The organism is Actinokineospora spheciospongiae (genome assembly GCF_003182415.1).
GTDB classification, from domain to species: Bacteria; Actinomycetota; Actinomycetes; order Mycobacteriales; family Pseudonocardiaceae; genus Actinokineospora; species Actinokineospora spheciospongiae.
Genome location: NZ_QHCP01000012.1, coordinates 170537 through 228207, shown reverse-complemented (window position 1 = coordinate 228207; position 57671 = coordinate 170537). Strand labels below are relative to the sequence as shown.

Annotated in this window: 53 protein-coding genes and 1 tRNA gene (2 of these 54 running past the window's edge); 41 read left to right on the top strand and 13 right to left on the bottom strand. The window is 71.1% G+C overall.

Going from position 1 to position 57671, the window contains the following annotated elements; all coding sequences use genetic code 11:
* The 16 genes from bdeA to DFQ13_RS27160 all read left to right on the top strand — a co-directional run.
* A protein-coding gene (gene bdeA, locus DFQ13_RS27235; protein ID WP_110081830.1) for a bis(hydroxyethyl) terephthalate hydrolase crosses the window boundary here: on the top strand, window positions 1-11 show its final stretch. 919 nt of this gene lie to the left of the window's left edge; 11 of the gene's 930 nt are visible here — the last part of the coding sequence; its start codon lies off the left edge, out of view; its stop codon occupies window positions 9-11.
* A gap of 616 nt (window positions 12-627) precedes the next feature.
* Complete coding sequence (locus tag DFQ13_RS27230) at window positions 628-3525, top strand: helix-turn-helix transcriptional regulator (protein ID WP_110081829.1); 2898 nt, start codon at window positions 628-630, stop codon at window positions 3523-3525.
* Between the two features lie 346 nt (window positions 3526-3871).
* Window positions 3872-4660, top strand: coding sequence for a 2-amino-3,7-dideoxy-D-threo-hept-6-ulosonate synthase (locus tag DFQ13_RS27225; protein ID WP_110081828.1), 789 nt, complete (start codon window positions 3872-3874; stop codon window positions 4658-4660).
* Window positions 4661-4710: 50 nt separating this feature from the next.
* On the top strand, window positions 4711-5817 hold the full coding sequence (locus DFQ13_RS27220) for a 3-dehydroquinate synthase II (RefSeq protein ID WP_110081827.1): 1107 nt from the start codon (window positions 4711-4713) through the stop codon (window positions 5815-5817).
* A gap of 93 nt (window positions 5818-5910) precedes the next feature.
* Window positions 5911-6669: an amidohydrolase family protein gene (locus DFQ13_RS27215; protein WP_110081826.1), complete on the top strand. Its 759-nt coding sequence runs from the start codon at window positions 5911-5913 to the stop codon at window positions 6667-6669.
* Entirely contained in the window at window positions 6666-7994 is a 1329-nt protein-coding gene (locus tag DFQ13_RS27210; RefSeq protein WP_110081825.1) for a phenylacetate--CoA ligase family protein, read from the top strand. Before DFQ13_RS27215 ends, DFQ13_RS27210 begins: the two co-directional genes overlap by 4 nt.
* Window positions 7995-8166: 172 nt before the next feature.
* Window positions 8167-9360, top strand: a complete 1194-nt coding sequence (locus DFQ13_RS27205; protein ID WP_110081824.1) for an FAD-dependent oxidoreductase — start codon at window positions 8167-8169, stop codon at window positions 9358-9360.
* The gene (locus DFQ13_RS27200; RefSeq protein ID WP_219994668.1) at window positions 9357-10163 is read left to right on the top strand and encodes an arylamine N-acetyltransferase family protein; all 807 of its coding nucleotides are present in this window, start codon (window positions 9357-9359) and stop codon (window positions 10161-10163) included. The genes DFQ13_RS27205 and DFQ13_RS27200 overlap by 4 nt, the downstream gene beginning before the upstream one ends.
* Window positions 10160-11371, top strand: a complete 1212-nt coding sequence (locus tag DFQ13_RS27195) for an aspartate kinase (RefSeq protein WP_110081823.1) — start codon at window positions 10160-10162, stop codon at window positions 11369-11371. The genes DFQ13_RS27200 and DFQ13_RS27195 overlap by 4 nt, the downstream gene beginning before the upstream one ends.
* Window positions 11322-12569, top strand: coding sequence for an FAD-dependent oxidoreductase (locus DFQ13_RS27190; protein ID WP_110081822.1), 1248 nt, complete (start codon window positions 11322-11324; stop codon window positions 12567-12569). The genes DFQ13_RS27195 and DFQ13_RS27190 overlap by 50 nt, the downstream gene beginning before the upstream one ends.
* A gap of 169 nt (window positions 12570-12738) precedes the next feature.
* Complete coding sequence (locus tag DFQ13_RS27185; RefSeq protein WP_219994666.1) at window positions 12739-13914, top strand: MFS transporter; 1176 nt, start codon at window positions 12739-12741, stop codon at window positions 13912-13914.
* Between the two features lie 66 nt (window positions 13915-13980).
* Entirely contained in the window at window positions 13981-15462 is a 1482-nt protein-coding gene (locus DFQ13_RS27180) for an AMP-binding protein (protein ID WP_233438592.1), read from the top strand.
* 20 nt (window positions 15463-15482) lie between these two features.
* Window positions 15483-15884, top strand: a complete 402-nt coding sequence (locus DFQ13_RS27175; RefSeq protein ID WP_110081819.1) for a PPOX class F420-dependent oxidoreductase — start codon at window positions 15483-15485, stop codon at window positions 15882-15884.
* A 59-nt stretch (window positions 15885-15943) separates the two neighbouring features.
* Window positions 15944-16753 carry a class I SAM-dependent methyltransferase gene (locus DFQ13_RS27170; protein ID WP_110081851.1) on the top strand — a complete coding sequence of 270 codons (810 nt, stop codon included), beginning with the start codon at window positions 15944-15946 and terminating at the stop codon, window positions 16751-16753.
* A gap of 69 nt (window positions 16754-16822) precedes the next feature.
* Window positions 16823-17239: a MerR family transcriptional regulator gene (locus tag DFQ13_RS27165; RefSeq protein WP_110081818.1), complete on the top strand. Its 417-nt coding sequence runs from the start codon at window positions 16823-16825 to the stop codon at window positions 17237-17239.
* Window positions 17240-17403: 164 nt separating this feature from the next.
* Complete coding sequence (locus DFQ13_RS27160) at window positions 17404-18231, top strand: LLM class F420-dependent oxidoreductase (RefSeq protein ID WP_110081817.1); 828 nt, start codon at window positions 17404-17406, stop codon at window positions 18229-18231.
* Between the two features lie 338 nt (window positions 18232-18569).
* On the opposite strand, the gene DFQ13_RS27155 is transcribed toward DFQ13_RS27160, so the two are convergent.
* Window positions 18570-18644, bottom strand: a tRNA-Arg gene (locus tag DFQ13_RS27155).
* Window positions 18645-18910: 266 nt separating this feature from the next.
* Here DFQ13_RS27155 and DFQ13_RS27150 point away from each other — a divergent pair.
* Both DFQ13_RS27150 and DFQ13_RS27145 read left to right on the top strand, forming a co-directional pair.
* A complete protein-coding gene (locus DFQ13_RS27150; RefSeq protein ID WP_110081816.1) occupies window positions 18911-20011 on the top strand; it encodes an ABC transporter ATP-binding protein in 1101 nt (366 codons plus the stop codon).
* Window positions 20012-20767: 756 nt separating this feature from the next.
* Window positions 20768-21685, top strand: coding sequence for a cation diffusion facilitator family transporter (locus DFQ13_RS27145; RefSeq protein ID WP_110081815.1), 918 nt, complete (start codon window positions 20768-20770; stop codon window positions 21683-21685).
* A 1-nt stretch (window position 21686) separates the two neighbouring features.
* Here the strand turns inward: DFQ13_RS27145 and DFQ13_RS27140 are convergent, their stop codons facing one another.
* From DFQ13_RS27140 to DFQ13_RS27130, 3 genes are all read right to left on the bottom strand, one after another.
* Window positions 21687-22397 carry a DUF305 domain-containing protein gene (locus DFQ13_RS27140; RefSeq protein WP_035285187.1) on the bottom strand — a complete coding sequence of 237 codons (711 nt, stop codon included), beginning with the start codon at window positions 22395-22397 and terminating at the stop codon, window positions 21687-21689.
* Window positions 22394-23188, bottom strand: coding sequence for a DUF3105 domain-containing protein (locus DFQ13_RS27135; RefSeq protein ID WP_035285190.1), 795 nt, complete (start codon window positions 23186-23188; stop codon window positions 22394-22396). The genes DFQ13_RS27140 and DFQ13_RS27135 overlap by 4 nt, the downstream gene beginning before the upstream one ends.
* A 109-nt stretch (window positions 23189-23297) precedes the next feature.
* Window positions 23298-23972: a DUF3105 domain-containing protein gene (locus tag DFQ13_RS27130; RefSeq protein ID WP_110081814.1), complete on the bottom strand. Its 675-nt coding sequence runs from the start codon at window positions 23970-23972 to the stop codon at window positions 23298-23300.
* Window positions 23973-24033: 61 nt separating this feature from the next.
* On the opposite strand from DFQ13_RS27130, the gene DFQ13_RS27125 reads away from it, so the two are divergent.
* The 6 genes from DFQ13_RS27125 to rho all read left to right on the top strand — a co-directional run bounded on the left by DFQ13_RS27125 (window position 24034) and on the right by rho (window position 32298).
* Window positions 24034-24984, top strand: a complete 951-nt coding sequence (locus DFQ13_RS27125) for an arginine--tRNA ligase (protein WP_110081813.1) — start codon at window positions 24034-24036, stop codon at window positions 24982-24984.
* An 11-nt stretch (window positions 24985-24995) separates the two neighbouring features.
* Complete coding sequence (gene lysA, locus DFQ13_RS27120) at window positions 24996-26432, top strand: diaminopimelate decarboxylase (RefSeq protein WP_035285202.1); 1437 nt, start codon at window positions 24996-24998, stop codon at window positions 26430-26432.
* Between the two features lie 44 nt (window positions 26433-26476).
* A complete protein-coding gene (locus tag DFQ13_RS27115) occupies window positions 26477-27778 on the top strand; it encodes a homoserine dehydrogenase (RefSeq protein WP_035285204.1) in 1302 nt (433 codons plus the stop codon).
* A complete protein-coding gene (gene thrC, locus DFQ13_RS27110) occupies window positions 27775-28896 on the top strand; it encodes a threonine synthase (protein WP_052021424.1) in 1122 nt (373 codons plus the stop codon). Before DFQ13_RS27115 ends, thrC begins: the two co-directional genes overlap by 4 nt.
* Window positions 28893-29786: a homoserine kinase gene (thrB, locus tag DFQ13_RS27105; RefSeq protein ID WP_110081812.1), complete on the top strand. Its 894-nt coding sequence runs from the start codon at window positions 28893-28895 to the stop codon at window positions 29784-29786. The genes thrC and thrB overlap by 4 nt, the downstream gene beginning before the upstream one ends.
* Window positions 29787-30228: 442 nt before the next feature.
* Window positions 30229-32298 carry a transcription termination factor Rho gene (rho, locus tag DFQ13_RS27100; protein ID WP_035285196.1) on the top strand — a complete coding sequence of 690 codons (2070 nt, stop codon included), beginning with the start codon at window positions 30229-30231 and terminating at the stop codon, window positions 32296-32298.
* A 61-nt stretch (window positions 32299-32359) separates the two neighbouring features.
* Here rho and DFQ13_RS27095 read toward each other — a convergent pair whose 3' ends face one another.
* The gene (locus tag DFQ13_RS27095) at window positions 32360-32710 is read right to left on the bottom strand and encodes a hypothetical protein (protein ID WP_146241368.1); all 351 of its coding nucleotides are present in this window, start codon (window positions 32708-32710) and stop codon (window positions 32360-32362) included.
* Window positions 32711-32977: 267 nt separating this feature from the next.
* Between DFQ13_RS27095 and rpmE the strand changes: the two genes are divergently transcribed.
* The 3 genes from rpmE (at window position 32978) to prmC (ending at window position 35239) form a co-directional block, all read left to right on the top strand.
* A complete protein-coding gene (rpmE, locus tag DFQ13_RS27090; protein WP_035285210.1) occupies window positions 32978-33196 on the top strand; it encodes a 50S ribosomal protein L31 in 219 nt (72 codons plus the stop codon).
* An 87-nt stretch (window positions 33197-33283) separates the two neighbouring features.
* Window positions 33284-34363 carry a peptide chain release factor 1 gene (gene prfA / locus DFQ13_RS27085; RefSeq protein ID WP_035285213.1) on the top strand — a complete coding sequence of 360 codons (1080 nt, stop codon included), beginning with the start codon at window positions 33284-33286 and terminating at the stop codon, window positions 34361-34363.
* A 12-nt stretch (window positions 34364-34375) separates the two neighbouring features.
* On the top strand, window positions 34376-35239 hold the full coding sequence (gene prmC, locus DFQ13_RS27080; protein ID WP_110081810.1) for a peptide chain release factor N(5)-glutamine methyltransferase: 864 nt from the start codon (window positions 34376-34378) through the stop codon (window positions 35237-35239).
* Window positions 35240-35826: 587 nt separating this feature from the next.
* Here the strand turns inward: prmC and DFQ13_RS27075 are convergent.
* Entirely contained in the window at window positions 35827-36456 is a 630-nt protein-coding gene (locus DFQ13_RS27075; protein WP_052020798.1) for a hypothetical protein, read from the bottom strand.
* 130 nt (window positions 36457-36586) lie between these two features.
* Between DFQ13_RS27075 and DFQ13_RS27070 the strand changes: the two genes are divergently transcribed.
* From DFQ13_RS27070 to atpD, 11 genes are all read left to right on the top strand, one after another.
* The gene (locus tag DFQ13_RS27070; protein WP_110081809.1) at window positions 36587-37480 is read left to right on the top strand and encodes a tetratricopeptide repeat protein; all 894 of its coding nucleotides are present in this window, start codon (window positions 36587-36589) and stop codon (window positions 37478-37480) included.
* 10 nt (window positions 37481-37490) lie between these two features.
* On the top strand, window positions 37491-38141 hold the full coding sequence (locus DFQ13_RS27065; RefSeq protein ID WP_110081808.1) for an L-threonylcarbamoyladenylate synthase: 651 nt from the start codon (window positions 37491-37493) through the stop codon (window positions 38139-38141).
* 123 nt (window positions 38142-38264) lie between these two features.
* Entirely contained in the window at window positions 38265-39422 is a 1158-nt protein-coding gene (locus tag DFQ13_RS27060) for a glycosyltransferase family 4 protein (protein ID WP_035279661.1), read from the top strand.
* Between the two features lie 161 nt (window positions 39423-39583).
* Window positions 39584-40069, top strand: a complete 486-nt coding sequence (locus DFQ13_RS27055; RefSeq protein ID WP_233438591.1) for a hypothetical protein — start codon at window positions 39584-39586, stop codon at window positions 40067-40069.
* A gap of 222 nt (window positions 40070-40291) precedes the next feature.
* The gene (gene atpB / locus DFQ13_RS27050; protein ID WP_035279666.1) at window positions 40292-41071 is read left to right on the top strand and encodes a F0F1 ATP synthase subunit A; all 780 of its coding nucleotides are present in this window, start codon (window positions 40292-40294) and stop codon (window positions 41069-41071) included.
* Between the two features lie 63 nt (window positions 41072-41134).
* Entirely contained in the window at window positions 41135-41383 is a 249-nt protein-coding gene (locus DFQ13_RS27045) for an ATP synthase subunit c family protein (RefSeq protein WP_035279667.1), read from the top strand.
* Window positions 41384-41411: 28 nt separating this feature from the next.
* Entirely contained in the window at window positions 41412-41966 is a 555-nt protein-coding gene (locus tag DFQ13_RS27040) for a F0F1 ATP synthase subunit B (RefSeq protein WP_035279669.1), read from the top strand.
* Between the two features lie 14 nt (window positions 41967-41980).
* Entirely contained in the window at window positions 41981-42790 is an 810-nt protein-coding gene (locus tag DFQ13_RS27035) for a F0F1 ATP synthase subunit delta (RefSeq protein WP_035279671.1), read from the top strand.
* 43 nt (window positions 42791-42833) lie between these two features.
* Window positions 42834-44474, top strand: coding sequence for a F0F1 ATP synthase subunit alpha (gene atpA, locus DFQ13_RS27030; RefSeq protein ID WP_035279673.1), 1641 nt, complete (start codon window positions 42834-42836; stop codon window positions 44472-44474).
* Between the two features lie 4 nt (window positions 44475-44478).
* Window positions 44479-45402 (top strand): F0F1 ATP synthase subunit gamma, encoded by a 924-nt coding sequence (locus tag DFQ13_RS27025; RefSeq protein ID WP_035279675.1) that lies wholly within the window; start codon window positions 44479-44481, stop codon window positions 45400-45402.
* 2 nt (window positions 45403-45404) lie between these two features.
* Window positions 45405-46847 carry a F0F1 ATP synthase subunit beta gene (atpD, locus tag DFQ13_RS27020; RefSeq protein WP_035279677.1) on the top strand — a complete coding sequence of 481 codons (1443 nt, stop codon included), beginning with the start codon at window positions 45405-45407 and terminating at the stop codon, window positions 46845-46847.
* Window positions 46848-46908: 61 nt separating this feature from the next.
* Here the strand turns inward: atpD and DFQ13_RS27015 are convergent, their stop codons facing one another.
* Together DFQ13_RS27015 and DFQ13_RS27010 are read right to left on the bottom strand one after the other, a co-directional pair.
* A complete protein-coding gene (locus DFQ13_RS27015; RefSeq protein ID WP_110081807.1) occupies window positions 46909-48216 on the bottom strand; it encodes a hypothetical protein in 1308 nt (435 codons plus the stop codon).
* A 2-nt stretch (window positions 48217-48218) separates the two neighbouring features.
* Window positions 48219-48761: a SigE family RNA polymerase sigma factor gene (locus DFQ13_RS27010; RefSeq protein WP_233427457.1), complete on the bottom strand. Its 543-nt coding sequence runs from the start codon at window positions 48759-48761 to the stop codon at window positions 48219-48221.
* A gap of 70 nt (window positions 48762-48831) precedes the next feature.
* Between DFQ13_RS27010 and DFQ13_RS27005 the strand changes: the two genes are divergently transcribed.
* Together DFQ13_RS27005 and DFQ13_RS27000 are read left to right on the top strand one after the other, a co-directional pair.
* Window positions 48832-49197, top strand: coding sequence for a F0F1 ATP synthase subunit epsilon (locus tag DFQ13_RS27005; RefSeq protein ID WP_035279679.1), 366 nt, complete (start codon window positions 48832-48834; stop codon window positions 49195-49197).
* Window positions 49198-49223: 26 nt separating this feature from the next.
* A complete protein-coding gene (locus DFQ13_RS27000; protein WP_035279681.1) occupies window positions 49224-49667 on the top strand; it encodes a DUF2550 domain-containing protein in 444 nt (147 codons plus the stop codon).
* Window positions 49668-49721: 54 nt separating this feature from the next.
* Here the strand turns inward: DFQ13_RS27000 and DFQ13_RS26995 are convergent, their stop codons facing one another.
* Window positions 49722-50294, bottom strand: a complete 573-nt coding sequence (locus tag DFQ13_RS26995) for a cob(I)yrinic acid a,c-diamide adenosyltransferase (protein ID WP_110081805.1) — start codon at window positions 50292-50294, stop codon at window positions 49722-49724.
* A 100-nt stretch (window positions 50295-50394) separates the two neighbouring features.
* Here DFQ13_RS26995 and murA point away from each other — a divergent pair, with 100 nt between their 5' ends.
* Window positions 50395-51669: a UDP-N-acetylglucosamine 1-carboxyvinyltransferase gene (gene murA / locus DFQ13_RS26990; protein ID WP_035279684.1), complete on the top strand. Its 1275-nt coding sequence runs from the start codon at window positions 50395-50397 to the stop codon at window positions 51667-51669.
* 525 nt (window positions 51670-52194) lie between these two features.
* On the opposite strand, the gene DFQ13_RS34145 is transcribed toward murA, so the two are convergent.
* The 4 genes in view from DFQ13_RS34145 to DFQ13_RS26970 are tightly spaced (each overlapping or abutting the next) and all read right to left on the bottom strand, a layout consistent with a single transcriptional unit that may run on beyond the window.
* Complete coding sequence (locus DFQ13_RS34145) at window positions 52195-54141, bottom strand: hypothetical protein (RefSeq protein WP_110081804.1); 1947 nt, start codon at window positions 54139-54141, stop codon at window positions 52195-52197.
* The gene (locus DFQ13_RS26980) at window positions 54138-55259 is read right to left on the bottom strand and encodes a VWA domain-containing protein (protein ID WP_110081803.1); all 1122 of its coding nucleotides are present in this window, start codon (window positions 55257-55259) and stop codon (window positions 54138-54140) included. Before DFQ13_RS26980 ends, DFQ13_RS34145 begins: the two co-directional genes overlap by 4 nt.
* Complete coding sequence (locus DFQ13_RS26975; protein WP_110081802.1) at window positions 55252-57540, bottom strand: DUF5682 family protein; 2289 nt, start codon at window positions 57538-57540, stop codon at window positions 55252-55254. The genes DFQ13_RS26980 and DFQ13_RS26975 overlap by 8 nt, the downstream gene beginning before the upstream one ends.
* Window positions 57540-57671: the end of an ATP-binding protein gene (locus DFQ13_RS26970; RefSeq protein ID WP_110081801.1), read on the bottom strand. The gene runs 990 nt beyond the window's last position; the window shows 132 of its 1122 coding nt (coding positions 991-1122); its start codon lies off the right edge, out of view; its stop codon occupies window positions 57540-57542. The genes DFQ13_RS26975 and DFQ13_RS26970 overlap by 1 nt, the downstream gene beginning before the upstream one ends.

The following is a 57671-nucleotide window of genomic DNA, read 5'->3' as shown; positions in this document are numbered from 1 at the left end:
ACTCCTCCTGACAGCCGAACCCGAGTCCCCGCGGGACACCGCCACGGTGTCCCGCGGGGAAATCGATTGTGCAGGCGCGGGTCTGCTGCGCCCACTTCCTCGCATCCTGGCACGATGCTTTGCGAGGTGTCGTTTCGCCTGTACGGATCTCCCTCGACCCAAGCTGCTGAATCACGATCAAGACCATTGCTTCGATGCCCTTCTGTTCCCCGTCAGGGGTGCGTCCACGGTGATGACTATGTGGGTGACATGGGTCTGACGCGGCGCTGGTCGGTCGACGACTCCAGTGATGGCGCCGCGGCCCCACCGCGGGGCTGCGTTTGTGAGCAGGCTTGCCGCTCCAACTTGGTCACGCGGAGTGCGGAGGCATCCATCTTGCTTTCGTCCGGTGTCCGGCATCTACGCTGTTTGGCGGGGGTGCCGGAGGGTTTGGGCACTGCCTGCGAGCGCTAATTCCTGTTCGGTCGGAGAAAGCGACTGGTACTGTCGCTGTGGGTGGTGCGCCCTGCCCCGGGGTCACTGATGGTCGGTGCACATCGGATGGCGGCACTCCACTGCAACTTATCCAGTCGGTTGTGTTCGCTTGAGTGAACCGAACGGTATTGCTGCTCGCAATCTGGGGGATTCGTGAGTACGGATTTGAGCTATGCGCACGGCCGGTGCCCTGTTCAGGGTGATTCAGTTGCCATTCATCGGAGCAGCCGTAAAATTCTACGTCATGCCTTCGCCAAACTTTCCGGGGGAACTGGCGGTATGGTGTTGGTGGAAGGTTCAGTCGGAACCGGCAAGAGCACTGTGCTCGACCACGCCGTCGCCGTCGCGCACGAACTCGGTTTCACCGTCGCTTCGGGCGGTGCGAGCCGTACCGACCAGCTTCGACCTTTCACGACTCTGACCACGATCTTGAAGTCGTGTGATGACTTCCGTCCGGTGCTCGCGAGCCTCGACGAGATGGTCAATGATCACCTGGAACTGCTCGACAGGCTGCGGATCGCAATAAAAAGCATACTGACCACTCGACGGCTCGTCATCGCGATCGATGATTTTCAGATGTCCGACGAATTGACCGCGCTGATCGTGCACATGCTCTCGGTGTCTTTTCGGGGCGAGCCGATCCTGTGGTTGATCGGTGGGCGACCTCGAACGGCACAGACGCCCGCGATGAGCGCCATCGAGTCGCTGATCGGCGGTGGCGCCGTGCGGACGCGGTTGGGCAGGCTCACCGATGACGAGGTGGCGGATCTGTGTGCGGCGGTGCTCGGCGTGCCCGCGGGCCCGGATGTCCTCGAACTGATCGCTCGTGCGGGCGGGAACCCGCTGTTGTGCGACGCGTTGCTCCGCAGCCTCCTGGGCGAGGACCTCATCACTGTGCGCGGGGGCGTCGCCAGGCTCACCGACGGCGTCAGCCGCCAATGGGTGCCTGCGCGGTACGAGTACGCGATGGTGCGTTTGCTGGAGGTCCTCTCGCCCGCCGCGACATCACTGTTGGCGGCGGGGGCTGTGTTCGGCACGCGGTTCACACTGCTCGAAGCGGCGAGCTTGACCGGGTGGCCGATGGCCGAGGTGTTGCGCGCCGCGACGGATGCCATCGCCGCGGACATGCTCACCGATTGCGGACCTGAACTGGCGTTCCGGCACGAGTTGGTGCCACACCTCGTCCACGACCGCCTCGGCGAGCTGGTGCGGATGGGTGCACGTCGGCAAGTGGCCACGGTCGTGCGCGCCGAAGCACGAGGTGCCGAGGAGATCGACAGGCACCTCAGGTCGGGCATCGCCCGCGCCGTCGCCACCACCTCCGACGTTCTGATGGATCTGGTACGCGCGCGAGAGCCCGGTGCGGGTGTCGACTTTGCGCTCCGCGCGCTCGACCTGCTCGGCGACCGGCACCCGCTGGCGGGAAACCTCGTCGTGGAGGCTGTCCGGCTGCTCGGCTTGTCCGGTCAGTGGACGCGTGCCGCAGCGCTGGGCGAACGCGCGCTGCGTGGGTCGTTGGAAGCAGACACCGAGACGGCGCTGCTGCTCCGGTTGATCGAGTTGACCCAGGACGGTGGCGAATGCGCGGTTGCCACCGAGTACACGCGTCGGGTGCTGGCCAGGCCCGCACTTCCGGTTCGCTTTCGTGCCCAGCTCTTCGCGACTCTGGCCCACAACTCCGCGGTGAAGGGCGATCCGTCCGGGGCGGAGCGGATGGCCCAGGAGGCGACCACCCTGAGTCCCGTTGATCAACGCGACACTCTGGTGGGCAGCCTGTTGGCCAGGGGTGTCGCGGCGTGGGCGCAGTGCGAGTTCACCAGGGGAACCGATCTCGTGCGGCAAGCGGTGAACCTCACCGATGAGTCGGGCTTCGCCACACCCCTGCGGGACCCCCGAGCCTGGCTCGGTGTGGTCCTCATCGACGCCGACCGGTTCGAGGAGGCGGACGCGGTGTGCGCGGTACTCGTCGGTCAGACGGACGCGCCCGCGCGCGGGTTCGTGCCTGCCATCGCCCGCTACCAGCAGGCAAGGCTCCGGTTCGCGCAGGGGCGTTTCGCTGAGGCGCAGATCGCGGCGTCGACAGGTGTGGCGGTGGCTGAGACCGAACGCGTTCCCGCGCTTCTGGTGCGTCTTCTCGGCCTCACCGTCGAGTTGCACCTCGCGCAAGACGACGTGATCGCGGCCGACCGGAGTTTGCAGCGCGCGGAGGAGCTCGCCGATCGGGTCAGCGGCGCGGACCGGGCCGAAGTGCTGTGGCGCCGAATTCTCGTGCACGAGGCCACCGGACGTTTCCAGGATGCGGCCCGTGGGGCGCTTGCCCTCCACTCGGCGGCAGGAACATCGCTTTTCCCGGCCTCCGGGTGTTCGGTCGTCGCACCCTCGCTGGTCCGGCTGATGTTGGGCGTGGGCGATGTCGCGAGTGCCCGGGCCGTCGCATCCGCCGTCCACGAACTCGTCGTCAAGAACCCCGAGGTGCCCTCCATCGGGGCCACCGCGACGCATGTTGACGGCTTGATCCAGAACGACTCGGTGTCGCTTGAGGCGGCGGCGGAGCTGTACCGGCGCGGCGGCAGGCAGCCGGCCGCCGCCGCCGCATGGGAGGACGCGGGTCGGGCGGCGGCGAACCGCGGCGACTCAGTCCGGGCAGGGGAACTCAGGCAGCGATCGCGAGTGGCGTGGGCGTCCTGCGGCGCCACTCGGTATGCCAAGCGGGTGACCGCCGAGCTGCGGGAACCAGGTGACACCACCCGAGCGTGGACCGCGACCCCGAGTCCTCGCGAAAGCGCCTTCCCGTCACCCCCGGCGGATGTGCCCGCTGCGGTGCAAACGGCATCCCGGTTGGCGAATCTGACGGACACCGAACTGCGCGTGTCCCGCTTGGTGGCCACCGGTATGACCAACAAGGAGATCGCGACCCGCCTCGTGCTGTCTCCGCACACTGTCGGCACACACATCCGCAACAGCTTCTCGAAGCTGGACGTGACGAACCGGGTGGAGCTCGCCGTCAAGGTGCTGATCCACGACTGCACGAACCAACTCCCCGCCGGTTGATCTCGGCGTTGCCCATCGGACCGGATCGACGATGTCGCCCCCGGTGGTCGCGGCGTGGCGGTGGATCGGTGCACACCGCGATCGATATCGCGTATTCGTGTGATCCGCTGATCTCAAGAACTGAATAGCGTTGTGGACATGCAACCGACGGTGGCCGAGCAACGGGCGGAGGTCACATCCGAGAAGTAGGGCGGTTGCCTGCCCACCCGCGCGGACTTGCCTGCTCGCGCTGCTCGCAATCGACGACTCGAGATCAGCTTTGTCGGTGGCATCGGTGTGGCTGTCGCCCACGTCACGTATTCCCACCGTTCGTCCACCGAGTTTCGTGAGAGAGGAGCGGCGTCGCATGAGTCGACACCACTCGTTCGGCACCCAGGTGCGCTTGGATCGGCTCAACCTCAGGGGTGACGGCAAGCTGATGATCGTTCCGCTCGACCACTCGGTGGCCGACGGGCCGATCACGCCTGGCCGTCCACTCGACAGCCTCGTCGGCGAACTGACCGAAGCGGGCGTCGATGCCATCGTGCTGCACAAGGGAACCGCGCGGCATGTGCGCCCGTCGCGGTTCACCACGACCTCCTTGATCGTCCACCTCAGCGCCAGCACGGCCCACGCACCCGATCCGGACGCCAAGTACATGGTGGCCGACGTGGAAGCCGCCTTGCGCCTCTCGGCTGATGCGGTGAGCGTGCACGTCAACATGGGGTCCAGGGAAGAAGCACGGCAGATCGCCGACTTGGCCTGGGTCGCCGAGGCCTGCGATCGGTGGAACGTGCCGCTCCTGGCCATGATGTACGCCCGTGGTCCCGCGATCGAGAACGGCGCTGATCCGGCCCTGGTCACGCATTCGGCCACACTCGCCGCCGACTTGGGCGCGGACATCGTCAAGATCACCTATCCGGGTTCGCCGCAGAACCTCGCCGAAGTCGTCCGCGCGTGCCCCATCCCGGTGGTCGTGGCGGGCGGGGCGTCGACGGGTGGCCGGGAACAGGTGCTCGACCTCGCCTCCGTGGCCATGCGGTCGGGTACCGCCGGACTGGCCGTCGGTCGCAACATCTTCCATGCCGCCCACCCGGGCGAGATCGCCCGCGAGATCACCGATCGGATACACGGTCGCGCGACTGCCGCGGCCTGAGCGTGAATTCACCCGAAGTTCCAGACAGCGACCAGCAGGAGACGATTGCGATGACCAAGATCAGTTGGCTGGACATCCGCACGGCGGGCGACGCCAAGGCCGCCATCACGCAGGAGGCGGTGCACCAGCGGGTGAATGGGATTCTCGCCGCCGAGGTCGCCGACCTCGCCGAGCTGCCGCCGACCGTCACCAAGGTGTGGTTCCCGGCAGGCACGCCGGACCCGGAGCAGTTCGGGAGCGTGGATGTCGTGATCATCGACTCGCGCCGCGACGGCGATGTGACCGCCTACGAGCGCGCCCACCCGGACACCCGGTTCGGTGAGTTCGTCGAGATCATCGACGCGCCGACGCTCGACCTGGCCTGCACGGCCGCCCGTGAGCGGCAATTCAGCCTGTTGAAGTTCCGCGACACCACGAAGATCCCGCTGGAGATCGTCATCGCCGCGGCCGCGTCCGCCACGGGCAGCATCATCACCCAGGCGGTCGACGTCGAGGAAGCGAAGATCATCTTCGGGGTGCTCGAGCACGGTGCCGACGGGGTGCTGCTGGCACCCGGGAAGGTGGGTGACGCCACCGAGTTGCGGGCCGCGGCGACAGAGCGGTCGCCACAGCTCGACCTGGTCGAACTCGAGGTCGTCAGCACCGAGCACGTGGGGATGGGAGAGCGGGCGTGTGTCGACACCTGCACCTACTTCAACGAAGATGAGGGAATCCTGGTCGGGTCGCACTCCAAGGGCATGATCCTCTGCGTCAGCGAGACCCATCCGCTGCCGTACATGCCGACCCGGCCGTTCAGGGTCAACGCGGGTGCCATCCACTCGTACACCCTCTCCAAGGACGAGCGCACCCACTACCTGAGCGAGCTCAAGGCGGGTAGCAAGGTGATGGCGGTCGATGTGAAGGGTCAGACCAGGATGGTCACCGTGGGTCGGGTCAAGATCGAGTCCCGACCGCTCATCTCGATCACGGCGGTCAGTTCCTCCGGTGTCCAGGTCAACCTGATCCTGCAGGACGACTGGCACGTGCGCGTGCTCGGGCCACGCGGGGTCGTGCTCAACAGCACCGAACTGCGAGCGGGCGACAAAGTTCTCGGGTACCTGCCGAGCGAAGACCGGCACGTCGGCTACCCGATCAAGGAGTTCTGCGTCGAGCGGTGAACGTCTGAACAGCGCACCGAGCCGACTCTGCGCTCGGCTCGCCGACGATGTGCCGCTGCCACCGCGTGAATCCGGAGTCGACGGGAGCAGGTCATGAGAAGCAAACAAGTTTTCGACGCGCACGCCCACCTCGCCCCCGGTGCGCGAGCGTTGAGCTCGCTGCTGGCGGCGATGGATGAACACGGCATCGATCGAGCCATCGTCGTGGCCGGCGCTGTCGCCTCACCGGATCGCCTGTCCCGTCAGATCGTGGAGGGCGGGCACGTGGAGGACGATGCGGACAACGGGGCCGTCCTGGTGGGCGGCGGGCGGTCGGCAGGCCGTCTGGTGCCGTTCTTCTTCGCCAACCCACACCGTCCCGCCACGGTGTACCGCGATGGTGGACCGCTCTTCCGAGGGCTGAAGCTCGCGCCCGCGGTGCACGGCGTGCCGTTCGACGACAGCCGCACAGTCGAGCTGATCGAAGTGGCCGCCGAACTCGGGCACAACGTCTACGCGCACTGCCTGCACCGACGGGGTTTCGGGGTCCGGGACTTCGTGCGGTTGGCAGCGCGGTTTCCCGCGACGACCTTCGCCCTCGGACACTCGGGCGTCGGCGACCTGGACTTCCACGGCATAGACCTGATCGAGCCGATGGGCAACATCCTCTTCGAGACCTCCTGCGGGCTCACCGCGACTGTTCGGCGAGCCCTGAGCAGGTTGGGACCCGAGCGCCTCATGTTCGGCAGCGAATACCCGATGCAGTCACCACGCGTCGAGTTGACGAAGCTTGAGGTGTTGGAACTCTCCGAGCGGGAGTGGGACGACATCGCATGGCGTACCGCGACTCGATTCGCAGGAGAACAGGGATGACGCACCTCGAGACCACCCGCGCCGATGCCCTGCCGAGGCTCGGGCAGTGGACTGGGGGCGGCGGGCTCCGGCGGGTGCAGGAGGACCGACTGCCCGAGGCGCTCCGGTTGGCCTCCCGCAACCGGGCGAACCTGGACCGGATCGGCCAGGCCGGCGTGGTTCGGACAGTCGAGGACTTGGGGCGGGTACCCGTGATCGACAAGCGGGACCTGCGGCTGAACTACCCACTCGGTCTGCTGGCGGTGGACCGCGGGGAACTGTCGACGTACCACGAGTCGAGCGGTACTTCCGGCACGCCGACCTCGTCCTTCTTCACCGAGGGCGACTGGCTGGACGTGGTGGACAGATTCGTGCGCAACACGATCGACCTCACACCGCTCGACACACTGCTCGTACGCACCCCTTACGCCATGCTGACCACAGGGCACCAGGCACATCTCGCGGGTCGGTACCGCGGTGCGACCGTGGTCCCGGCCGACAACCGCAGCGCGGTCGTGACCCACGCCCGCGTGGTGCAGTTGCTGCGGGACTTGGAGGTCACCGTCGCTTGGTGCCTGCCGACCGAAGCGCTGCTGTGGGCGGTCAGCGCCAAGGCGGCGGGCCTGCGGCCCGAGCGGGACTTCCCCCGGTTGCGTGGATTCCTTGTCGCGGGCGAGCCACTCAGCGACGCCCGCCGCCAGCGCATCTCGCGCACCTGGGGTGGTGTGCCAGTGCTGCAGGACTACGGTTCCACCGAGACCGGGAGCCTCGCGGGCGAGTGTTCCGCCGGACGGTTGCACCTGTGGGCGGACCGGTTCGTACCGCAGGTCTACGACTCGGCGACCGGGCACAGCGCGATGACCGGAACCGGTGAGCTGGTCATCACCACGCTGTACCGCGAGGCGATGCCGTTGCTGCGGTACAACCTCCAAGACCTCGTGCGGATTTCCGATCCGGACTGCTCATGCGGTTGGTCCCTGCCGACGATCGAGATCCTCGGGCGGAATGCGAGCAGTTGCCTGGTCTCCGGTGAGCACGTCACCCAGCAGCGGATCGAGGACGCGGTGTTCGCGTTGCCGGACCAGCACGAAGTCCTGTTCTGGCGAGCCCGTGGCGGTGAGTTCCTCGAGGTCGAGTTCGAGACGGCCACCGTCGGCGCGCAAATGGCGGCGGCGGAGTTGACAGCCCTCATCAGGAACCGCGTCGGGGTCGAAGCGCGGGTGCGCCCGGTGCCGGTGGGGACGATCGTGCCGTGGGCCGCGCTCACCAGGCTTCCCGAATTCCTCAAACCCCGCACGCTCTTCGACGAGGGTGAGGACTGGGACCGGGCGGTGAGCTACTGGTGAGTGTTTTCCACGGCCTCCACCCGCGACGTTCCGATGGCGACGCGGTGTGCGGTGCGAGCGACTGCCCCGCCAAGAACCGGCCCGGTTGTCAACACCCAGGCGCAGCGGGACCTGTGGCGAGGCGGACCGGTCGCAGTCATCGAAGTTCATCCGTACGGAAGGAAGTTGAGGAATGAGCCGGGACTCTGAGCTGGTGGACTGCGCCGTGGTGGGTGGTGGTCCCTCTGGGTTGGTGCTCGCCTCGCTGCTCGCGCGGCGCCGGTGGCGGGTGACCGTGATCGAGGAAGGGGAGGGCACCAAGGCGCCGTCGCTGAACATCAGCCCGTTCCTGTCGCCGCCGAGCCTGCGGCTGTTCGCAGACCTCGGACTGGTGGACGAGTTGAACCGGATCGGCCAGCCGGTGCGCGAGGTGGTCGAGTCGGCGGTGGACGGCAGCCGCTACACCCTCGACTACGCGGAACGGGTCGGTGACTGGTCGGGTTACGCGCTGAGTGTTCCGTTGTTCACCTTGTCCAACGCGCTTCGGCGGACTTTGACCAGGGAGGCGTCAGCGGAGCTGCTGTCCGGGACCGCGGTGCGCGGGGTGCGGCAATCTGGAAACGCGGTCACCCTGGACCTGGTCGACGCCGAGGGTGCGCGGCCACTCGAATGCCGGTTCGTGGTGTGCGCCGACGGGAAGTTCTCCAAGGTTCGCGATCTGGCTGGTATCGCCGCCCAAGTGTCGGAATTCGACCGGCCGCTGGTGATGGTGGTGGTCCCGAAGCCCGCAGGCTGGCCAGAGCGCATCGCCCTGCACCACGGCGAGCACGATTCGCTCGTCGCGGTCATGCCCATCGCGGGGGGCGATCTCGCTGTGCAGTGGCTTGCCGATCCCGATGAGTTCGAGCAGGTGCGGGCTGGGCAGGTCGAGGAGTTGCGGTCGAGGTTGACACGGGCGCTGCCCGAGTTGACGGACTTGCTGACCACGACCGTGACGGACTGGGACCGGGTACTGACGGTCCGGTATCACATGGTTCGTCCGCGGGCGTGGTCCAGTGGGCGGGTCGGGCTGCTGGGTGACGGGGCGCACGGTGTGCACTCGCTCGGTGGCCAGGGACTGAACCTGGGGATTCAAGACGCCATGGTGCTCGGCTCACTGCTGGTCGAAGCCGGTGTGGACTCCGGTGTCGCACCTCTTGAGGAGTACGAGCGGCTCCGCAAGCCGTACGTGGAGAACTTCCAGGACTACCAGCTGGCGTTGCCGCAGTTGACTTCGCAATCCGGCGGCGGCAACGAGCAGACCATCCTGTACGAGGCCATCGCGGACATGGTGACGGGCGGACAGCCAGAGGCCCTGGCCAGTTACCAGCGCTTGGTCGACCGATGACGGAGACGGTGATGGATGGTGAGCTCAGCCGTGCCTACCGCGAGCGGATCGGTGTCAACGCGGTACGCGGTCCGGATGCGGATTTTCTGCGAGAACTCCAAGAACGCCACCTCATGGCGGTTCCGTTCGAGAACGTCGACTTCCATCTCGGGAAGTCGATCAGGCTCGGCATGGACGCGGTGGAGAAGGTGGTTCGGCACAACAGGGGTGGGACTTGTCGCGAGCTCAACGGGTCGGCGTTCCCCGCCCTGCTGAGCTCACTGGGGTACCGGGTGAGTCTGCTCGGCTGTCGGGTCTTCATCGGGGACCGACCCAGCTTCGCGCTGGCGCACACGGCGATCCAGGTCGACTGCCCCCAGCCCTGGCTCGTCGACGTCGGCTTCGGCCGGGATGGCGCCCGGTACCCGCTCCGGATGGACAGCCGCAGGCCACAGACCGATCCGAATGGCACGTTCGAGTTCGTCGACCGACCGGATGGGGACCTCGATCTGTTCCGCGATGGGAAAGCGGTGCTCAGGATCGAAACACGGCCACGGTGTGTCGAGGACTTCCAGCCGGTGCTCTGGTGGTTCGAGAGTTCACCGAGATCGCCGTTCCGGAACAACCTGTTCTGCACCCGGACGACGGAGGAAGGAAGGATCACCTTGCGTGGCGACGTGCTCACGCGGACCGAGGGCGCGCGCCGGGAGACGGTGGTCCTGTCCGACGAAGCGGAGATCACGCGAGCATACCAGGAACATTTCGGCATGACTCTCGATCGCTTGCCGCCCATTCCCACGATCGCGGTTGGTGAGCCGGGATGAGCATTCTGGTGCAGAAGTTCGGCGGCAGTTCACTCGCGACCGTGGAGCAACTCAGGAGGGTGGCAGGTCGGGTCGCGGCGGCGCACCGGGCGCAGCGGCCGGTCGTGGTCGTGGTGTCGGCTCGCGGTCGCACCACCGACGTGCTGCTCGAGCTCACCCAGGCCTTGAACACCCGCCCGCAGGCACGGGAGATCGATCAGTTGCTGTCGACCGGGGAGTCGTCCTCGGCGGCACAACTGGCTATGGCGCTGGACGAATTGGGAGTGCCCGCGGCCTCGCTCACCGGCTGCCAGGTGGGTATCCGCGTGTCCGGCCCGCACGGCGCGGGTCGGATCGACCGCATCGACGCGAGTCGCGTGCGCGCATTGCTCCGAAAGGGGTTCGTGCCGGTTGTCTCCGGGTTCCAGGGCGTCAACGACGACGGTGACGTCGTCACGCTCGGACGTGGTGGCTCGGATACCACCGCGGTGGCCCTTGCCGCCGAGCTGGGCGCCGAGCGCTGCGAGATCTACACCGACGTGGACGGGGTCTTCACCGCTGACCCGCGAGTCGTCCCCACGGCTCGGATGCTGCCCAGTGTGGATTGTCGGATGATGGCTGAGATGGCGAGATCAGGTGCCAAGGTGCTGCACTACCGCTCGGTGGAACTCGCCTCCTCCCGAGAAGTCGAAGTGTACATCCGCAATTCTTCGAAAAGTGATCCCGGAACTGTTCTTGTCCGGAAAGGGGGCGCTCCCGTGGAAAGCAGGGGAACCATCGTCGCGGTGACCCACGACGCCGACACAGTCGAGATCTCGATCTTCTCCGACCAGGTGGACTCCGTCCTGCTGCCGGAGGTCTTGGACCGGCTCGCCGATGTCGGCATCGAAACGGACCTGTTCGCCATGACCTCCGATGGTGAGCGCCACGCGGTCCGGTTCACGGTCACCCATTCGGGTCTCAGTCACACCAGGGCGGTGCTGGCCGCCTCTGATCTGGCCTCCTCGTACACGATGTGCGTCGATGAGACCCTGGGCAAGGTCTCCCTCATCGGCTCTCACCCGGCGGCGAACCCGGCACATTCCGCACGGATGCTCCGCACGCTGGCCGCGGCGGGCATTCGGGCCGTCTCGGTCTACACGGCTCCGATGCAGATTTCGGTACTGGCAGGCGGAAGCGATGGCCGGGCAACCCGATTCGGAGTGTGGTGTGGTGAGTCGCAAGAGTGACGCGGTGCAGTGCGGTGTTGTGGGCGGAGATCCGTCCGCGCTCGTGTTCGCACTCCTGCTCGCCCGGAGCGGGTGGACTGTGCGGGTGCTCGCCCGCGGTGCGGGACGGAGTGCGCACACCGGTGTCAGCCCGTTCCTGTCGCCGTCCAGCTTGGCCGTCATGGCGGATCTCGGCCTGCTCGACCACCTGCTCTCAGTGGGCGGGCCTGTCCGGGAGATGGTGGAGCACTCGCCCGGCGCGGAGGACCGGGTGTTGGACTACGGCGCGGGCGGCCGGGAGCGGTTCCCCTACGCACTGAGTGTGCCGTTGTCGACGTTGACCGAGGTGCTCCGTGAGGCGCTGGCGGGTGAGGGGTCAGCGGAGGTGCGTTCGGGCACGTCGGTGCGCGGGATCGAGGCCGTCGGGTCCGCCGTGGTCCTCGACCTCGTCGACGCGGGAGGCCCCAGTTCGATCGAGTGCGGATTCGTCGTGTGCGCGGGTGGGAAGTTTTCGAGGACAAGAGACCTGCTCGGCATCGGCGCGGACGTGGTCGAGTTCGACCGACCCCTGGTGATGGTGGTGATCCCCACGCCGACCGGGTGGCCCGAGCGGATCGCGGCGCACCACGACGAGCAGGACTCCTTGGTGACGACCATCCCGCTCGCGGGCGGCAGGATGATCGTGCAGTGGCTCGCCGCACCGGAGGAATTCGAGCAGGTGCGGGCGGCGGACGTGGGGGAGCTGCGGTCGCGGATCGCGCGTGTGCTCCCCGACCTGGCCGAACCTCTGGCCGTCGCGTTGAGCGGGTGGGACGAGGTGTTGGTTGTGCGACATCACGTGGTCCGGCCGCGGACGTGGTCCGTCGGCCGCGTCGGGTTGCTGGCCGACGCCGCGCACGGGGTGCACTCGTTCGCGGGCCAGGGGGTGAACCTGGGCATCCAGGATGCAGTGGTCCTGGCGGCCTCGTTGGTCGAGGCCGGGGTGGATGCGGGCGCGGCGCCGCTGGTCGAGTACGAGCGGGTGCGCAGGCCGTTCGTCGAAAGCTTCCAGCGATACCAGCTCGAAACACCCCAGTTGACTTCTCAGCCACGTGGAGAACGCGGTGGGCGGACCCTGTACGGGGGTATCGAGGCACTGATGGTCCTCGGCCAACCAGAAGCCACCGTTCGCGGCAAGTGGCTGATCAAACGGTGGGCGGAACGAGCAAATCAGCAATAATGTGATCTAGGTCACAGCAGATCAGCTTGACCTTGACGCAAACGTCAATGTTCTAGCGTGGCCGAGTCGACCACAAGCGTGGAATTACGAGAAAGGCCCAGGCACGACAATGAATACCACCAATACGGACAAGTCGCTTCCGCGCGGCTCTGGCTGGTTGTTCGGCCTGTTGCTCACGACCTTCGTCATCGGCACCGACGACTTCATCATCGCGGGCATTCTTCCGGCGATATCGGTCGACTTGGACGTGAGCGAGGCCGCAGCCGGGCAGTTGGTGACCGTCTTCTCGATCACCTATGCGGTGGCCGCTCCGATCATGGCGATGCTGATGGCGCGGGTCCCGAGCAAGACACTCATCGTCGGTGGTCTCGCGGTGTTCGCGGCGATCAACTTCATCACCTCGTTCGCGTCCAACTACCCGTTGCTGATGGCACTGCGGGTGTTGGCCGCCCTGGTGGCCGCCGCAGTCAGCCCGGCCGCCTTCGCCGTCGCGGGCAGGCTCGCCGCGCCCGAACGGGTCGGCAGGGCCATCGGCACGGTCGCCGCCGGGCTCACGGTCTCCCTGGTCGTAGGTGTGCCGTTCGGCTCCTGGGTGGCCTCGGTGTTCGACTGGCGCGCGACTTTCGTGAGCGTCGGCATCTTCACCGCCCTCGCCGTCGTGATCACCGCCATCACGCTTCCCCGCGTCCCGGAGATGCCCGCGGTCAGCGTTCGGGACCGGTTGCTCCTGCTCAGGAGGCCTGTCGTGCTCTTGGGTGTCGTCGGCACCGTGCTCGGCGCCTGCGCGGGTCTGATGACCTACACCTACATCGCGCCGATCACCCACGACCTGACCGGGACCGGGGCCGCGCACGTGCCCCTGTTCATCCTGATCATGGGTGTCTCGGGAGCCCTCGGCACGTTCGTCGGTGGTCGTCTCACCGACCGCTGGGGTGTCGACCGCACCCTCATGGCCACCTTCGGCGGGGTGCTGGTGGCGACCCTCGGGTTGGCCCTGGTCGGTCAATTCACCGGCGGCGACGCACCGATCTGGCTGGTGGGCGTCTTCCTGGTGATCTGGGGGGTCTCGGCGTGGGGCAACAACCCGCCCATGACTTCCCGGGCGATCCAGAAGGCGGGCGCGGCCGGTACTGAAGCGATCGCCCTCAACACCAGTGGCCTCTACTTGGGGGTGGCACTGGCCGGGGCGATCGGTGGCGGCGCGCTCAGCAGCAACGCGGGAACAGGCGTGCTCGTCGCCGGGTCCGTGATCGGGTTGATCACCATCCTGGTCATGGCCCTCGCGGTGCGGAAGTACCCGATCGGGCGAGCTGAAGTCTCCGAGCCCGCTCCCGCGGCATCCTGAGCGGACCGCAGCATCGGCCGGTCCAGAACGTGCTCTTACGCCAACAGTTCCGAAAGGTGGATGCTCGTGACGGGCGAATCTGGGCCGGAGAACGCCGACTGGAGCAGTGGTACCCCACTCGGCGTCGAATTGGATCGCTTGGCGGCCGATGACCCGGACGCCCCGGCGATCACCTGCTCCGGCGTGACGCTCAGCCGGTCGCAGTTGTCCGCGTCGAGCAACCGCTACGCGAGGGCCCTGATCGGACTCGGTGTGCGGGTGGGTGACCGGGTCACCATCGGGTTGCCGAACGGGATCGAGTTCTACATCGTCGTGGTGGCCGCGTGGAAGGTCGGCGCCACACCGCAGCCGGTCTCCGCGCGGCTGCCCTCGGCGGAACTCGCCGAGGTGATCGCGGTGGCTGACCCGGCCGTGGTGGTCGGGTTGCCCGCACCGGACGGCAGGCCGAGCCTGCCCGCGGGCTTCTTGCCGGATCAAGCGTTGTCGGACGGGCCGCTGCCGCAGGTCATCCCGCCGCACTGGAAGGCGCCGACATCGGGAGGAAGCACCGGACGTCCCAAAGTGATCCTCTCGGCGGGCACGGGCACCGCGGGCGCTCTGCTGTCACGCGCTGGTTTCCTGCGCGTCGAGCGCGGATGCACGATGTTGATCACCGCTCCGCTTCACCACAACGCCCCGTTCACGTTCTCCTGCATCGCGTTGGTCAACGCCGGGCACGTCGTGGTGATGCCGAAGTTCGACGCGGCCGACGTGCTGGCCCACATCGGCTTGCACCGGCCCACCTGGGTCTACATGGTGCCCACGCTCATGGGGCGGGTGCTCGCCTTGCCCCCGGCGGTGCGCGCGGCCGCGAACCTCTCGAGCGTGCGCACCCTCTTCCACATCGGCGCACCCTGTCCGGAACACGTCAAGCGCGGCTGGCTGGAATGGGTGGCGCCAGAAGTGGTGTTGGAACACTACTCGGGCACCGAGGCGATCGCGGTCACGGCCATCGATGGCGCCGACTGGTTGCGCCACCCCGGTTCCGTCGGTCGAGTGGTGTCAGGGGAGATGCTGATAGCCGACGAAGAACTGCGACCCACGCCCGTCGGCGAAGTGGGGGAGGTGTGGATGCGCCCACCCGCCACCGGACCGACCTACCAGTACCTGGGCGCTGTCGCGAGGAAGCGGGATGCTTGGGAATCGCTCGGGGACATGGGGAAGTTCGATGCGGAGGGCTACCTGTACTTGGCGGACCGGCGCAGCGACATGATCTTGGTCGGTGGCGCCAACGTGTACCCGGCTGAGGTGGAAGCCGCGTTGCAGGAGCACCCCTTCGTGGAGTCGGCAGTCGTGATCGGGCTGCCCGACGAGGACCTCGGCAACTCCGTGCACGCGATCGTGCACACCAGCGAGTCGGTGACCGACGAGGAACTCGACGCCCACATCCGCGCGCGGATCGCCCCGTACAAGGTGCCCCGCGCATTCGAACGTTCGGACACGGTGTTGCGTGACGACGCGGGCAAGGTGCGCCGTTCGGCGTTGCGGGCCGCCCGCCTGCCACGGTGACCGATCGGGGGAGCCCACCGATGACCGACCTCGTGCCGCCCAGCCACCTCGACCTCTTGCACTCCAACGGATTGGCCTTCGTCGCCACGACGCACCAGCACCGGCCGCAGGTCAGCCCGACGTGGTTCCTGTGGGACGACGACCGAGGGCATGTGCTGATCAGCCTCACGGACCGGCGCCAGAAGTACCGCAACCTCGTGCGAAACCCGGAGGTGGCCGTGTGCCTGCTGGACCCGGTCAACCCGTACCGCTACATCGAGCTCCGTGGGAGAGCGGAGAGCATGCTCGCCGACGAGGACCACTGGCTCATCGACGCGCTGACCAGGAAATATTTGAAGCAGGAGAAGTTCCCACCCAATCCGGGGGACGGCGGCAGGCTGCTGGTGCGGATCGCGCCCGGCTACGTCCGGTGCTTCGGTTGAGTTCCACTCGCGGTGCCGTCGGTGCCGGGAGCCGCGTACAAGTGATCGAGGGGGGACCCATGATGATCGACCCGGTCGCCGGGACGGCGCAGTGGACGGCGGCGATGCGCGCAGAGGAGTCGGCTCGCCCGGACCGGCTCTTCGACGACCCGCTGGCCGCGGTGCTCGCAGGCGATGCCGGGCGCAGGCTGCTGGCACAGGACGGTTCGGCTCCCGCGATCGCCATCCGCACGAGGTTCTTCGACGAGTTCGTGGTGAACCGGGCCCCGGCGCAGTTTGTGCTCGTCGCAGCCGGGATGGACACCCGCGCCTACCGGCTCGGGCTCCCCTCGGACACGGTGGTCTACGAACTGGACCGACCTGAACTGCTGCGGCTCAAAGGGGACTTGCTCGACAGCGTGGGCGCGGCCCCCAGTTGCGATCGGCGTCCGGTCGGAGCCGATCTGGTCGGTGACTGGACCTCTGCGCTCCTCGATGCCGGCTTCAACCCGCGTCTGCCGACGCTCTGGTCGGTCGAAGGCCTCACCTACTACCTGGACTTGGCCGGTGTGAGCAGGTTGATCGAGCGGATCACCGAACTCTCCGCGCCGGGCAGCGACCTCCTCGTCGACTTCCTGAGCCGGTCTTTGCTGGACAGCCCGACGCGGCGGGAGTGGTTGGCCCGGCTCGCTGAGCGCGGCAGTCCGTGGTGCTTCGGCGCCGATCGGCCGGAGGACCTGCTCGAACCGGCCTGGTTGACGTCGGTCAGCACCCTCAGCAGTGTCGGCAGGTCCCTGGGTCGGTGGCCGGATTCGGACATCCCACGAGAGACCTCCGGGGCCCCGCAGGTCTTCCTGGTGCACGGCCGCCTGAACAGCGTCGACGGGTGAGATTCGCTCTCAGTGGCCTGGGTGGGGCCGCGTCGGTAGAATCGGGGAACACAGGAATGGGGGCGTCGCGTGCGAATCGGCGAGTTGGCCCGTGCGTCCGGGGTGACAACCCGTGCTCTCCGGTACTATGAAGAGCGTGGGCTCCTGCGGTCGCGCCGCCAGGGCAATGGGTACCGTGAGTACGACCAATCCGCTGTGACCAGGGTGCACAACATCCGATTGCTCCTTGACGCCGGGCTGAGCGCGGAGAACATCCGTGAGATGAACTCCTGCCTCGAGGAGGACCTCGCCCACGTGCCGACGTGCCTGGAAGCGGTCGCCCTGTACGAGCAGCGACTGCTGGCTGTGCGTCGCCAGTTGATGGCGCTGGGCGAGGTGGAAAGCAGACTCGAGGAGAAGCTCCGCCAATTGCGGACGGACCACCGGACATCCGAGGTGTCGCTCGCCGAACACCGTGGCGGACCTGCGAGTGCATTCGCATCGTAGTCGTTCGGAATGCGTGCGACACCAGCGGTGCTGTGCGCTGAACAGTGAATGGCATGGCGAACGCACGGTCGCAGGTTGAGAGCTGGACGTGCGTGTGAGGCCCGCGAGTACTTCGAAAGTGGCCATTTGACCGATGTCCTGAGCCTGTCCGATGGAGGTTCGGCATGAAATTCGGCATCATGAGCATGATGACCGATGAGGGAATTCGGCCGGCAGAACTGGGAACCGCCGTGGAGGATCGCGGGTTCGACTCCCTGTTCGTTGCGGAGCACTCGCACATTCCAGTCAGCCGGGAAACGCCATACCCCGGCGGTGGTGACCTGCCCCGCGAGTACTATCGCCTGCTCGATCCGTTCGTGGCGTTGACAGCAGCCGCCACGGTGACGACGAGCTTGCTCATCGGCACCGGACTCACCCTCGTGTCCCAGCGCGACCCCATCCAGACGGCCAAGCAGTCCGCCACTCTCGACGTCGTCTCGAATGGTCGGCTGATCTTCGGGTGCGGCATCGGCTGGCTTCGCGAGGAAACTCGCAACCACGGAACCGACCCGCGAATCCGCGGCAAGGTCGCCGACGAGCGGATGCGGGCGATCCTCGCCCTGTGGACCGACGACGAAGCCGAGTTCCACGGTGACCACGTGGACTTCGATCCGGTGTTCTCTTGGCCGAAGCCGGTGCAGCGGCCACACCCACCGATATACGTCGGCGGCGCCAGCCCCGCCACTCATCGGCGGATCGTCGAGTACGGGGACGGTTGGCTCGCCAACCCCGCTCCGCCGGCGGTGATGGCCACGCAGGTCGAGGAACTGCGCGCACACGCAGGTGAGGAGGTGCCGGTCACCGTGCAGGCAGTTCCTCCCGACCCGGACCTCATCGCGGTCTACGCGGAACTCGGCGTCGAACGGGTCGTCCTCCACGTCCCGACCACCTCCCGCGACGAGACGCTGTCGATGCTGGACGGCTTGGCGACTCTCGCCGCCTCCTCAAGTTGAGTTCCTCATCGATCGCAAGGCGCGGCAATCCACCGGAGCGCACCGCGGATTCAGCGGGTGCGTGCGACGACGCAGGGCAATCCTCAGGCCAGCTCAGTTGGCGACCGGGAACAGCGATCGGTACAGGCGCACCAGCGGTCCGGGGCAACAAGGAAACCGGAAGAAAATGGCAGCCGAAACGGTCGATCGAATGGAACACCGCATGATGACTGACCCGACCGTCACGCCATCAGCCGCATGACACCGCGATGATTGTCTTGGATCGAGGTCATTGACAACGCAAAAAGGGCGCGTGCCGGAATTCAACTGAACCCGACAGCGCCCTGCTTTGACCTTGGTGGTGCCCCCGGCAGGATTCGAACCTGCGCTCCCGCCTCCGGAGGGCGGTGCTCTATCCCCTGAGCTACGGGGGCCCGTTGCTCGTTCGTGGAGGAGCTTAGCGCATGCCCACAACCGGGTTGTGGGCGGGAGGGGTGCCCGGACGGCGGTGCCCCGGTGACCGGGTTCCTTGGGAACGGGCGGGGCGCGCGGCGTGCGGTGCCCGGACGGGTCGGAAGTGGTGCCCGGGTGTGCCCGGGTCTCGGGTGGTGGGCCTGGTGTGGGGGTGTGACCTGGGGCATTCTGGGGGTTCGCGCCCGGGTTCGGGTGGGTGGCGGTGATCACTTGGAGGCGAGGCAGCGTGGCCGAGGTCCGGTATGAGGCGGCGTCGAGGGTGTATTCGGGGAGTCCGCCGGTTCGGGCGGTGGATGGGTTGGACCTCGAGGTGGCTGATGGGGAGTTTCTGGTCCTCGTGGGGCCCTCGGGGTCGGGGAAGTCGACGGCGCTGCGGATGTTGGCGGGGTTGGAGGACGTCAACGAGGGGGTCATCCGGATCGGGGATCGGGACGTCACCAATGTGCCGCCGAAGGGGCGGGATATCGCGATGGTGTTTCAGTCGTATGCGTTGTACCCGCATATGACGGTGGCGCAGAACATGGGGTTCGCGCTGAAGTTGCAGGGGTTGGCCAAGTCGGAGATCGAAACCAAGGTGCAGGAAGCTGCCAGGTTGCTTGACTTGGAGAAGTACCTGGCTCGGAAGCCGAAGGCGTTGTCAGGTGGGCAGCGGCAGCGGGTGGCGATGGGTCGGGCGATCGTGCGTGATCCGGCGGTGTTCTTGATGGATGAGCCGTTGTCGAATCTGGATGCGAAGTTGCGGGTGGAGACGCGGGCGAATATTGCTGCGTTGCAGCGGCGGTTGGGGACGACGACGATTTATGTGACGCATGATCAGGTTGAGGCGATGACGATGGGGCATCGGGTGGCGGTGCTCAAGGATGGGTTGTTGCAGCAGTGTGACACCCCGCGCGCTTTGTACGATCGGCCGCAGAACGCTTTTGTCGCGGGGTTCATCGGGTCGCCCGCGATGAACCTGCACGAGGCGCCGGTGACCGGGTCGGGGCTCAGGCTCGGTGGGCTCGACGTGGACCTGCCCCGTGCGGTGAACACCGCTGTGCGTGAGGCCGGGTTGGACAGGGTGACCGTGGGGGTGCGGCCGGAGTCGCTGGCGCCCGCGCCCTCGGGGACGGCGGGCGGGTTCGAGCTGGTGGTCGAACTGGTCGAGGAGTTGGGTGCCGACGCCCTGGTGCACGGGTCCGTGTTGGGGTCCGAGGGCGGCGACCGGCTGGTCATGCGGGTCGACGGGCGCACGCCGCCCGCCCTGGCCCAGACGGTCACGGTGACGGTTCGCGACGCCACCGAGCTGCACCTGTTCCACCCGGGGACCGGCGAGCGCCTGGTCTGAGTTCCGCGGAACCCCGCCGGGCCGCCGCGAGTGGCCCGGCGGGGTTCCGCGTGTCCGGGGTCAGGGTTTCTGTCCACTCTGGACCACCGGGTCCGTCCTCTCGGGAACGGACTGCAACTCCATGCCGCCCTTGGGGGGCTTGGAGTCCTCCTCCGGAGTGGGTTCCGGGGCCACGTGCGGGAGTGGCGTGGGCGGGTGCGGGGGCACGAGGACCGCCCGGGGGAGCGGCGTCGGGCCGGGGTGGGTGGAGGGGGTGGGGTCCGGTGTGGGGGCGGGCGGGGGGAGCGGCGTCGGTTCCGGTGTCGGAACGTGGTGGGGGGTCGTGTTCGACGGGGGGATGGGGTGGGGGAGTGGGACCGGGTCGGGGGCCGGTTCGGGGTGCGGTGCCGGGGCGGGCGCGGGCTCCGGGGCCGGGGGGACCGGTCTGGCGGGGAGGGCTGCCGGCTCGGCGCCCGTCGGGTGGTGGGCTTCGGGGGTGTCGGGCCGGGTGGTCCCGGAGCCCTGGGTGGTGAGGCACAGGGCGGCGAGTGCGGTCAGTGCGGCCGCGCGAGCGGTCGATGCGGGGATCGGCACCGGGGGCCTCGATTCCTTGTTGCGGACGCCTCGCTCTCCGTCTAGCACCCTGGGCGCGGGATCTCGTGCCGGAACCGGGTTTGCCCCACGTTCGGGTGACGGGTGTCCGGGTGGTGGGCGCCATCTTGCACCCATGCGCGGACGCGCATATGTTGGCTCGGGGTCGCGCGGAAGGGGTGAGCGGTGGGGCACGGACACGGTCACGGGCACGGCGTCTCGGCCAGTGCCTCGGGGAGGCTGGTCGGCAGGCTGTGGGCCGCCTTCGCCATCGCCTTCGCCATCATGGTGGTCGAGTTCGCCGTCGGCGTCCTGACCTCGTCACTGGCCCTGATCTCCGACGCCGCCCACATGCTCACCGACGTGGTGGGCGTGGGCCTGGCGCTGGCGGCGATCGTGGCGGCCCGGCGGTCCCGGGCGCGGGCGAACCGGACCTTCGGCGTCTACCGGGGCGAGGTGCTGGCGGCGCTGGCGAACGCGGTGCTGCTGTTCGGGGTCGCCGGGTACGTGGTGTTCGAGGCCGTGCAGCGCTTCAACGCCCCGCCGGCGGTGCCCGGGGTGCCGGTGCTGCTGGCGGCGCTGGCCGGGTTGGCGGCGAACGTCGTGTCGTTCCTGCTGCTGCGCGGCGGGGCCGAGGAGAGCCTCAACGTGCGCGGGGCGTACCTGGAGGTGCTGGCGGACCTGGTGGGGTCGGTCGGCGTGCTCGTCAGCGCCCTCGCGACGCTGCTGTTCGGGTGGCGGTACGCGGACCCGGTGATCGGTGTGGCGATCGGGCTGTGGGTGCTGCCGCGCACCTGGTCGCTGGCCCGGCGGGCGCTGCGCATCCTGTTCCAGCACGCGCCGGAGCGGGTGGACGTCGACGAGCTGACCGCGCGGCTGGCCACCGTGGCCGGGGTGAGCGGGGTGCACGACCTGCACCTGTGGACCCTGACCTCGGGGATGGAGGTCGCCTCGGCGCACCTGACCATGGCCGAGGGCGCCGACCAGGCCGACGTGCTCCAGGCGGCCCGGGAGCTGTTCGCCGTCGAGTACGGCATCGAGCACGCCACGCTGCAGGTGGAGTGCGCGCGGTCGGCGAGCCGGTGCCACGAGCTGAGCTGGTAGGTCAGGACGGCAGGGGCGAGGCGCCGCGCGCGGTGATCATGCCGGTGAGCAGGGTGCTCTCCGCCCCCTGGGCGGTCTTGATCTTCTCGGCCAGGTTGCGGACGTACCCCAGTCGGGCGTGGTCGGCGGCGTAGCCCGCCATGTCCTGGCCGCCCTCGTGGTGGCGGAGCATCAACTGCAGGAAGTAGACGTCGAGGTCCTTGCCGGACAGGGAGCGCAGCCGGGCCAGTTCCTCGGAGGTGGCCATGCCGGGCATCCGGTCGACGCCGTCGGCGGTCATCTCCATGTGCGAGTGGGCCATGGTGCCCGACATCCAGCGCATGTGCTTCTCGCCGGGCGGGAGCAGGTTCGGCTGGTCCCAGGTGGTGAGCCAGCCCGACATCTGCCCGCTCTGGTCGAGCTGGGTGGTCTCGATGTCGAACGCCAGCCGGACCACCTCGGGGTCGGTGGAGCGGTCCCTGGCCAGGCCCGCCATGGTGATGGCCTGCAGGTGGTGGGTGCGCATGTCCTGGGCGAAGCCCACGTCGACCGACTCGGCGGTGGGCGCGGCGTCGGAGCCCGCGACCGACAGCGTGATCAGCATCCCGATGGCGGCACCCACCAGGAGCACCACCAGGGCCGCCGCGGAGTAGACGAGCCAGCCGCGGCGGGTGGCCCTGGCCGCCCCGACGGCGGGGTCGCCGTCGGGACGGGTGTCGGGGTCGGGGGTCACTGACCCGGGGCGGCCGCGCTGGTGGGGGCCATGCCGGTGTCCGGGACCGTGCCCGCGGTGCCGCTGTAGTCCATCGGCAGCGCGTCCGGGCCGGGGTCGGCGACGAACGGCGGCGGGTCGGCGAGGTTGAACCCGCTCTGGTTGCTGTCGCAGGAGCCGCCGGGCTCCGGGTGCTGGTAGTTGTTCGCGCGCAGCGACTTGATGAACTGGTCGATCCGGGCGTCGTCGGCGCTGTCGAGCTTGAGCTGGTGGCCCCAGGACTGCAGCGAAATCGGCTTGTCCAGGCCGGGGTAGGGCGACATGGCCATGTACGGCACGCCGTCGACCTTCGACTTGAGGGTGTCCAGCGCCCCGCCGGAGACCTGGTCGGGGTTGTAGGCGATCCACACCGCGCCGTGCTCGAGGATGTGCACCATGTTCTCGTTGCGCACCGCGTTCGGGTAGACCACGCCGGTGCAGTCGGCCCAGATGGCGTCGTGCGGGCCGCCGAAGGGGGGCTTCTGGTCGTAGGCCACGCGCTGGGCGGGGGCCACGTGCACACCGGGGGCGTAGGTCACCTTCACCACGCCGGGGATGTTGCCCGACGGGTCCTGGTTGTCCTCGGAGACGGTGAACTCCTTGGCGGCGTTCACCTTCAGGATGGCGTAGGTGAACACCACCCCGGCGACCACGAGGACCGCGAGCACCCCGAGGATCGTGCCCCAGGGCTTGCCCTTGTTCGCGACGACGGAGGCGCGCGCGGCCTTGACGCCGCCGCCCTTCTTGCCCTTGTTCTTCGTGCCGCTGGCCATGCCGTCCTCGGGCTTCTTCTCGACTGAGGAGGCCCGACCCTGATCTCGGCGAACCTCGTCACGGGGAATAGTGCACAGGCCAGTCTAGGGAACCGGTGTCTGGTTCCCGTCAGGACCCGGTGACGGGGATCGCGTCCGGGCCGTACGGGGCCGGGTCGAACGGCCGCGGGTTGTCGACGTCGAACAACCGGGGGTCGATCGCCCCGCAGCTCGCGCCGGGTTCCGGGGACAGGTACGGGTTGGTGCGGGTGGCGGTGGTGAACCGGTCGATGCGCGGGTCGTCGACCGAGTCGACCTTGAGCTGCCTGCCCCAGGCCTGCACCGACACCGGCTCGTCCTGGCCGGGGTAGGGCGACATGACCATGTACGGCTGGTCGGTGACCCGCCTGGCCAGCGCGTCCCGCGCGGCGCCGGTGACCTGGTCGGGGTTGTAGGAGATCCACACCGCGCCGTGCTCCATCGAGTGGACGAGGTTCTCCGAGCGCACCGCCACGTCGTAGACCACCCCGTCGCACTGCGCCCACGACGGGTCGTGGTTGCCGCCGAGCGGGGGCGCGTGGTCGTAGGCGACGCGGCGGGTGGCCAGCACGTGCTCGACCTCGCCGTACTCGACCGCCAGCACCCCGGGGATGCGCGTGGTCGGGTCGTGCTCGGCGTCGGTGGGCGCGAAGGCCGCCGCGCCGCCGCTCGTCGGGGGCGCGGCGCTCCCGGCCGGGGTGCCCGACGCGCAGGCCGTGAGCAGGCAGGCGGCGGCGATCGGGACCAGCAGGCGGGGGGCGCGCATGCCGCCGAGTCTAAGCGCGTGCGGGTCTTGTCCGGGGCACGCCGCTCTCTAGACTCACCCCGTGACCCGGCACGCGCTCGCCGACCTGGTGCGTTCCACCGCACTGGGTGTCCTCGGCGATCGCGGGCTCGACCCCGCGGGCGTGCCCGCCGCCGTCGCCCTGGACGCCCCGACCGACCCGGGCCGGGGCGAGTACGCCACCGGGGTCGCCCTGCGCGCCGCCGGTCCGGCCGGGACCACCCCCGCCGAGCTGGCCGGGTGGCTGGCCGAGGCGCTGACCGGCACCGGCGGGGTCGCCGAGGCGGCGGTCTCCGGGCCCGGTTTCGTCGCCCTCTGGCTCACCGTCGACGCCCGCGCCGAGGTCGTCCGCACCGCGCTGCGCGGGGGGCCCGCCCTGCCCGACGTGCCGCGCACCACACCGATCGGCCCGGACGCGCGGCCCCGGCTGGTCGCCGAGGTGCTGACCAGGCTCGGCGCCGACCCGACCGGTGTCCGGGTGGGGCCCGCAACCGCCGGGCCCGGGGTCGAACCCGACTCGCTGCGCTTCGCCCTGCTCGCCACCCGCGCCGGGGACCCGGTCCGGGTCGACCCCGAGGTGTGGGGCCCCCGGCTGCCGTCGAACCCGGCGTTCCGGGTCCGGCACGCGCACGCCAGGGCCGCCTGCCTGCTGCGCGGGGCGGCCGACCTGGGCCTGTCGATCCCCGGACCGGACACCCCGGCTGCCGGGCTCGTCCCCCCGGCGGACACACTGGGACTGGTCCGCGCGCTCGCGGACCACCGCTGCGCCCTGGTCGAGGCCGCCCGGCTGCGCGAACCGCACCGGGTCGCCTCCGCCGCGGCGGAGCTGGCCGAGGCCACCCACGTCCTCGCCGACGGGGGTCGAATCCTCCCCCGGGGGGACGCCGAGGCCCACCCGACGAGCGCCGCGCGGCTGGCACTGTGCGCGGCCGCGCGGCGGGTGCTCGCCGAGGGGCTGGGTGTGCTCGGCACCGACGCACCGGAACGGATTTAGGACACCTGAGGATGAGGGCACACCCGGCAGGACCGCGGCACGCGGAGATCCTCCCGCCCGGCAACACCGCCAGCGAGCGGCCGACCAGCGCCGCGGCGCTCGACGAGCTGTACCCGGAGGTCTGGCCGCGCAACGCGGGCCGCGCGGCCGACGGCGCCGTGCGGCTGGCGGGCGTGGACGTCCGCGACCTGGCCGAGACCTACGGCACACCGCTGTTCGTGGTGGACGAGGACGACTTCCGCTCCCGCTGCCGCGACCACGCCGAGGCCTTCGACGACCCGGAGCTGGTGCACTACGCGGCCAAGGCGTTCCTGTCCGTGGAGATCGCCCGCTGGGTCGCCCAGGAGGGGCTGAGCCTGGACGTGTGCAGCGGCGGCGAGCTGGCGGTGGCGCTGCGCGCGGAGTTCCCGCCGGAGCGCATCACCCTGCACGGCAACAACAAGTCGACCGACGAGCTGGCCCAGGCGCTCGACGCCGGGGTCGGGGCGATCGTGGTCGACTCGTTCCTGGAGATCGCCCGGCTGGACAAGCTCGCCCGCGACCGGGGCACCCGCGCCCCGGTGCTGATCCGGGTGACCGTCGGCGTCGAGGCGCACACCCACGAGTTCATCGCCACCGCGCACGAGGACCAGAAGTTCGGCTTCTCGCTGGCGGGCGGCGCCGCGGCCGAGGCGGCCCGCCGGGTGCTCAAGTCCGGTGGGCTGAGCCTGGTCGGGCTGCACAGCCACATCGGGTCGCAGATCTTCGACGCCGACGGCTTCGAGATCGCCGCGCACCGGGTTGTGGGCCTGCTCGCCGAGCTGCACGCCGAGCACGGCGCCGAGGCGCTGACCGAGCTGGGCACCGTCGACCTCGGCGGCGGCCTGGGCATCGCCTACACCGCCCAGGACGACCCGCCGCCGCCGCGCTGGCTGGCCGAGCAGCTCAAGGCGGTCGTGGCCAAGGAGTGCGAGCAGGCCGGGCTGCCGGTGCCGAAGGTGGCCGTCGAGCCGGGCCGGGCCATCGTCGGCCCCGGCACGGTGACCCTCTACGAGGTGGGCACCACCAAGGAGGTCGCGCTGGGCGCGGGCACCGGCCGCCGCTACGTCAGCGTCGACGGCGGGATGAGCGACAACATCCGCACCGCCCTCTACGACGCGCTCTACGACACCCGGCTGGTGTCGCGGTCCGCGGGCGAGGGCGAACGCGGCTCGCAGGCGGTGCTGTCCCGAGTGGTGGGCAAACACTGCGAGTCCGGGGACGTGGTGGTGCGAGACTGCTGGCTGCCGGACAACCTGGCCCCCGGCGACCTGCTGGCGGTCGCGGCGACCGGTGCGTACTGCTACTCGATGGCCAGCAACTACAACCGGTTGCCCCGGCCCGCGGTGGTGGCGGTCCGCGACGGGGTGGCCCGGCTGCTGCTGCGCCGGGAGACCGTGGACGACCTGTTGAGACTGGAGGCCCTGTGACTGGCTCGGTGACCGGCTCGACGACCGGCGCTGCCGCGGAACCGATCGGGGGGCGGCCGATCCGGGTGGCCCTGCTGGGCTGCGGGACGGTCGGCACCCAGATCGTGCGGCTGCTCACCGAGCAGGCCGACGAGCTGGCGGCCCGGATCGGCACCCCGGTGGAGCTGGTCGGCATCGCGGTGCGCCGCGCCGACCGGCACCGGGAGGTCCCGGCGGAGCTGCTGACCACCGACGCGGCGGCGCTGGTCGCCCGCGACGACGTGGACGTGGTGGTGGAGGTCGTCGGCGGCATCGAGCCGACCCGGGAGTGGCTGCTGACCGCGCTGCGCGCGGGCAAGTCCGTGGTCACCGCCAACAAGGCGCTGCTGGCCGAGCACGCGGGCGACCTGTTCACCGCCGCCGACGCCTCCGGCGCCGACCTGTACTTCGAGGCGGCGGTGGCGGGCGCGATCCCGCTGCTGCGCCCGCTGCGCGAGTCGCTGGCCGGGGACCGGATCACCCGGGTCATGGGGATCGTGAACGGCACCACCAACTTCATCCTCTCCGCGATGGACGAGACCGGCGCCGGGTACGCGGAGACGCTGGACGAGGCGGCCCGGCTGGGCTACGCCGAGGCCGACCCGACCGCCGACGTCGACGGCTACGACGCCGCGGCCAAGGCGGCGATCCTGGCCTCGCTGTCCTTCCACACCCGGGTCACCATGGGCGACGTGCACCGCGAGGGCATCTCCGCGGTCACCCCCGCCGACGTGGCCGCCGCCCGCGGCCTGGGCCGCACCATCAAGCTGCTGGCCATCTGCGAGCGCGTCGAGGCCGCCGACGGCACCGCCTCGGTCGCGGTGCGGGTGCACCCGGCGATGATCCCGCGCAGCCACCCGCTGGCCGGGGTCGGCGGCGCCTTCAACGCGGTCTTCGTCGAGGCGGAGGCCGCCGGGCAGCTCATGTTCTACGGGCAGGGAGCGGGCGGTGCACCCACCGCCAGCGCCGTGCTCGGCGATCTGGTCGCGGTCGCCCGCAACCGGGTCGTCGGCGGGCGCGGACCGCGCGAGTCGGCCTACGCCGACCTCGCGGTGCGCCCGATCGCGCAGGCCTCGACCAGGTACCACATCAGCCTGGACGTGGCCGACCGCGCGGGCGTGCTGGCGGCGGTCGCCGCGGTGTTCGCCGAGCACGAGGTGAGCATCTCGGCGGTCCGGCAGGAGGGGCGCACATCCGACGCGAGTCTGGTGATCGTGACCCACTCGGCCGAGGACGCCGCACTGCGCTCCACTGTGGACAAGATCGCGGGGCTGCCGTTCGTCAACCGGGTGGTCAGCGTGATGCGGGTCGAAGGCGAGGACCAATGACATCTTCCATCCCCACCCAGGTCAACTCCCCCCTGGCCATCCCCACCCCGCCGGGCGGTTCCCGGCCCGGGTGGCCGGGGATCATCGAGGCCTACCGGGACCGGGTCCCGGTCCCCGAGGGCGCGAAGGTCGTGAGCCTGGGGGAGGGCAACACACCGCTGCTGCCCGCCCCGCACCTGTCGGAGCTGACCGGGGCCACGGTGTACCTCAAGGTCGAGGGCGCCAACCCGACCGGCTCGTTCAAGGACCGCGGCATGACCGTGGCCGTCACCCACGCCCTCGCCGGGGGCCTGGAGGCGGTGATCTGCGCCTCCACCGGCAACACGTCGGCGTCCGCGTCGGCCTACGCCGCGCGCGCGGGCCTGACCTCGGCGGTGCTCATCCCGCGCGGCAAGATCGCCCAGGGCAAGCTCGCCCAGGCGGTCGCCTACGGCGCCAGGGTGTTGCAGATCGACGGCAACTTCGACGACTGCCTGGAACTGGTCCGCAAGACCGCCGCCGAGTACCCGATCGGCCTGGTCAACTCGGTCAACCCGGTGCGGCTCATCGGCCAGAAGACCGCCGCCTGGGAGATCTGCGACGTGCTCGGCCGGGCCCCGGACGTGCACTGCCTGCCGGTCGGCAACGCGGGCAACATCACCGCCTACTGGCGCGGGTACTCCGAGTACGTCGCCGACGGGCTGGTCGAGGCCGCGCCGCGGATGTTCGGCTTCCAGGCCTCCGGGGCGGCGCCGCTGGTGCTGGGCGAACCGGTGGCGAACCCGGAGACCATCGCCACCGCCATCCGGGTGGGCAGCCCGGCGTCCTGGGCCGGTGCGGTGACCGCCCGCGACGAGTCCGGCGGGCTGTTCGACAAGCTCACCGACGAGCAGATCCTCGCCGCCTACCGGCTGCTGGCCCACCGCGAGGGCGTGTTCGTCGAACCGTCGTCGGCGACCAGCGTGGCCGGGCTGCTGCTCACCGCCGCCGACGGTCGGCTGCCCGAGGGCTCGGTCGTGGTCTGCACCGTCACCGGGCACGGCCTCAAGGACCCGGACACCGCGCTGCTGGGCCTGTCCGAGGTCGAGCCGGTGCCGGTGGACGCCACGGCGGTCGCGTCCGCGCTGGAGCTGCGGTGACCGCTGTCCGGGTCCGGGTGCCCGCCTCCACGGCGAACCTGGGCCCGGGCTTCGACGCGCTCGGCCTGGCCCTGGGCCTCTACGACGAGGTCGAGGTCGAGCGCACCGCGGGCGGGGTGACCGTGCACGTCGAGGGTGAGGGCGTCGCGGCGGTCCCGCTCGACGAGACGCACCTGGTCGTGCGCGGCCTGCTCGCCGCGTGCGAGCTGCTCGGCGTCGAACCGGGCGGGTTCGCGCTGCGCTGCACCAACGCCATCCCGCACTCGCGCGGCCTGGGCTCGTCGGCCTCGGCGGTGGTGGCGGGCATCGCCGCGGCCTACGGCCTGGCCGGTCGCGACCTCGACGAGGACGCGCTGCACCTGGCCGCGGAGTTCGAGGGGCACGCCGACAACGTGGCCGCGTCCCTGCTCGGCGGCCTGGTGCTGACCTGGGCCGAGCACGGCCCCGAGCGCGGCAAGGCCCGCTACCGCGGCGTCCGGCTGGAGCCGCACGCCGACCTGCGGCCGGTCGTGGCGGTCCCGGACACCAACTCCGCCACCAGGGTGACCAGGGGGCTGCTCCCGTCGGCCGTCCCGCACGCCGACGCCGCGTTCGCCGCCGGGCGGGCCGCGCTGGCCGTGCACGCGGTCACCGCCGCCCCGCACCTGCTGCTGCCCGCCACCGCGGACACGCTGCACCAGGACTACCGCGAGAGCGCCTACCCGGCGACGCTGCGGCTGGTCCACGCCCTGCGCGCGGCCGGGGTGGCCGCCACCCTGTCCGGCGCGGGCCCCACGGTCCTGGCGCTGACCACGGACGGTGTTCTCCCACCCGGGGTGGACGTCACCGGTTTCCGGGTCGTGGAGCTGTCGGTGGACCGCACGGGTGTCCGGGTGGACACGCTCGGCTGAGCGGGAACACCGCCCGTGCCCGTCGCGTTGTGCCGAATGGGCGAGTTCGTGACGCAGATCACGGGGCCTGCGGGCGGGGCGCGTGCGACGCGCTGTGAACCGGTTGTTGCACCTCGAGTTACGGCCGTCTACCCTCGGGGTCGTTCAGTCACCGCGCGCACGGGCGCCCGGTGTCGCTCCCGGGGAATCTTCCCCGGGTCGCATCATCTGCCGGGGTATCGGCCCAGTCCTGCTCCAGGGTTCGGGCCGGGGCTCGCAGGTTCCCGATGATCGTGGTGACCAGATGCTCCCTGTTGGCGGCCGAGTCGCACGACTGGCTCAACGCCTGGCCGATATAGCGGCCGGGGTGGTCAAACGGAGGAGAGATACGCCGTCGCGCATTCCGTCGGACGGCGGTCCGCTGGTCCACGTAGGAGGCGGGGACCGGTCAGGAAGGACTTGTGTGAGCAATACCGATTTGTTGAGCAGCGACGCTGCCGAGTCCACGGACAAGGCGCAGAACACCGGGGCCAACGGAGGCACGCCGAAGCGTCGCGCGGGCCTGTCCGGCATGGTGCTCGCCGATCTCCGCGAGCTCGCCGGTCAGTTGGGCATCTCCAGCACCACGGGGATGCGCAAGGGCGACCTCATCGCTGCCATCAAGGAGCGCCAGGGCGGTGGGCCGGGCGGGTCCGACGCCCAGCAGCTCCCCCTGAACGGCACCGAGGCCGAGGCCCCGGCCAAGCCCAAGCGCGAACCGCGCCGGGCCACCAGGGCCGCCGCGCCCGCCAAGGTCGCCGAGGCCGTCGAGGCGGCCGCCGCGGTGGGCACCGCCCCCGCGGTCGAGGCACCCCAGCCGCAGGCCGAGACCAGGGCGGAGGCCCCGGCGCAGGCCAGGGTCGAGACCCCGGCCGAGGCGCCCGAGCGGCCGGACACCCGGTCCGAGGGCGACGAGGGTCCCCGCCGGGAGAACCGCCGCCGCCGCGCGGCCGGTCGGTCGGCGGGCAGCCCCGACGGCGAGCAGTCCGCGCCGGAGCAGCGGGTCGCCCGCGGCGACGACCAGCGCCAGCAGCGCGGTGAGCGCCCGGACAACCGCCGGGGCGGGGAGCGGCCGGAGCGGGGCGACCGCAACGACCGCCCGGACCGCGGTGAGCGGTCCGACCGCGGTGACCGCCAGGACCGGGGCGAGCGCCCCGACCGCGGTGAGCGCAACCGCAACCAGGAGCGCAACCAGGAACGCCAGCAGGAGAACCGGTCCACCGGGCCGGACGACGATGACGACGACGAGCGCGGTGGCCGCCGCGGTCGGCGCTTCCGCGACCGGCGCCGCCGGGGCGGGCGCGTCGAGGGCACCACCGGCGGTGGCGGTCAGAACGACACCGAGGTGCGCGACGACGACGTCCTGCTCCCGGTCGCGGGCGTCCTCGACGTCCTGGAGAACTACGCGTTCGTCCGGACGTCGGGCTACCTGGCGGGCCCGAACGACGTCTACGTCTCGCTGTCGCTGGTGCGCAGGTACGGCCTGCGCCGGGGTGACGCCATCACCGGCCTGGTCCGCCAGCCGCGCGACGGCGAGCAGCAGCGGCAGAAGTTCAACCCGCTGGTGCGGGTGGAGACGATCAACGGCCTGGAGCCGGACGCGGCCAAGAACCGCCCCGAGTTCACCAAGTTGACGCCGCTCTACCCGAACGAGCGCCTCCGCCTGGAGACCGAGCCGCACATCCTCACCACCCGCGTCATCGACCTGGTGATGCCGGTGGGCAAGGGGCAGCGCGCGCTCATCGTGTCCCCGCCCAAGGCGGGCAAGACCTCGGTGCTGCAGGCGATCGCCAACGCCATCGCCACCAACAACCCCGAGGTCTACCTCATGGTCGTGCTCGTCGACGAGCGGCCGGAGGAGGTCACCGACATGCAGCGGTCGGTGAAGGGCGAGGTCATCGCCTCCACCTTCGACCGCCCGCCGGGCGACCACACCACGGTGGCCGAGCTGTCCATCGAGCGCGCCAAGCGCCTGGTGGAGATGGGCCACGACGTGGTGGTCCTGCTCGACTCGATCACCCGCCTGGGCCGCGCCTACAACCTGGCGGCCCCGGCGTCCGGCCGAATCCTCTCCGGTGGTGTCGACTCGACGGCGCTGTTCCCGCCCAAGCGGTTCCTGGGCGCGGCGCGCAACATCGAGAACGGCGGCTCGCTGACCATCTTCGCCACCGCCCTGGTGGAGACCGGTTCCGCGGGTGACACGGTGATCTTCGAGGAGTTCAAGGGCACCGGCAACGCCGAGTTGAAGCTCGACCGCAAGATCGCCGACAAGCGCATCTTCCCCGCGGTCGACGTCGACCCGTCCAGCACCCGCAAGGAGGAGCTGCTGCTCTCCCCGGACGAGCTGGCGGTCACGGTGAAGCTCCGCCGCGTCCTGCACGCCCTGGACAGCCAGGCCGCGATCGAGCTGCTGCTCGACCGGCTGCGCAAGTCCCGGACGAACATCGAGTTCCTGATGCAGGTGGCCAAGACGACGCCCTCCGGCGACGTCTGAGCCCGCTGATCGGCCGTGGGCCCCACCGGTTCTCCGGTGGGGCCCACGGCTTTTCCCGGGGTCACCGCGCGTGCCGGGCCTCCGAGGCGGATTCGCTCATGAGCTGGCGCACCACCAGCACCACCAAGACCGCGGCCGCCGGGATACCGACCGCCGCCGCCGCTCCCAGGGGCACCGCCACCGCGTCCGACACCAGCCCCAGGCCCAGCAGGCCCGCCGGGTAGCCCACCGACAGCGCCACCCGCTGCACCGGGGAGCGCCAGTTCACCGACCCGGCGAGGGCCGTCGCCACCGCCGCGGCCGCGCCGCCCAGCCAGCTCGAGAGGGTGACCGCCCAGGTCGCCCGCAGGACCAGGCCGCCGGCCCCGGTCAGGCCGAGCACCGCGGCGGTGAAGAGCACGGGGGCGGACAACCACGCGGAGACAGACAACGGTCTGCCGACTCTGCACAGCACCCGGCCAGTGTCCGTCACCCCACGAGCGGTAAGCGCTACCGTCTGTGAGCGGTGTGATGCGTCGGCGAGCAGCCGCCCAGGTCCGGTGAGCGGTCGGAATACTGCATGGGCCCGGCAGGTTGTACTGACCGTCAGCATCGTCTGGCACACTGTCAGGTCGAGCCAGGCACCGGTTCACCCCAGCTCCAGCGGGGACCCGGCGGCCACGTGAGAAAGGCGACCACCGTGCGAAACGGTATCCACCCGAACTACGCCGCGACCACCGTGACCTGCGGCTGCGGCAACACCTTCACGACGGGCAGCACCCGTCCCGCCGCCTTCACCGTCGACGTCTGCTCGCGCTGCCACCCGTTCTACACGGGTAAGCAGCGGGTGCTCGACACCGGTGGGCGGATCGCCCGCTTCGAGGCGCGCTACGGCAAGCGCGCCCTCGCCGCCAAGTAGCTCCGCGCACGGCGCCCACCCCGGCTCGGGGCGGGCGCCGTCGCTGTGTCCGGACCCGATCGACTGATGGAACTGCAGGTGAACCCGGTGGACTCGTCCTCACTGTCCGAGCTGGTCGCCGAGTACGGCGAGCTGGAGAAGACCCTCGCCGACCCGGCCGTGCACGCCGACCAGGACCGGGCGCGCAAGCTCGGGCGCCGCTACGCGGAGCTGAGCCCGGTGATCCGGACGCTGCGCGACCTGGAGGCCGCCCGCAGCGACCTGGAGGCGGCCCGCGAGCTGGCCGCCGAGGACCCGGGGTTCGCCGCGGAGGCCGAGTCGCTGGCCGGGCGCATCCCGGAGCTGGAGACGAAGCTGACCGAGCAGCTCCTCCCGCGCGACCCGCACGACGGCGACGACGTGGTGCTGGAGGTCAAGTCCGGTGAGGGCGGCGAGGAGTCGGCGCTGTTCGCGGGCGACCTGCTGCGGATGTACCTGCGCTACGCCGAGCGGCACGGCTGGAAGGCCGAGGTGCTCGACGGCACCGAGTCCGACCTGGGCGGCTACAAGGACGTCACGGTCGCCATCAAGAGCCGGGGCAGCGACCCCGAGGGCGTGTGGGCCCGGTTGAAGTTCGAGGGCGGGGTGCACCGGGTGCAGCGGGTGCCCGCCACCGAGTCGCAGGGCCGCATCCACACCTCCGCCGCGGGCGTGCTGGTCTACCCGGAGGCCGAGGACGCCGCCGACTTCGAGGACATCCCCGACAAGGACCTCCGCGTCGACGTCTACCGCTCCTCGGGCAAGGGCGGGCAGAGCGTCAACACGACCGACTCGGCGGTGCGGATCACCCACCTGCCCAGCGGCATCGTGGTGTCCTGCCAGAACGAGCGCTCCCAGTTGCAGAACAAGGCGCGCGCCATGCAGGTGCTGCGCTCCCGGCTGGCCGCCGCCGCCGAGGAGGAGGCGCAGAAGCAGGCCTCCGACGCCCGGCGCAGCCAGGTGCGCACCGTGGACCGGTCCGAGCGGGTGCGCACCTACAACTACCCGGAGAACCGCATCTCCGACCACCGGGTCGGCTACAAGGCCCACAACCTGGAAACCGTCCTCGACGGCGACCTCGACGCCGTGCTCGACGCCCTGGCCACCGCCGACCGCGAGGAGCGACTCGCCGCCCACGGCGGCGGGTGAGAGGCTGTCCCGGTGACCAGGCAACCCCTCCGGCTCGCGGTGACCGAGGCCGAGCGCGCGCTCGCCGCCGCCGGTGTCGCCAGTCCGCGCAACGACGCCGAACTGCTCGCCGCGCACGTCCTCGGGGTGCCCAGGGGCAAGCTGCTGACGGTGCCCCTGGTCGACGCGGGCGTGCTGTCGGCCCTGGGCACCCTGGTCTCCCGCCGAGCCGCCCGGGAGCCGCTGCAACACCTCGTCGGCACCGCCCCGATGGGCGCGGTCGACGTCGAGGTCGGCGCGGGCGTGTTCGTCCCGCGCCCGGAGACCGAGCTGCTGTTCGCCTGGGGGGCGGACTTCCTGCGCGGCACCCGGTCCCCGGTCGTGGTGGACCTGTGCACCGGGTCGGGCGCCCTGGCCCTGGCCCTGGCCAACGCCCGCCCCGACGCGGCGGTGCACGCGGTCGAACAGGACCCCGGCGCCCTGTCCTGGGCCCGCCGCAACGCCGACCTGCGCGCCGCCGCCGGGGACACCCCGATCCGCCTGCACGCGGCCGACGTCACCGCCCCGACCACCCTGACCGACCTGGACGGCCAGGTCGACCTGGTCGTCTGCAACCCCCCGTACGTCCCCGAGGGCACCCCGGTCCCCCCGGAGGTCGCCGACCACGACCCGCACAGCGCGGTCTTCTCCGGCCCCGACGGCCTCGACGTCATCCGGCCCGTGGTGGGCCTGTGCGCCCGCCTCCTGCGCCCCGGCGGCGCCCTGGCGGTCGAGCACGACGACACCCACGGCGAGTCCGTACCCGCCCTGTTCACCGCCCGCACCCTGTTCACCGACGTGCGGGCCCACCGGGACCTGGCAGGCCGCCCCCGCTTCACCACCGCCCACCGCACCTGACCCGCCCCAAGACCCCCAGGCGTAGCAACAACCAGCCCCCCGAACGCCACCGGCGCAGCCACCAACCGGCCACCCCGAAAACCGCCGGCCCGGCCACCAGCCACCCCGAACCCCACCGGCGCAGCAACAACCAGGCAGCCACCCCGAGAACCGCCGGCCCGGCGAGCGAATGCCTGGGTGGATGGATGCGCTCGGCCAGCCGACCACCCCGAAAGCCGCCGGCCCGGCGAGCGAATGCCTGGGTGGATGGATGCGCTCGGCCAGCCGACCACCCCGAAAGCCGCCGGCCCGGCGAGCGAATGCCTAGTGGATGGATGCGCTCGGCCACCCGGCCACCCCATCAACCGCCGCCCCGGCTACGGCCCTGCCCGGGTGGGTGGATGTGTTTGGCCGGGGGTGGCGATCATGTGACAGCCTGCCTGGGCGGTGGGGCATCTTTTCAGCCCCACCCGGTCACACTGGAGCACATGATCGCCATAGGGGCCCCGGCCAAACACATCCACCCAGCCGGGCACCCCAACCAAACGACCGGGCTTGAAAACGCGCCAAACACATTCACCCAGCCGGGCACACCCACCAGCTCCGAACTACGGCGTGGTCTGCGATACCAGGGTGTCGTAGATCGGCGCCGTCTCAGCCCAGCGAGCAGCCGGAGCGGCGGCGTAGATGAAGTACTCGATGCCGTTGACCCGCCAGTACATCGAGTGCGCGTGCGTGCGGACCGATCCCGGCACCTCGTGCTCGAACTCCCAGTCGACCGCCAGCGTGTCGTGGTAGGTCGTGGTGCCCAGGCTCAGCCGCCGGAAACCGGGGCGGGTGGCGGAGAACGCGCGGTCGTAGTCCACGTGCGACTCCAGCAGCCCGGTCGCGGGGGCGAGGGCGCCGCCGTAGCGCACGAAGCGGTTGGGGTCGGCCGGGTCGGTGGCCTGCATGGCGGCCGGGCCAGAGGACTTCGACACCACCCAGCCCGCCGGGATGGCGGTGACCAGCCCGTTGGGACCGGTGGTCCGCTGGTAGCCCGCGGGCACCGGCATCGCCACCCGCGACGGTCCCGGCGCCCGGCGCGGGTCCGAGAGGGCGGGCGCCTGGCCCGCGGGTGGGCCGGGTGAATCCACGTAGGTCACCACGGGGGGCTGCGAGCCCAGCGCGGCGGGCTCCTTGGGGGCGACCAGCAGGACCGTGCCGACGGCGGCGCTCACCGCCGCGTAGGCGACCACCAGCGAGGAGGCCAGCCAGCGCGAGCTGAGCTGTCCCCCGCGGCGCGGTGTTCGGCGGTTCGTGGCGACTCCCCTGGTCGGCTCCCCGGTTTCGGCGAACTGAGGGTAGCGTGCCGACCCAGGTGATCCAATGCTCCGTACCTGGCAAGACGTCATCGCCAAGTGGCGACTGCTCCCCGACGGCGACGGCGGGAGCGGCGCAGGCGGTGCTGACAGCGCTGACGGCGTCGACGGCGACGCCCCCCGCTCCGCGACCGACGACCCCGGCCCGCAGGCCTTCCGCCGCGGGCGCTCCGCCCTGCTCAGCGGGCGCTTGGACGACGCCTTGGCCGAGTTCGGCCGGGCGGCGGGCACCCGCGCGCACCCGCACGACCACGTCGGCCTCGGCGACGTGGCGCTGGCCCGCGGCCAGGTCCGCTCGGCCGTCGTCAGCTACCGCACCGCCCTGGAGCTGGCCCCCGGCGACCGCCTGGCGCTGCTCGGGCTGTCGCAGGCCAGGGTGGCCAGTGGTGACGCCGAGGCGGCCGCCGCCGAGTTGGAGCAGGCCTTCGGCACCGAGGCCGACCCGGTCCTGCGCTACTACCTGGCCAGCACCTGGTGCTCGGCCGCCGACCAGGTCCGCGGCCGCACCGGCGACGGTGGCGACGTTCTGGCCTTCACCGACGAGCGCCAGCTCGCGGTCTGCGAGGACGCCGCCCACCGCATCGTCGAACTCGACGTCGCCGACGAGGAGCTGCGCCGCGCCGCGCAGCGGCTGCTCTCGGAGGTGCGCGCGGGCAGGCGCTACCGGTGGCGGCCCGAGGGCATCGCGGTGAGCCTGCTCGTCCTCGCCGTCTCCCTCGGCCTGACCCTCGTGGCCATCGGCGGCCTCAGCGGCAGCCCGCCGCTGGTGGTCGCGGGCATCGTCACCGGCAGCGTGCTGCTCTACCTGATCGTCGTGCGCTTCCGCAGGCAGACCTGGCGGGAGAAACCCGCCCGCGGGGGAGGCCGAGGCGCGTCCGGTTCGGGAATCGGGCACCGCTAGAGTCGCCGGGGTGACCACGGTCTACGACTGCAGCGTCCCCGACGAGCGCGCCGACGGACTCAGCGCCGCCGCGAGTGCCGTGCGGGCGGGCCGGTCGGTCGTGCTCCCCACCGACACCGTCTACGGCATCGGCTGCGACGCCTTCTCCCGCGGCGCGGTCACCTCCCTGCTGGCCGCCAAGCGCCGCGGCCCGGACATGCCGGTCGGCGTCCTGGTCGGGTCCTGGGCCACCATCGACGGCCTGGTGCTGTCGGTGCCGCACGAGGCGCGGGTGCTGGTCGAGGCGTTCTGGCCGGGGGACCTGTCGATCGTGCTCCCGCACGCGCCCTCGTTGCAGTGGGACCTCGGCGACACCGGGCAGACGGTGATGCTGCGGATGCCGCTGCACCCGGTGGCCATCGAACTGCTGCGCGAGGTCGGCCCGATGGCGGTCTCCAGCGCCAACCGCTCCGGCAACCCGCCCGCCGCCAGCGCGCAGGAGGCGGTGGCGCAGTTCGGCGAGGACATCCCCGTCTACCTCGACGGCGGTCCGTCCGGGGCGGCGGTGCCCTCCACCATCGTGAGCCTCGTCGGCCCGCGCCCGGTCGTGCTGCGCGAGGGCGCGGTCAGCCTCGCCGCGGTCGCCGAGGCGCTGGGCACCGAGGTCCCGCTCGCCCACTAGCGTGAACACCGCCCCACTCCCGCTCGCCCACCCCACCCGCACCCGCCCGCAGGAGATCCGACCCGCCGTGCCCCTCCCCACCCCGGGCGCCGCCCGCCCAGCCGCTCGAAGGAGCTAGCGGGCGTGCCCCCCCTCAGCGGATTCGCCCCGGCGGGGCTCCCGGTCCGGGAGTACCTGCTCGTCGGGCTCATCACGGCGGTGCTGACGTTCCTGCTGACCGGGCTGGTGCGGCTGTTCGCCATCCGGATCGGCGCCGTGGCCTACCCCAGGCAGCGCGACGTGCACGTGGTGCCGATGCCGCGGATGGGCGGGGTCGCGATGTACCTGGGGGTGTGCGGCGGGATGCTGCTGGCCCACCAGCTCCCGGTGCTGCGCCGCGCCTTCGACTACACCTGGGACCCGGTCGCGGTGCTGATCGGCGGCGGGGTGATCGTCCTCATCGGCATGCTCGACGACCGGTTCGAGCTGGACTCGCTGACGAAGTTCGCCGGGCAGACCACCTGCGCGGGGGTGCTGGTGCTCTTCGGCATCCAGTGGTTCGTGCTGTGGGTGCCGTGGGGCGGCGACGCCGACAACGTCGGGGCGGTGCTGATCCTCGACCAGAACCAGGGCGGGCTGCTGGCGATCCTGCTGGCGGTCACCATGGTCAACGCGATGAACTTCGTCGACGGCCTCGACGGCCTCGCGGCGGGCATCGGGCTGATCGCCGCAGCGGCCACCTGCGCGTTCTCGCTGCACCTGCTCGACCAGTCCAACGGCGACGTCAACAACTACCCGCCCGCCCTGATCGCGGCGACCCTCGCGGGCGCCTGCCTGGGATTCCTGCCGCACAACTTCCAACCCGCGCGCATCTTCATGGGCGACTCCGGGTCCATGCTGATCGGGCTGATGCTGGCCGCGGCCAGCACCTCGGCCTCCGGCCGGGCGAACCCGTCGCTGTGGGGCGCCACCGAGACGATCGCCGTGCTGTCGCCGCTGTTCATCGTGGCCGCCGTCCTCTTCGTCCCGCTGCTCGACCTGCTGATGGCGGTGGTGCGGCGCACCCGGCGCGGGGAGAGCCCGTTCGCCGCCGACAAGATGCACCTGCACCACCGAATGCTCGCCGTGGGCCACTCGCAGCGCCGGGCCGTGCTGCTGATCTACCTGTGGGCGGGGGTGCTCGCGTTCGGCGCGGTGGCGCTGACCGTGTTCGACGTGTTCTTCGTCACCTGGGGCCTGGTGCTGGCGGTCGTGGTCGCGGCGGCGGCATCATTCCTGCCGTCGGTGCGCTCAGCGAAGTGAGCAAAAGCGAGGCGCGCTCAGCGGGCGTGATCTTCACTATGTGTCGCCGGGCCGGGTTTGCCTGGACACTGGCCGTGACGGACGCTCCACATCGGCGTGTGACCCGCGGGGTGTGGTCCTGCCGTCGGTGATCGACATCGCGGTCCCTACACTGGGAAGCGATGAGCGAGAACCCCGACACCACACCCGACTCCGCGACGGCCACCCAGCCGCAGCGGCAGTCAGATCCGCACGCGCGGGCCATGCTGACCCTGGCGGGGGCCATGTTCCGCTACGCGCTGTGGCCGTCGGTGGGCACCGCGGTGCTCGGTGTCGTCCTCTTCGGACTCCTGCGTGGCGGCGCGGGGGCCTTCGGGGCGGCCGTGGGCGGAGCGCTGGCCTGCGTGTCCTCGCTGATCACGCTGGCCCTGATGCGGGCGACCGCGCACCAGGGCCCGCACATCGGGATGGCCGCCTCCCTGGGCGGTTTCGTGGGCAAGCTGCTGCTCCTGCTGATCGTGATGACGCTGCTGCGCGGGGTGGACGCGCTGGAGCCGAAGTCGCTGGGCATCACCATGATCGCCGTGGTGGTCGTGGCCGCCGGTGCCGAGGCGCTGGCGTTCCGCAGGACCAAGCTGCCCACGATCATCCCGGCGGGCGAGGAGTAGGCACCCCTACCGAGCAGTACACCCGTTCGGAGACCGAAAGGTCCCTGATAGGGTCCGTTTCATCGGCGGCGTCGCCGCGCTTCGCGCATGCCGCCGGGAGGCCTCCGAGCAGTGGGTGGCCGCCCGCAGACAGGCCAAGGTTGTCAGGTACGTTACGTCCTGATCGTGACGATTCCCCCGGCGGAGTGAACGCCGGCCGGGAGAACCGGAAGGAGCCCACAGTTGGGCAGGCTGGTGCTAGCCGAGGGTGACGTCTTCGCACCCCCGGGCGTGAAGGACTTTTTCCTCCCGCCGATTTTCGGTGAGGTCACCAAGCCGATGGTGCTGGTGGTGCTCTCCGTCATCATCATCTCGGCCTTCTTCGTCCTCTCCTCGCGCAACCTCAAGATCATCCCGGGGAAGTGGCAGTTCGCCGTCGAATCGGTCTACGACTTCGGCCGCAACAACATCGCCAGGGAGCAGATCGGTTCGAAGGAGTTCAAGCCCTTCGTCCCGTTCATTCTCTCACTGTTCACCTTCGTGTTGGTGAACAACATCTACGGCATCATCCCGGTCCTGCAATTCCCGACGATGGCGAAGATCGGCTTCCCGCTGACGCTCGCGGTGATGGTCTACTTCGTCTACCACTGGGTCGGCTTCAAGAAGTTCGGGTTCGTCGGGTACCTCAAGAACCAGACCGTGCCCCCCGGCGCCCCCGGGCCGATCTACCTCCTGCTGACTCCCATCGAGTTCCTGCAGAAGTTCGTGCTGAACCCGATCACGCTGGCGATCCGAGTCTTCGCCGCCATGTTCGCGGGACACCTCATCCTCCTGGTGTTCACCCTCGGTGGTGAGTACCTGCTGCTGCACGCCGCCGGACCGCTCAAGCCGGTCTCGATCGTCTCCTGGGCCTTCGCCATCGCGATGACCTTCCTGGAGGCGTTCATCCAGGTGTTGCAGGCCTACATCTTCGCGCTGCTGTCGGCCAACTACATCGGCATGGCCCTCGCCGAAGACCACTAGGAAAAACCACTCAAGCCCCCGATCCGCGGGTTCCCGCGGACCGAGTTGGAAAGGGAAACACAAGTGAGCAGTGTTGTTCTCGCCCAGGAAGCCGTGAACCTCAACCAGGGTCTCGCCGCGATCGGCTACGGTCTTGGCGCGATCGGCCCCGGCGTCGGCGTCGGTCTGATCTGGGCCGCGGTCATCAACGGCACCGCCCGTCAGCCGGAGGCCCAGAGCAAGCTCATGAGCATCGCCTGGACGACCTTCGTCCTGGTCGAGGTCCTCGCGCTGATCGGTCTGGTCGTCTACTTCATCGCGTCCGGCGGCTGATCCAGCTCTACTCGTCTAGGGAGTCGTCGTGCTGAAGTCAGTACTCATCCTGGCAGCCGAAGAGGAACCGCTGAACCCGGTCCTGCCGCACCCCGTGGAGATCATCCTCGGTGCGGTCGCGTTCCTGCTCCTGCTGTTCGTCATCTCGAAGTTCGTCACGCCCCGGTTCGAGAAGCTCTACGAGGAGCGGACCGCCAAGATCGAGGGTGGCATCGAGAAGGCGGAGGCCGCGCAGGTCGAGGCCGAGGCCGCGTTGCAGCAGTACAAGGCGCAGCTCGCCGAGGCCAGGGCCGAGTCCGCCCGCATCCGGGACGACGCCCGCGCCGAGGCCGAGCAGATCAAGGAAGAACTCCGGGCCCAGGCCCAGGAGGAGTCCGCGCGGATCGTGGCGCAGGGACAGGCGCAGCTCGAGGCGCAGCGCGCGCAGATCGTCGCCGAGCTGCGCGCCGAACTGGGCCGCAACGCGGTCGAGTTGGCCAGTCGCATCGTGGGTGAGTCCCTGGAGGACGAGACCCGTCGTCGCGGCACCGTCGACCGGTTCCTCACCGAGCTCGACTCGGTGTCGGCCCCGGCGAAGAGCTAGGGGAGACGCCGCAGATGACATTCCACGCCGCGAGCCGGGAAGCCCTCGCCGCCGTCGAGCTGACCCTGCTCGACGTCCCCGAGGGCACCGCGGGCAGCCTGGGTGCCGAGCTGTTCGCGGTGGCCGGACTGCTCGACCGGGAGGTCGGCCTGCGCCGCACCCTGGCCGACTCGTCCACCGACCCGTCGTCCCGCGAAGGGCTCGCCACGAGCCTGCTGTCGGGCAAGGTCACCGACCAGACCCTGACGGTGGTCACCGCCGCCGTCGGCGCCCGGTGGTCCAGCCCCCGGCAGTTGGTCGACGGCCTGGAGTCGCTGGCCACCACCGCGCTGCTGGTGTCCGCCGAGCGGGCGGGCGACCTCGACTCGGTCGAGGACGAGCTGTTCCGGCTCGGCCGCATCGTCGCCGACCAGACCGAGCTGGAGCGGGTGCTCACCAGCCGCTCCGCGCCCGTCGAGGGCAAGCTGGCGCTGGTCCGCGACCTGATCGGCGGCAAGGTCGCCCCCACGACCGAGGCGCTGGTGGAGAACCTGGTCGCGCAGCCGCGCGGCCGCGGCCTGGTCCCCGGCCTGGAGGCGCTCGCCACCGAGGCGGCCAAGCGCCGGGAGCGCTCGGTGGCGCACGTGATCTCGGCGGGCCCGCTGTCGGCGGTGCAGCAGGAGAAGCTGTCGGCCTCGCTGCAGCGGATCTACAACCGGCCGATCGCACTGCACCTCGAGGTCGACCCCGACCTCGGCGGCGGCCTGGTCATCAAGGTCGGCGACGAGGTCATCGACGGCAGCACCCGAGGACGGCTCGACGCGCTGCGGCGCCGGTTCGCCTGACCCCCTAGAACTTTTCCAGAACGAAGCGAGAGCAGGAACTTTCATGGCGGAGCTGACGATCTCGTCGGACGAGATCCGCAGTGCGATCGAGAACTACGTCTCCAGCTACTCCCCGGACGTGAACCGGGAAGAGGTCGGAACGGTCTCCGACACCGGCGACGGCATCGCCCACGTGGAGGGCCTGCCCTCGGCCATGGCCAACGAGCTGCTGGAGTTCCCCGGTGGCATCGTCGGCGTGGCGCTGAACCTCGACGCCCGCGAGATCGGTGCCGCCATCCTCGGCGACTACGACAAGATCGAGGAGGGCCAGGAGGTCAAGCGGACCGGCCGGGTCCTCTCGGTGCCGGTGGGCGACGCCTTCCTCGGCCGGGTCATCGACCCGCTGGGCAACCCGATCGACGGCCTCGGCGACATCGCCGCGGACGAGCAGCGCGCGCTGGAGCTGCAGGCGGCCACCGTCGTGCAGCGCCAGCCGGTCGAGGAGCCGATGCCCACCGGCATCAAGGCCATCGACGCGATGACCCCGATCGGCCGCGGCCAGCGCCAGCTCATCATCGGTGACCGCAAGACCGGCAAGACCACGGTCTGCGTCGACACCATCATCAACCAGAAGAAGGCCTGGGAGACCGGCGACCCGAAGCAGCAGGTCCGCTGCATCTACGTCGCCGTCGGCCAGAAGGGCTCCACCATCGCGGGCGTCAAGTCCGCCCTGGAGGACGCGGGCGCGCTGGAGTACACCACCATCGTCGCCGCCCCCGCCTCGGACTCCGCGGGCTTCAAGTGGCTCGCGCCCTACACCGGCTCCGCGCTCGGCCAGCACTGGATGTACCAGGGCAAGCACGTCCTGATCATCTTCGACGACCTGACCAAGCAGGCCGAGGCCTACCGCGCCATCTCGCTGCTGCTGCGCCGCCCGCCGGGCCGCGAGGCGTACCCGGGTGACGTCTTCTACTTGCACTCCCGCCTGCTGGAGCGCTGCGCGAAGCTCTCCGACGAGCTGGGCGGCGGCTCGATGACCGGTCTGCCGATCATCGAGACCAAGGCGAACGACATCTCCGCCTACATCCCCACCAACGTCATCTCCATCACCGACGGGCAGTGCTTCCTCGAGTCCGACCTGTTCAACTCGGGTCAGCGCCCGGCGGTCAACGTCGGCACCTCGGTCTCCCGCGTCGGCACCGCCGCGCAGACCAAGGCGATGAAGTCGGTCGCCTCGACGCTGCGCCTGGAGCTGGCCCAGTACCGCGAGCTGGAGGCGTTCGCCGCCTTCGCCTCCGACCTGGACGCCACCTCGAAGGCCCAGCTCGAGCGCGGCACCCGGATGATGGAGCTGCTCAAGCAGGGCCAGTACTCCCCGGTGTCGATGGAGGAGCAGGTCGTCTCCATCTGGATCGGCACCAAGGGCCACCTCGACGACATCGCCATCGGCGACGTCCGCCGGTTCGAGGCGGAGGTGCTGGACAACATCCGCCACCGCCACGCGGGCATCCTGGACGAGATCCGCACCGACAAGAAGCTGACCGACGACAACGCCGACCGGCTCAAGGCGGCCGTGGTGGACTTCAAGAAGTCCTTCACCGGCTCCGACGGCAAGACGGTCGTCGAGGCCGACGCCGAGGCGATGGACGCGTCCGAGGTCGGCCAGGAGACGGTGAAGGTCAACAAGCCCACGCCGAAGGCCTGACGAGATGGCACAACTCCGGGAAATCCGACAGCGGATCAAGTCCGCCCAGTCGTTCAAGAAGATCTTCAAGGCGCAGGAGCTGATCGCCACCTCGCGGATCAGCCGGGCGCAGGCGCGGGTCGCGGCCGCCAAGCCGTACTCCGACGAGATCACCTCGGTGCTGACCGAGCTGGCCACCGGCGCCACCAACCTGGACTCGCCGCTGCTCGTCGAGCGGCAGCGCACCGGGCGCGCGGCGGTGCTCGTCATCACCTCCGACCGCGGTCTGTGCGGCGGCTACAACGCCAACGTGCTGCGCGCGGCCGAGGAGTTGCAGTCGCTGCTGCGCGAGCAGGGCAAGACCCCGGTGGTCTACGTGGTCGGGCGCAAGGGGCTGAACTACTACCGGTTCCGCGACCGCGAGGTCGCGGGGAGCTGGACCGGGTTCTCCGAGGCGCCCGGCTACCAGCACGCGGCGGAAGCGGGGTCGACCCTGGTCAGCGCCTTCCTCAGCGGCGCGGACGACGAGGGCGACCGGCCGGGTCCGGACGGGGTCCTCGGCGTGGACGAGCTGCACGTCGTCTACACCGAGTTCGTGTCGATGCTGTCGCAGAAGCCGGTCGCCACGCGCGTCGCGCCGCTGGAGGTCGAGTACTCGGAGCAGACGCTGACCTCGGCGTACTCGTTCGAGCCCAGCGCCGAGGTGCTCCTCGGCAACCTGCTCCCGAAGTACATCAACACGCGGATCTTCGCGGCGCTGCTGGAGTCGGCGGCGTCGGAGTCGGCCGCCCGGCGGACGGCCATGAAGGCCGCCACCGACAACGCCGACGAGCTCGTCCGCAGCTTCACCCGCGTTGCCAACCAGGTCCGCCAGGCGCAGATCACGCAGGAGATCAGCGAGATCGTCGGTGGCGTAGAGGCGCTCTCTGCCGCAGGAAGTGATGAATAGCCATGACCGCTGTCCAGGAACCCACCACCAGCACCGCCACCGGTCGCGTGGTCCGCGTCATCGGCCCCGTGGTCGACGTCGAGTTCCCGCGTGACTCGGTGCCGGACCTCTACAACGCCCTGACCGTCAAGGTCGAGCTCGAGGCGCTGAAGAAGACCATCACCCTCGAGGTCGCCCAGCACCTCGGCGACAACCTGGTGCGCTGCATCTCCATGGCGCCGCAGGACGGCCTGGTGCGCGGCGCCCCCGTCACCGACACCGGCGCGGCCATCTCGGTCCCGGTCGGCGACGCCGTCAAGGGCCACGTGTTCAACGCGCTCGGCGAGTGCCTGGACAAGCCCGGGCACGCCGCGGACGCCGAGAAGTGGCGCATCCACCGCCGTCCCCCGGCGTTCGACCAGCTCGAGGGTCGGACCAAGATGCTGGAGACCGGCGTCAAGGTCATCGACCTGCTGACCCCGTACGTCGAGGGCGGCAAGATCGGCCTGTTCGGCGGCGCGGGCGTGGGCAAGACGGTGCTCATCCAGGAGATGATCACCCGCATCGCCCGCAACTTCGGTGGCACCTCGGTGTTCGCCGGGGTCGGCGAGCGCACCCGCGAGGGCACCGACCTCTTCCTGGAGATGGAGGAGATGGGTGTCCTCCCGGACACCGCGCTGGTCTTCGGCCAGATGGACGAGCCGCCGGGCACCCGGATGCGCGTCGCGCTGTCCGCGCTGACCATGGCGGAGTACTTCCGCGACGTCCAGAACCAGGACGTGCTGCTGTTCATCGACAACATCTTCCGGTTCACCCAGGCCGGTTCGGAGGTGTCGACCCTGCTGGGCCGCATGCCGTCCGCCGTGGGCTACCAGCCGACGCTGGCCGACGAGATGGGTGAGCTGCAGGAGCGGATCACCTCGACCCGCGGTCGCTCGATCACCTCGATGCAGGCGATCTACGTCCCCGCGGACGACTACACCGACCCGGCGCCCGCCACCACCTTCGCCCACCTGGACGCGACGACGGAACTCTCCCGTCCGATCTCCCAGAAGGGCATCTACCCGGCGGTCGACCCGCTGACCTCGTCCTCCCGAATCCTCGACCCCGGCGTGGTCGGCGAGGAGCACTACCGGGTGGCCCAGGAGGTCAAGCGCATCCTGCAGAAGTACAAGGAGCTGCAGGACATCATCGCCATCCTCGGCATGGACGAGCTGTCCGAAGAGGACAAGGTGACGGTCAACCGCGCCCGGCGCATCGAGCGCTTCCTGTCGCAGAACTTCTTCGTCGCGGAGAAGTTCACCGGCGACGTGGGCTCGTTCGTGAAGCTCTCGGACACCATCGAGGCCTTCGACAAGGTCGCCAAGGGCGAGTACGACCACGTCCCGGAGCAGGCCTTCCTGTCGATCGGTGGCCTCGACGACCTCGAGCGCCGCTACCACGAGCTGACCGGCAAGAAGAAGTAGTACCGCCACAGCGCACGAGAGGGGCCGGTGTCCACACGGACACCGGCCCCTCGTGCTGTTCTCAGAAGACGATGACCCGGGGGGCCGCACTGCCGCCGCTGAATTCGAGCGCGGTCGCGGTCATCGGGACGATCGCCGCGCCCACCCCCGCCTCGACCCAGGGCCCCGCCCCGGTGCGGTGGCGCAGCCGGGCCCCCGGCCGGGCGACGAGCCTGCCCAGGCCGCCCGGGAGCACCTGGTCGACGAACAGTGTCTCCTGGTCCAGCGAGGGTGCTCCCAGGCAGGTCATCCAGTCGACCACCCCGGCTCGGTCGACGATCATCACGTACACGCGGGTGCCCACGCCGGACTGCTGGAGCACGAAGCTGCGCAGCACCCGGCCGTCCGGCAGGTCGGCCACGGCCTGCCAGCGGAAGTCCTCCCCGTACCCGAGCGGGTCGATGATGCCCGCCTGCCGCAGCGAGTCGACGGCATCCGCGCCGAGCAACGGCTCGGTGGTGCCCCCCACCAGGGCAGGGGGGCCGTCGTAGGGGCGCAGGTCTGCGGTGATCCCGTACAGGTGGCTCCGCTGCCCGGCGAAGGTCGAGTTGTGGCTGTACTCGGAGGTTGCCACGGCGTCGATCGGTTGCGACAGGTCGGGTGAGCCGGAAAGCCGGGCACCGGAGGTGCCGGACGGTTCGGGCAGGGTGGCGAACGCCATGCCGTCGAGGTCGGTCATCGGGGTCCACGTCCGGGTGCCGCGACCGTCCGCGCCGACGTCGAACCTGGCCGAGGAGTAGGCGGTGCCGCCCAGTGCCAGGGCGTTGAGGTTCCCGATGCCGAACAGGAACCCGATCCGCTCGCCCCGGGCGAGCCCGCCGGGCGGCACGTCCTGGATGACGATCGGCTCGTCGCCGTGCAGCAGGCCGAGGGCCGGGGAGACGGCGGGGGAGGGGCCCGGCTGGTCGACCAGCGCCATGCGGCCCTCAGGGGTGGTGCCCGCCCAGTAGACGTGCGGTTCCCCGGTGAGGGCGCTGAGGAGGTCCCTGTTGGGTGAGGTCGGGATCTTCTGCCGCCACGCGGCGAGCACCTTCGCCAGGTACGCCTGGTCGCCCGCCAGGTCGCCCCGAGTCGGGCCGTCGAAGCTGATGGGGGCGGGGGCGGCGACAGGTGGTCGGGCCGGTGCCTGTTCGGGGCGCCCGCCGGTCGACCAGGCGACGGCTCCGGCGGTCAGGGCGACCACCAGGACCGCCGTGCCGCCCGCCAGGGTGCGCCTGTGCCGAGTCCTGGCGCGGTGGGCGCCGCGCAGCACGTCGTCGGTGAAGCTCGGGCGGGGGCGCACGTCTTCGGTGGCCGCGCGCAGGGCGGTGGTCAGGTCTTCGGTGTCCACGATCAGCTCCTCACCGGTGTGTCGAGCAGGGTGCGCAGGCGCTCCAGGCCGCGCGAGGTCTGGCTCTTGACCGTGCCGACGCCGCAGCCCAGGGCGGCGGCGGTGTCGGCTTCGGACAGGTCGTCGAAGAAGCGCAGGACCAGCACCGCGCGCATCCGCGGTGGCAGCCCGCCAAGGGCCGTGGCCACCCGGTCGCGGTCGGCGAGGCGGGCGGCCTCGTCGGTCCACGTGCCCGGGTCGGCGGCCCGCTCCAGCGGTGCCTCCGGCACCCGGCGGGAGCGGGTGCGCCAGCGGTTGGCCGCCGCGTTGGCCAGGCCCGCGCGGACGTAGGGCTCCAGGCCGCCGCGCACCCGGCCGCGTTTGCGGTAGGTGCGTTCGAGGACGTCTTGCAGCAGGTCTTCGGCCGCGCCCCGGTCCCCGCCGCAGAGCAGGTAGGCCGTGCGCAGCAGGGCCGTGGCCCGGTTCGCCACGAAGTCGGTGAACTCGTCCGGTTCGATCGCCGTCACCCCCAGGGGTTCGTTCTGCACCACTGTGCCCAGTGACACCGGGCTGACTGGGGAGGTTGCGCCGGTTCCGACTAGACTGTGCGGTAACCGCGAGCCGAAGGAGATACGCGTGGCTGAGATGTCCGTCCAGCTGGTCGCCGTGGAACGACGCCTGTGGTCGGGCACCGGCACGTTCGTGTCCGCCCAGACCCTCGAGGGTGAGATCGGCATCCTGCCCGGCCACGAGCCCGTCCTCGGCCAGCTCATCGAGGGCGGCGTGGTGAAGATCAGGACCGCCGAGGGCGAAACCATCGTCGCCGCCGTGCACGGCGGGTTCCTCTCGGTGACCGCCGAGGCGGTCAGCATCCTGGCCGAGTCGGCCGAGCTGTCCACCGAGATCGACGTGAACGCGGCCCGCTCGGCGCTCAACGCCGACGACGGGGAAGCCCGGACCAGGGCGGCTGCCCAGCTCCGCGCCGCCGAGCAGTCGGCCTGATGACGGCCTAGGGGCGGGGGCGGCCGGTGGACATCAGCGATGTGGTCGTCGTCGTCCTGGCCGCCGTCCTGCTCCTGCTGCTCCTGCTCGTCTACCGCCGCCTGCGGCTGCTGCGCTCCGGCGGCATCCACGTGGCCATGCGCGTGCGCATCGACGACTCCGGCAAGGGCTGGCACCTGGGTGTGGGCCGCTACCAGGGCGACGAGTTCGCCTGGTTCCGCGCGCTGAGCCTGCGCGCGGGCCCCGACCGGGTGATCAGCCGCGAGGGCCTGGAGATCGCCGCGCGCCGCGACCCCGGGCGCGCCGAGACCCCGAACATGCCGCAGGGCTCCCGGGTGCTGCGCTTCGACACCCCGCCGGGCTCACCGACCCCCGCCTTCGAGATCGCGATGAGCACCGACACGCTCACCGGGTTCCTGTCCTGGCTGGAGAGCGCCCCACCCGGCCGCCGCCTGCCCTGGGCCTCCTGATCCACCACTGAGCCCGGACCCGCGAGCGGGTCCGGGCTCAGTGGTCTGCGGGGGTCAGGCGTTCTGGCCGGGCTGCCAGAGCACGTCGCCGTCCGGGTTCGCCACCCGGCCCAGCACGAACAGCAGGTCGGACAGGCGGTTGAGGTACTTGGCGGCCAATATGTTGGTGCGCTCGCCGTCCTCCTCGATGAGCAGCCAGGCGCTGCGCTCGGCGCGGCGGGTCACCGTGCGCGCCACGTGCAGCAGGGCCGCGCCGGGGGTGCCGCCGGGGAGGATGAACGAGTTCAGCTTGCCCAGGCGGCCGTTGAAGTCGTCGATCCAGCCCTCGAGCCGGGTGATGTAGGGCTCGGTGATCCGCAGCGCCGGGTACGGCGGGTCGGGGACGATCGGGGCGCACAGGTCGGCGCCGACGTCGAACAGGTCGTTCTGCACCGAGCGCAGCACGTCGGCCAGTTCGCCGGTCAGCGCGCCCAGGGCGACCGCGACCCCGATGGCCGAGTTGGCCTCGTCCACGTCGGCGTAGGCACCCAGCCGGGCCGACGTCTTCGGGACCCGGGAACCGTCGCCGAGCGCGGTCGTGCCGTTGTCGCCGACCTTGGTGTACACCCGCGTGATGTGGACCGACATGCCCCCACCCTAGCCGGCCGCGGCCCCCCGACCGGTGTGAGAGCGGACTCCGCATCACCCACCCGCCTCGCCCCCGGGCGGGCGGGGCATCATTGCCCCCGTGACAGAGCACTTCCAGGTCCGCGGCGGCGCCCGGCTCGTCGGCGAGGTCGACGTCGTCGGCGCGAAGAACAGCGTGCTCAAGCTCATGGCGGCGGCACTGCTGGCCGAGGGCACCACCACGATCACCAACTGCCCGCAGATCCTCGACGTCCCGCTGATGGGCGACGTGCTGCGCAGCCTCGGCTGCCAGGTCGACCTCGACGGCGACACCGCGGTCATCACCACCCCGGCCGAGCTGAACCACCGCGCCGACTCGGCGTCGATGGGCAAGCTGCGCGCCTCGGTGTGCGTGCTCGGGCCGCTGGTGGGCCGGTGCAAGCGGGCGGTGGTGGCGCTGCCCGGCGGGGACGCGATCGGCTCGCGCCCGCTGGACATGCACCAGAACGGGCTGCGCCAACTCGGCGCCACCAGCGAGATCGAACACGGCTGCGTGGTCGCCGAGGCCGAGGGCCTGCACGGCGCGCAGATCTGGCTGGACTTCCCCAGCGTCGGCGCCACCGAGAACATCCTGATGGCCGCCGTCCTCGCCGACGGCACCACGGTGATCGACAACGCCGCGCGCGAGCCGGAGATCGTCGACCTGTGCCTGATGCTGCAGCAGATGGGCGCCAAGGTCGAGGGCGCAGGCACCTCCACGCTCACCGTGCACGGCGTGACCTCGCTGCAACCCACCACGCACCGGGTGGTCGGCGACCGCATCGTCGGCGCCACCTGGGCCTTCGCCGCCGCCATGACCCGCGGCGACATCACCGTGCGCGGGGTCGACCCGCACCACCTCGACCTGGTGCTGGAGAAGCTGCGCACCGCGGGCGCGGAGATCACCACCGAGACCGACGGCTTCCGCGTGGTGCAGCGCGACCGGCCCGGCGCGGTCGACTTCGTGACCCTGCCCTACCCGGGCTTCGCCACCGACCTGCAACCGTTCGCCATCGCGCTGACCGCCATCGCCGACGGCACCTCGATGATCACCGAGAACCTGTTCGAGGCCCGCTTCCGGTTCGTCGAGGAAATGGTCCGCCTCGGCGCCGACGCCCGCACCGACGGCCACCACGCCGTCGTCCGCGGCGTCCCCCGGCTCTCCAGCGCCCCGGTGTGGGCCAGCGACATCCGCGCGGGGGTGGGGTTGGTCCTGGCGGGGTTGTGCGCTGACGGGGTCACCGAGGTGTGGGACGTGTTCCACATCGACCGCGGCTACCCGATGTTCGTGGAGAACATGCAGCGCTTGGGCGCTGACGTGCACCGAGTCGACGCTGAGCCCGAGCGCGCGCTCTGACCTGTTGCGTGTTCTTTGAAGCCCGGGGCTTTGGGTGCCCGGGTGGATGTGCTTGGCCGGGCCTGTGTCCCGCAAAGCCCGGTCGTTTGGTGGGTGTGCCCGGGTGGGTGGATGTGTTTGGCCGGGGCCCCTATGGCGATCATGTGCTCCAGTGTGACCGGGTGGGGCTGAAAAGATGCCCCACCGCCCAGGCAGGCTGTCACATGATCGCCACCCCCGGCCAAACACATCCACCCACCCGGGCAGGGCCGTAGCCGGGGCGGCGGCTTTCGGGGTGGCCGGCCTGCGTTGAGGACCTCCACCCACCCGGGCAGTTCGCTCGCCGGGCCGGCGGTTTGTTGGGTGGCTGGTGGCTGCGCCGAGGGGGTTCGGCGTGGCTGGTGGCCGGGCAGGCGATTTCTCGGGTGGCTGGCTGGTTGTCGCTGCGCAGGCCGGGTTTCGGTGGCTGGTGGTCGGGTCTGCGGTTTGTGGGGTGGGCAGCCTGGTGCCCACCCCACGAACCGCCTGCCCGGCTGTGGCCGTTGTTCAGCGGAATTCGGCCACTGTGGACAGTCGGAGCCAGGCGTCGACCCAGGTGGTCGGTTCCGGGCGGTCGGCGAAGGTTCGCACGGTTGTGGCGCAGCGGTGCAGGCCCACCCTGGTCAGCCCCGCCGCGGCAGAGGTGAGGCGGTCGGCGTGGGAGGGTGACGGGTGCTCCAGGCCGCGGTGGGCGGCCTCGGCGAGGGTGGTCAGGCCGACGTCGAGGGCGTGGCTCAGCGGGTCGGATTCCGGTGCGGACACCGTGGACAGGTCGGCCCGGCGCGTGCTGGGGGCCAGGTCCAGCACCACGACCCCGGCCGCGGTGCGCACGGCTATCGGGTCGACCAGCAACGTTCCGCCGACCCGGCGGACCGTGCCGCTCACCGCCACGACCCCCTCGGCCAGTGCCTCCGCCAGTGCGTCCAGCGCGCCCGGGCACACCCCGCTGTAGTCGCACGACAGCACCGCGGTGGCACCGGCGGAGTCGGCGACCTCGGCGGTCAGCCGCTGTGCGCCCGGCTGGTAGGACACCCAGCGCACCTCGGCGACCGGCAGCACCCGGACGAACTCCGCGGCCACCCTGGGCCGCACGCACCACGGCGGCAGCCCGGCCAGTTCCGCCGACAGCGCCGCGTACGACGACGCCCGCACCGACGGTGGCAGCCCGTCCCAGGCGTCGCCCAGGCGGGTCACCGCCGTCTTGGCCACCCCGCCCTGGGTGATGCGGACCTCCCGGCCCGCGCTGCGGGTGGCGGACTCGCTGACCAGGTTCGCCGCGGCCAGCGCGCTCAGCGGGGACCCGACGACCCGCCTGGCCGCCAGGTCCGGTCCGGTGGCCGTCTCCTCGGTCTCCCACTCGCGGCGCAGCACCAGGACCGTGCCGCTGACCGGGTCGGCCAGGTACACCTCGGCGGTGCGGGTGGTCTCCGCGCCGGTGACCCGGCAGCCCAGGCCGACCAGCCGCACCCGGCGCAGCGGGGTGCTGGCGCGTTCCTCGGTGCCGAGCACCCGTGAGCGCAGGCTGGCCCCGCCCGCGGTGACCGCGCGGTGCCGGGCGTGGGTCTCGGCGAGCAGCGCGGCGACGCGGTTCGCGCGGTAGCCCGCCGAGCGCTCGGTGTACGCGGCGAGCTGCGCCGACAGGTCCTCCAGCACCGCCACCGGCCAGCGCAGGTTGCGGGTTTCCAGGTCCTCGGCGGTGCGGCGGACCGCGGCGGCCAGCACCGGGCCCGCGCCGGTGGCGCCCGCGCGGAGCACGTCGTCCACCACGGCCAGGGCGGCGTCCAGGCCGGAGCCCGCGGCGGCGGCCCGGTCGCCGCCGACGTCGATGCGCTGCTCGGGGGCTCCCGGGTCGCGCTCGTCGGCGGCGCGGAACGCCCACACCGCCAGCACGGCGTACTCGTCGCGGCGGGCCGCGGTGGCGTCGGTGTCGAGGTAGCCCAGTTCGCCGGGGACGAGGAAGCGCACGGTGCACGCGGCCAGCTCCACGCTCGCCGGGGTGGTGCCGGTCGGGCGCCGGACCAGGGCCGGGTAGCCCGCGCGCAGGGCCTTGCGGGCGGCGGCGAGGGTCCGGGCGCTGAACGCGGCGGCCAGCTCCTCGTCGGTGAACGCGCCCGGCGACCACGGCACCGCCTCCGCCGCCGTCGCGGTGTCCTCAGCCGGTGTCGTGCTCTCGGCTGCCGCGGCGGTGCGCTGGTAGGCGAGGACCAGCCCGACCCGGTGCCTGCACACCCCGGGCGCCGCGCACGAGCAGGTGCCCGTGGCCAGCCCGGCCCCCGGGGGCAGGACGGAGGTGACGCCGTCCGGGAACACCCCGCGCACGGTGCCGTCGGCCTCGGCGGTCACCTCCGGCAGCACCCCGGCGTCGATGTCCTTGGCGGCGCGCTTGACCAGGCCCCGGTTGGCCAGCGCGGCCAGCGCGTCCGGGGTCAGCGCAAGCAGGTCGGCGCGGCTCACCGGCCGAGCCGTTCGGCGACGAACTCGGCGAGCTGACCCGGGGTCATCGCGCCCACGTGCGCGCCCACGTCGGCCAGCCGCTGCGCGGTCGACCGGTCGTAGTTGGGGGTGGCGTCCGCGTCGAGTGCGGCCAGGCCGAGCACCTCCGTGCCCTGCTGGCACAGCTCCCGCACCTGTCGCACCAGCGCGGACTCGTCGCCGCCCTCGTAGAAGTCGGAGATCAGCACCACGATCGACCGGCGCGGCGCGGTGATCAGCCCGGCCCCGTACCGCACCGCCTTGGCGATGTCGGTGCCGCCGCCGAGCTGCACCTTCATCAGCAGCTCCACCGGGTCGGTGACGTCGGCGGTCAGGTCGACCACCGAGGTGTCGAAGGCGACCAGGTGCGTGCGCAGCCCGGGCAGCCCCCACAGGCAGGCGGCGGTGACCGCGGAGTGGATCACCGAGTCGACCATCGAGCCGGACTGGTCGACCAGCAGCACCAGTTGCCACTGCTCGACGTGCCTGCGCGAGCGCGAGTGGAACCGGGGCCGCTCGATCGCCACCCGCCGCTCGTCCGGCCGGTAGTGCGCCAGGTTGGCCTTGATGGTGCCGCGGAAGTCGAAGTTGCGGGCCAGCCTGGTGTTGCTGGGCTTGCGGACCCGGGTGCCGCTGAAGCTGGTCCGCACCTCCGTGCGCAGCTTCTCCATCAGCTCCCGCACCACCTGCTCGACGATCCGCCGGGCCAGGGCGAGCACCTGCGGGTTCATCAGGTGCTTGGTGCGCAGCACCGCCCGCAGCAGCGCCGGGTTCGGCTCGACCCTGGCCAGCACCTCCGGGTCGGTGACGATGTCGTCGATCTCGTAGCGCTCCACCGCGTCGCGTTCGAGCCGCTCGATGGTCTCCCGGGGGAACAGCCGGTGGATGTCGTCGAGCCAGTCGAGGGTGGTCAGCTCGGACGCGCCGCTGCCCCCGGTGCGCACCCCCCGCTTGCCCAGCTCGGTGTCGCGGCCGTAGAGCCAGTCCAGCGCCGCATCCCGGGCGCGTGCCTCGGCGCCCAACCCGTCGGGGGTGCACTCCTGCGCGGGCTCGCCGAGCACGAGCCGCCAGCGCTCCAGGGCGGGGTCCGGCTCAGTCATGGGTCCCCTCCGGGGTTTCCGGTGTGCTCCGCGGCAGCAGTCCCTCGCCGACCAGCAGGTCCTCGACGCGGGACTCCAGGGCGGCGGCCTCGGCGGCCAGCACCGGGTCGACGGTGGTGCGCAGCAGCGCGCGGGCCGAGCGGCGCAGGCCGCGGCGGGCCAGCAGGCCGTGCGCGATGGTCTCCCGCTCGGCGGGTGGGAAGAAGGCGAACGCCTGGCGCAGCGCGGGCAGCGCCACCAGGAAGTCGTCGTCGCCCAGGTCGGCGACGTGCCCGTCCAGGGTGGCCAGCACCGACTCGTCGGCCAGCACCTCCTCGCGGGCCAGCGCGAACAGCCCGGCCAGCCAGTCGCCCATCCGGTTCGGCGCGGTCGGCACGTGCACCTCGCCGGGGGCGCCGAGCGCCCAGCTCAGCCCCAGCCCGGCACCGGCCAGGTCCGGGGGCACGTCCGCGCGGGTGGCGATCCGCTGCGCCACCCCCAGCACGTCGACCAGCCGCACGCCCACCACGGGTTCGGCGTGCCGCAGGGCGTCGCGCAGCGCGGCCAGGGCGTGCAGCCGGGGCACGTCCGCCGGGCCGGTGCCGCCGTGGGTGCCCTCGGCCAGCCACAGCACCCTGGTCGCCGCCGCGTCGATCACCTCGGCCAGCACCGGGCTGCCCGCGCTGCCCAGCAGCCGGTCGTGGCGCCACAGCCCGAGCACGGTGCCCAGCGCCGCGCCGACCGCGCCCAGGTCCGACGCCGTCGCCACGCGGTCGGCGATGCGCTCGCCGAGGTCGGACGACAGCGCGTCCACCCCGCACAGCGCGGTGTCGTAGAGCGCGGCGGCCAGCTCGGCGACCCCGGTGTCGGGGTCGGTCACCCGGCGCCGGATCAGCACCGCGGCGGCGTCGGGCAGGGTGGCGCCGTACGCGGCGGCCTCGATCAGCGCGGGCAGCCGCAGGTCCGTCTCGGTCAGCTCCCACACCTCGGCCGAGGTCGGGTCGGCGCCGCCGGTCGGCCCGCTCGTGCGCCGCACACCGGGGATGCCCAGCACGCGCAGCCGGTGCAGCACCCGGCTGCGCCGCAGGTCGCGTTCGCCGGTCAGGTCGAGCGTCACCCGGCCCGCGCGGTCGAGGGCCAGCGCCGCCAGCTCACCGTCCACAGCGGACAGCAGGGGTGGGGCCGGGGTGGCGTCGTGCAGCCGCCCGACGCGGTCGCCGGTCAGCGCGGCCACCATCTGCACCACCACCGGGTGTGCGCCCGGTGCGATGGTGCCGTCGGAGGTCCACGGCAGGCGCTGCTCCAGGCCGTCGGACACCAGCGCCGAGACCAGCGCGTCGAGCACGTCGGTGCGCGCCGGGTGCGGGTGCCCGCGCAGCGCGGCCAGCCCACCGGCCTGCGTGCGCGCGGCGATCAGGTCCGCTGTGGACACCCGCTGGTTGCGGTCGCGCAGCCGCGTGGCCACCGACTCCAGCAACCCCTCCGCGGCGCGCGCGGGACCGTCGGCCCACAGCCGCTCGTAGTAGCCGGGGGAGGGCAGCCCGGACTGGTAGCCCTGGAACGCGTCCAGCCGCCGGTTCGAGTACGGCACCAGGTAGCTGTCGCCCTCGCTGCCCGCAGGCGGGGTGGGCACCTCCGGCCACGCGGTCCCGCCGGTCGCCGCCAACGGGATCAGCGCGGGCCGGTGCAGCCCACCGGTGATCACCAGGACCGGCCGGTCACCCGCCGCCGCCACCGCCGCGCGCACCCAGGCGGCCATGTAGGTCTCCCGGTCGTCGTCGGCGGTGGAGATGGTGGTTTCCCCGCGCAGCACGTCGAAGTAGGTGTTCAACCGCTCGGCCAGCGCGACCGGGTCGAGGTCCGCGTGGACCTCGACCATGTGGTCCCACAGCGTGTCGCTGTTGTCCACGGCGAACTCCCGGCACAGCCGCGCGGTCACCTCGCTGTAGCGCAGTGCCCCGTCGGAGTACCGGTTGTCCCGCTCGGCGAAGGCGCTGTGCCAGGCGGGCAGGTCGATGAACCGGACCTCCGCGCCCGCCGCCCGGCCCGCCGTCAGCGCCACCCACTCCGGCGAGTGGTCGCAGAACGGGGACCACGACATCCGCGTGCCCCCCTCGGCGCGCAGGTAGCTGAACACCGCGATCGGCAGCTCGTGGCCCAGCAGCAGCTCGTCGAGCCGGTCGTTCATGTCGACCGGCCCCTCGACGAGCACGTACGCCGGGCGCAGCTCGGCGATGCGCGCCGCCACCAGCCGCGCGCACGCCGGGCTGTGGTGGCGCACGCCGATGAACTCCGCGGGCATCAGCCGGGCAGCAGGTAGCGGGCGCCGTGCAGCTCCGACCACGCCGACCCGGAGCGGCGCGGCGCCTGCTGCTCCAGGTAGCGGCGCAGCCGGGCCAGGTCCTCGGCGTCGTCCTTGGCCGCGGTGCCCGC

Excerpts from the sequence above, each read along its gene's own strand:
- DFQ13_RS26995 (WP_110081805.1), bottom strand. The coding sequence starts at position 50,294 with ATGTCGGTCCACATCACGCGGGTGTACACCAAGGTCGGCGACAACGGC.
- DFQ13_RS27215 (WP_110081826.1), top strand. The coding sequence starts at position 5,911 with ATGAGAAGCAAACAAGTTTTCGACGCGCACGCCCACCTCGCCCCCGGT.
- DFQ13_RS27170 (WP_110081851.1), top strand. The coding sequence starts at position 15,944 with ATGATGATCGACCCGGTCGCCGGGACGGCGCAGTGGACGGCGGCGATG.
- DFQ13_RS27190 (WP_110081822.1), top strand. The coding sequence starts at position 11,322 with ATGGCCGGGCAACCCGATTCGGAGTGTGGTGTGGTGAGTCGCAAGAGT.
- DFQ13_RS27135 (WP_035285190.1), bottom strand. The coding sequence starts at position 23,188 with ATGGCCAGCGGCACGAAGAACAAGGGCAAGAAGGGCGGCGGCGTCAAG.
- DFQ13_RS27070 (WP_110081809.1), top strand. The coding sequence starts at position 36,587 with ATGCTCCGTACCTGGCAAGACGTCATCGCCAAGTGGCGACTGCTCCCC.
- atpA (WP_035279673.1), top strand. The coding sequence starts at position 42,834 with ATGGCGGAGCTGACGATCTCGTCGGACGAGATCCGCAGTGCGATCGAG.
- DFQ13_RS27220 (WP_110081827.1), top strand. The coding sequence starts at position 4,711 with ATGACCAAGATCAGTTGGCTGGACATCCGCACGGCGGGCGACGCCAAG.
- DFQ13_RS26975 (WP_110081802.1), bottom strand. The coding sequence starts at position 57,540 with ATGCCCGCGGAGTTCATCGGCGTGCGCCACCACAGCCCGGCGTGCGCG.
- thrC (WP_052021424.1), top strand. The coding sequence starts at position 27,775 with ATGACATCTTCCATCCCCACCCAGGTCAACTCCCCCCTGGCCATCCCC.
- DFQ13_RS27025 (WP_035279675.1), top strand. The coding sequence starts at position 44,479 with ATGGCACAACTCCGGGAAATCCGACAGCGGATCAAGTCCGCCCAGTCG.
- atpD (WP_035279677.1), top strand. The coding sequence starts at position 45,405 with ATGACCGCTGTCCAGGAACCCACCACCAGCACCGCCACCGGTCGCGTG.
- DFQ13_RS27195 (WP_110081823.1), top strand. The coding sequence starts at position 10,160 with ATGAGCATTCTGGTGCAGAAGTTCGGCGGCAGTTCACTCGCGACCGTG.
- DFQ13_RS27160 (WP_110081817.1), top strand. The coding sequence starts at position 17,404 with ATGAAATTCGGCATCATGAGCATGATGACCGATGAGGGAATTCGGCCG.
- DFQ13_RS27130 (WP_110081814.1), bottom strand. The coding sequence starts at position 23,972 with ATGCGCGCCCCCCGCCTGCTGGTCCCGATCGCCGCCGCCTGCCTGCTC.
- DFQ13_RS27200 (WP_219994668.1), top strand. The coding sequence starts at position 9,357 with ATGACGGAGACGGTGATGGATGGTGAGCTCAGCCGTGCCTACCGCGAG.
- DFQ13_RS27210 (WP_110081825.1), top strand. The coding sequence starts at position 6,666 with ATGACGCACCTCGAGACCACCCGCGCCGATGCCCTGCCGAGGCTCGGG.
- DFQ13_RS27035 (WP_035279671.1), top strand. The coding sequence starts at position 41,981 with ATGACATTCCACGCCGCGAGCCGGGAAGCCCTCGCCGCCGTCGAGCTG.
- DFQ13_RS27175 (WP_110081819.1), top strand. The coding sequence starts at position 15,483 with ATGACCGACCTCGTGCCGCCCAGCCACCTCGACCTCTTGCACTCCAAC.
- DFQ13_RS27225 (WP_110081828.1), top strand. The coding sequence starts at position 3,872 with ATGAGTCGACACCACTCGTTCGGCACCCAGGTGCGCTTGGATCGGCTC.
- DFQ13_RS27055 (WP_233438591.1), top strand. The coding sequence starts at position 39,584 with ATGAGCGAGAACCCCGACACCACACCCGACTCCGCGACGGCCACCCAG.
- DFQ13_RS27205 (WP_110081824.1), top strand. The coding sequence starts at position 8,167 with ATGAGCCGGGACTCTGAGCTGGTGGACTGCGCCGTGGTGGGTGGTGGT.
- lysA (WP_035285202.1), top strand. The coding sequence starts at position 24,996 with ATGAGGGCACACCCGGCAGGACCGCGGCACGCGGAGATCCTCCCGCCC.
- DFQ13_RS26980 (WP_110081803.1), bottom strand. The coding sequence starts at position 55,259 with ATGACTGAGCCGGACCCCGCCCTGGAGCGCTGGCGGCTCGTGCTCGGC.